We start from the raw sequence: 54,794 nt of genomic DNA, 5'->3' as shown, positions 1-54,794 counted from the left end.
CATCCATGCTGGGCAGGAACCCGACGAAGAAACTGGGGCAATAATGCCCCCAATCTATGCGACATCGACGTACGTTCAGGACGGCCCCGGTGAGGACCGGGGATACGAGTATTCCCGGACCGGGAATCCGACCCGAACGGCACTCGAAGATAATCTTGCAGCCCTCGAAGGCGGTGAGCACGGTCGTGCCTTTGCCAGCGGCATGGCGGCGATAAACACTGTTCTCAACTTGCTCGAATCGGGAGACCATGTTATTGCCGGTGATGACGTATACGGCGGGACACACCGATTGTTCCGGCAGGTGTACGAAGACTACGACCTTTCATTTTCTTTTGTTGACACGACCAACCACGACGCTGTCCAAGAGGCAATCTGTCCGGAGACAGAACTGCTGTGGGTCGAAACGCCGACGAACCCGCTGATGCGAGTCAACGACATAGCGACGCTCTCTGAAATTGCCCACGACCACGACGCACTCTGTGCAGTCGACAACACCTTTGCGACACCATATCTCCAGCGCCCGCTTGAACACGGCGCTGATATCGTTTCCCACTCTCTGACGAAGTACCTCGGCGGACATTCCGATGTTGTCGGCGGAGCCTTGGTTACCGACAATGAGGAGCTAGACGAACAGTTCGGGTTTTACCAGAACAGCGTCGGCGCGACACTGGACCCATTTGCGTGCTTTTTGATCCTTCGTGGAACGAAAACCCTCTCTGTCCGGATGGACCGACACTGTGAGAACGCACAGACACTTGCTAATCGACTGGCAGACCATCCGGATGTAGACACGGTCTACTACCCCGGCCTTGAATCTCACCCCGCGCACGGGCTTGCGACCGAACAGATGGATAAGTTCGGCGGGATGGTTAGCTTTGAACTTGCTGCATCGATCGACGAGACTGCCGACTTTGTCTCCGAAACCGACGTGTTCGCGCTGGCAGAGAGTCTCGGTGGTGTCGAGAGCCTTATCGAACAGCCTGCTACCATGACACACGCATCAATCCCACGTCAAGAACGTCTCGAAGCGGGACTGACTGATGGGCTGGTCAGAATCAGCGTCGGAATTGAACACATCGAAGACCTCTGGGACGATATCGAACAAGCTATCGACGCCGCAGTCGCGTAATTACGACTATTCTCTAGGCGCACAGAGTCTCTGTTCTGACTGCTACCGTGTGTGATACGTATTATCACTTCTGTGAGAAAATAACCAACTTTTATACGTGTTATTCGAGACATATATCTAGACCCGCAACGATCACAGCCGCGTCGAGTGTTCGAATCACCGGGCAGTGAACTGGCTGTACAACAGGGGTATACAACCAATGACAGATACAGACAAAGCCAACGTCCTTGTCGTGGAAGATGAAGAAGACTTGGCCCAGCTCTATACAACGTTTCTAGAAGCAGAGTACGATGTCTCGATGGCGACAGGAGGAGAAGAAGCACTAGAAATTGTTCATGACTCTTTTGATGTCGTCCTCCTTGACCGACAAATGCCGGATCTGTCCGGTGATGAGGTGCTTGCACGACTTTCCGAACACGGAATCGACATCCAGGTCGCCATGCTCACCGCCGTTGAGCCTGCACGAGACATTGTGAACCTGCCCTTCGATGAGTACAAAACAAAGCCGATTACCCGTGACGAACTACTCGCGTTGGTTCAGGTTCTCATCGAACGTGCCACCTACAACAAACACAGTCAAGAGTTTTTCAGTCTGGCTGTTAAGAAGACAACACTCGAAAAAGTGAACGAACACGGCAGCGAAGAGTACGAAGAAATTACCGAACAACTCAACGAACTCAGACAAAGCATCAATGTGACGCTTGAAGATATGAGTGACGAGACCATTCCGCCTGAACTAATCGAAGACTGAGTTGGGACGCTCACATTGTCAGGCAGCAGGACTAGTGGTGCCAGAGCCCCTGGGACACCATGTCGACGGCACGAAACCGGTGAGCGATAGCACAAGAACGGTTACTTTGTGTAAGGGCTGGAAAGACGAAATCACTTTTAGACTGGCTCTGTTCACACGTAGTATGGCGCGTGTCTGTCTTGTCGGTTCGGACGATGTCTCTCTCCAGTACGAACTACTCTCAAGAGAGACATCGAGGAACGCGCTTGCTGCGTACGACCTCGACGAACCGTTCTATAACTCACTGGCCGTTGATACACTCAGTCTTGGTGTGGCGGTCGCGTTGCTCAATGACTTGGACTGGTATCTCGTCAGGTTCGTTGATGTCGCACTGGTTAGAGACCCTTCAGTGAGTGAAACAGAATGGCTCTCCAGGGAACTCGCCACAGCAATCCGTGACGATAAGCTTTCACCTGCTGAGAGTAATCGATTTCTGAAAGTCTATGGGTTGGTCGGACCAGCTGGCATCGACACTGAAGCCGATACTGCTGGAGAAAACGAACCCAACTCTCGCTCGGGGAACTCAGCGCTCCAACTCGTCGAACCGATGCTCGTCACCCGCACGGGAGGAATGATCCCGGAGTACGACCTGAGAGATGTCGAACAGACACTTACGGTTCGTGTAACGGAATCAGAATTTGGGGCTTAGCTTGCGCTTTTGGGTCGCATGTTCCTCACGCGAGCGAATTACATAAGGCTTATTCCCTGCGCTTTTGTTTGCTTCTTGTAATGAGCAACTGGCGTGAGCAGCTTTCCGAGGAGTCGGAATCAAAAGCGCTGGCTGCGTGGTTTACCGAATACTATCACGTACCAGTGCTCGTGCTCCTCGTTGGATTCATTCTGTGGAATCGGTTGCGGAAATACGGTCGATTCATGATCGATGGGTCGGTTTATTACACGGGTAACGACCCGTGGTACCACCTTCGGATGGTCGAATATACGGTCGAAAACTTCCCGTCGACGATGCCGTTCGACCCGTTTACGTACTTCCCATACGGAACGTCGCCCCAACAGTTCGGAACACTGTACGACCAGTTAATCGCATTTGTCGCACTTATCGTCGGGCTTGGCAACCCGAGTGATAGTCTTGTTCGCGAGATATTCTTGATTGCGCCACCGTTCCTTGCACTGGTGGCCACTGTTCCTGCCTATTATATCGGGAAACGTCTCGGTGGCCGGCTTGGTGGGCTTGTCTCTGTCGCAACGATGGCATTCATGCCTGACCGGTATCTTTCGGTGACGATCGCAGGCAGTAGCGATCACCACGCCATCGAGGTTCTGTTCATGATACTCAGTGTCCTCGCGGTGATGGTGGCAATTTCGCGGGCAGAAGACGAAAAACCGGTGTTTGAACTCGTTCGGATGCGCGAATTCGACGCGATGCGGGGAACAATCGGCTACTCGATGTTGGCTGGCCTCGTCATGGCAATGTTCGTCTGGACGTGGCCGCCAGCCATGGTCTTTTTCGCAATCCTTAGCATTTATTTCCTGCTCCAGATGACCGTGGACCACGTTCGGGGGAACAGCCCGGAACACGCCGCGTTCGTCGGCATTATCAGTATGACAACAGCTGCGCTACTGATTCTTAGCACGACCCGGTCACTCGAACTCATGAATGTCACAGGCCGGTCACTGCTTCAGCCAGCGATTGCGATGGCTGGTGTTGCAGGTGTAGCCTTCCTCGCCCTGTTGTCGCGCCAGCTAGATTCACGTGGTTTCCCCCGCTACTATTATCCAGTAGCAGTCGTCGGTACGATGGTTGGTACCGTCGCCGTGATGGCGTTGGTACTCCCGGAAACGCTTGATTTCGCGTTCAGACAAACGAACCGTGTCTTTGGGTTTATAACTCAACCTGCCGGTTCAGGCGGTACAATTGGCGAGGCACAGCCAATGGAGTTCAGTCAGCTCCGCGAGACGTACCACCTTGCGCTGTTTACTGCTGGAGTCGGCGGTGCAATTCTTCTCCTGAAGCAAGTCTTCATGGACAAGCCAAACCGTGAGCAACTGTTTGTTGTCGTCTGGGGTGTGATCATACTTGTGGCTACACTCACCCAACTTCGATTCGCGTACTACATGACCTTCGTCATCGGTGGGCTCAACGCTGCACTCGTCGGGTACATATTCAGTCTCACAGGCGGTTCATCAAAACAGTTCGAATTCGAGACCTATCAGGTACTCACGCTTGTCGCAATCGTGTTCGTAATGTTTGCACCACTGCTTGGACTGCCAGTTATCAGCGCGGAGACGACCGCAACAGAGTATACGTCCCAATCAAGTTATCCGGGCGATATCGTTGCGTGGGACGATGGCCTTCAGTTCATGAATGAGAACACACCGGCACCCGGTCAGTACGGACAGTCTGGTGGCGATGCTATGGACCCATTCGGTTCGTACACGGAAACTGATGACTTCGATTATCCAGACGGTGCCTACGGCGTGTTGTCTTGGTGGGACTACGGACACTGGATAACGCAGCGCGGAGAGCGTATCCCGACTGCAAACCCGTTCCAGGAAGGGACTAATACTGCTGCCCGCTTCCTGCTCGCCCAAGACGAAAGCACAGCACTTGATGTACTCTCTAAGACAGACGAGAATACAAACGCGCAGACGCAGTACGTCATGATTGACTGGCGGATGGTCGAAACAGAGAGCCAACGGCCGATTCGCGGCAAGTTCTTTGCGCCACCCGAGTTCCACCCAGATTATCAACTGCAGGACTTCACGACAACACTTATGAATGTCAACGAGCGGGACAGACTTCAGCGGCTATCTACCATCCGGAAACAGCCCTACTATAATTCGATGGTGTCACGGCTGTATCACTATCATGGGAGCGCGCAGTCACCCCAGCCCGTTGTTGTCGAGTGGACAGGCGAAGAACGCGAATTCCAGGCCGAGGAACTTCAGGGACAATCCTGGATTGAGGCACCGTCTGGCGACGATGGCAGTGTCCGACTGTTCGACAGTATGAGTCAGGCCAGAGAGTTCGTCGAGAACACTCCTTCCGCACAGATTGGTGGCCTCGGTGCGATGCCAAGCGAACGAGTCGAGGGCCTAGAAAACTTCCGTCTGGTCCATATGAGCGAAACATCTGCTATCCCACAAGACCAGCAGGACGTACAGATGAGCAACTACGGCGTCAACCTGGCAAAGCGACTCTCGTTCCGCCAGACTGTCAGAAACACGGGATACAGTCAGGCACTCGTCGATCAGCTAGAACAGTCCAATCCGGAAGCAGGAAGCCAACAGCTGCGCCAGCAGGCTGCGCTTACAGCGTTGAACAACATGTTCCCAACGACGCCAGCGTTCACGAAGACGTTTGAACGTGTCCCCGGTGCTACTATCGAAGGGAGTGGTCCCGCGAACTCCGTTGTGAGCACTCGCGTTCAACTCAACCCCGAAAACGGCAAAGAGTTCACTTACCAGCGCCGTGTTGCAACCGATGACGAAGGGAACTTCGAACTGACTGTGCCGTACGCGACGACTGGATACGACGAGTACGGTCCCGAAGATGGATACACTGACACAGCAGTAAACGCTACGACCTCGTACCAGTTCACCGCCGACACGGAGGCTTCGGAAAATGGGACTCTCCTTGTCTGGCAAGGTAGTACAAACGTCACCGAGGCACAGGTCATCGGTGAAGACCCTGAGCCAGTGACCGTCGAGCTAGAACAAGAAGAAGTCACCGTTGGCGGTGAAGGCGAAGAAAACAGTACCAGCGCAGGTGAAGACGGACAGAGTGATGGTCAGAGCAGTGACAGCGGCGAGGACAGCAGTTCTGGTGACGGAGCTAGTAACGAGACGGGCGCTCTCGTTGCTCCTTCAGAAGTAACTAACCCCACAGTTCGAATCATGGGTTGATAGCTGTGGCATCCACTGACGGCGAGACAGCCGACATCGTCGAGAGCCGTCCGGCATTGGCGAGTCTCGCGATTATCTACTGTAAGGGATTGGCAATGGGGGCAGCGGACGCTGTGCCCGGCGTCTCCGGCGGGACGATTGCCTTGATAACCGGCATTTACGAGCGCCTTATTGGGGCCGTAACCGCTCTGGATCCATTTATTCTGGCCGAAATCCCGACACTCCACCGGACTGAAAATCGTCGCGAGTTCTACAATTCGCTTGTTGGAATGGATATTCCGTTTCTCCTCGCGCTGGGTTCAGGGATGTTAACTGCGGTTATCATTCTCTCTCGATTAGTACAAACGGCACTATCGGCCATTCCGGGGCCAACGTTTGCATTCTTCTTTGGTCTCATCGGCGCATCGGCACTGGTTCTCGCTGAGCGTCGCTGGCTAACCCAGATAGGTCCGATGATTGCGGGAGTCGTCGGGTTTGCTCTTGCGTTCCTCGTCGCCGGCGAGACCGCAACGGAGGCATTCCCGCATACACTCCCGATTATCTTTGGCGCAGGGCTAATTGCGATTTCGGGAATGATTCTGCCCGGCATTTCGGGGTCGTTCATTTTGCTATTGCTCGGACAGTACGACCACATGACCGAGACATTGAACGACTTCATCGACGAAGTCATTGGCATTGTAAGCGGCGGTGTCAGTGATACTCTCATTGACGCAACTGCTGTGGTCGTCGTGTTCATGATTGGTGCATTTCTCGGATTGTTTACAATCGCCTTTATCGTTCGTGCAGCCCTTGCACGGTATCGTATGGCGACCTTTGCGTTCCTAGTCAGTCTAATGCTCGGTGCGCTCCGGTACCCCGCGATTCGTATGCGTGATGCAACGGATGAGTTTACGATGGCTGCTATCGGCAGTCTCGCTGTTGGGCTGGTTGCAGGGACTGGCATCATTCTTCTTCTCGACCGTTATACCGATGACCTCGACTATGACGGGGACGCCGTCAAGTAATCAGTTGGCGTCACTCTTGGCTCGGTCGGAGACACAAACAACTATGACCCAGGTGGACGCACTGATATGTGAGTATGCGATGGCAGCTGACAGGAGTTGACCCTGAATCGAGTGTCGAGTATCTATTGTTGCGGGCTGGAGCCTTCTGGAGGTAACAATGCCATTCTCAGAGCTGACAATCGAAATTCTTCTTGCGGGTCTGGCCGGCGGGATGCTCGGTGCGGCACTCGGAGCGTTACCGTCGTTGAGTTTGGCCGGTGTCATTATCGTCATCGCCGAGATGGCTGGCTTACTTGGCGCACTGGACGCTGATGGGGCGACGTTATCGACGTTCGGTGTCGACCCAGCGACTGTTGACGCGACTGGTCTCGGCGGCGCAATCGGACTCGGGCCGGTACTTGGACCGCATGTCGCTTTCGCCGGCGGCGTCGCTGCTGCCGCGTTTGTTGGCAGAAGCGAGACGTTTGACACCACGTTTCGCTATCATCAGGCCAAGAACATCACGAAGCCGCTTGGCTCTGACCCTGTCACCTTGCTTGTCGGCGGTGTCTTCGGTGTCGTCGGTGTGCTCATTGCAAGAGTCGCGGCCGGTCTAGAGCTACCGGTAGACCCGATTTTTCTTGCAGTCGTGCTTTCAGCACTCATCCACCGGCTCACACTGGGCTATCCCCTAGTCGGCCGCGTCCGTGGTATGAGTCGCTCGGTTCTCGATATGAGCCCGCACGTCCGTGACGACCGCTGGGGAGAGGAATCGTTCGAAACTGAACAAGGGACTGAAGGACGGAAAGTCGTCGAAGTATGGTTGCCTGACCATTACGAATTCGGTAACGTAGTCGTCCTTGGGCTTGGGGTTGGTCTCGCATCGGGGTATATTGCCCTTGTGAGCAACAGCGCGTTCCTCGCTTTCGGTCTCTCACTTGTCAGTCTCGGGTTTCTCTCGCTTGGTCTCTACTCGTTCCCTGTTACCCACCATATGGCGCTTCCGGCAGGTATCGCGGCAATCGCTGTCGCAAGCGAGTTTGAACCAGTCGTTGGGCTCGTCGCTGGTGCTGTGTTCGGTATTCTTGGTGGCGTTCTTGGTGAGGTTGCCCAGCGAGTATTCTACGCACACGGTGACACACACGTCGACCCGCCAGCCGTTGCAATTGTTGTGACGACACTGCTTTTGACGCTGTTGGCAACTGCTGGGGTTGTCGACCCGGCAGCTATTCCCTATCCCGTGCTGTAGATTGGTTGGCTACAGGTCGTTTTCAATTGGATAGTAGTTTCCGGTAATGTTCCACTCGTGGACACAGTGTGGTGTCCCTCGGGGGCTAGTGTGTTCTTGTTCGTCTGTCACCCAGGTCTGTTGTTTGTCGTCCCATACTTCGATACGGTCACAGCGCAGACAGCGGCGCTCTCGGGGTGGGTCTATCGTCGTCATATGGCCATGTTTGGCATCGAGGCTATTGAAAGATACTCACCACGCTGTGTGGTCACTTCTCTTCAGGCGGCTCGAACTCGACAAGTGTGAGGTCGCGATCGAGCATACAGTAGTCGTGTGGAGGGTCGCCGACAACCTCGTCGATACGGTATTGCTCGTCTGTGGAAGCGCCTGCAGGTTCGCAGTATTCGTGACTCGGGCAACTTGTATGTGGACACGGTCCTTCGAGCGAGGCTTTACTCCCAGCATACGCGCTACTCGATGCGACGTTTGCCTGTACTGTCGTCGGCTCAACTTCGACTGCGGTGACGCCTGTATCATGTACTGCACAGTCAAGCGTACTTGCGCCGTTTCTGACCGACTTGACTTGGTACTTGTATCCCTCAGTCAGGTTGAGACACTGATTGCGATACGGACATCCTTCACAAGCGTCGGATTCTCCGTTGTAGACGAACTCGGTTCCCGACTCGGCGAGCCGGGTTCCAATAAGCGTGACGGTGGTCATTATATACTGTTTGAACGCTGTCGGATTAAGTCCCCCGGCTCTCTCGACAGCCCCACAGGGGTCAAAACAGCGCGTTGTCCTCGTCGAGAAGGTGGGCCGGGCCGCCCAGTTCCCACCGACGAGTCTCGACACCGCAGTCGCTGATCGCTTCTTCGACACGGTCGACGTACTCGGCAGTCGTGTTTACATAGACGCTTGCGCCGGTATCGGCTGAGAAGTAGACGGGTATCTCTTCGTCGGTCCGAAGCTCTCTGACTGTGTTGAACACCTTGATTGTCTCGGGCTGCCAGTAGACCCACCCGGATGGGCCAGTCATTGTTGTTGCGGTCAGTGAGAGTGTATCTTGCTCGGCCAACTCGAAAGTGCGATGGAAGTTCCCGTCTTGCAGTGCGTCCCGCATTTTTGCGATTTGACCGTGGACGTGAGCCATTCGGGCATCGAACATATGACTCGCTGCGGCTTCCTCGTGTGCATGTTCTGTCTCCTTGTAGGACGGAACCAGCGCGCCAATAATTCGGAGATCTTCGTCAAACGCGTCTGGGGAGGCGACAACTTCGGAGCGACAGTCGTCGTCGTTGCAGCCTGCTCGGAGATGTGAGAAGCCGCCAGTCACTGCCCGCGCGGCAGAGCACGAGCCACGGCGCGCAATCGTCGAAACTTCGGGCAGCGTCAGGTCCAGCCCTGCAGCTTCCGAGAGGGCCATCCCAGCCGCCGCGAATCCTGAAGCTGACGAGCCAAAACCAACGTTGGTCGGAAACGAGTTTTCTGACCGGAATCGAACCCGGGTGTCAATATCTGCGAGTTCGCGAACGTAGTCGACAACGTGTCTGACACGCTCTGCGGCTCTCCCATCGATTTCCTCACCGTCGATGACGTATCTATCTGCGTCACGTGTGTCATCGAACTCAACGGTTGTTGTCGTGTTACTCGGCGCAGTACAGAGGCTAATCGAATCATGGTACGGAAGCCGAAGCTCTTCATCGCGCATCCCGTGGTATTTGACGAGCCCTTCGATGGGGTGGGCTCTCGCTGTCGCCTTCATACTCTGAGCAATTCGTCGTCGGTACTTGGCAGTTTTGAAGCTAAAGCCGACAGCAGGAAAACAAACTCTGTTCAGGGCGTGACGAGTTCGGCGGCAGTGTTGGCGAACTCGACAACAGCGCCGAATCCGGGCAAAAGGAGGAACGTCATCACTGCAGCCAACGCGAGCGCGGCGTACAGACCCACAGGCTGACTCTCGATTTCGAGGTCTTCGCTCGGTTCTTCAACCCACATGGCCTTGACCACTCGTGTGTAGTAAAACACCGAGACGACACTGTTAACAACGAGTGCAACGCCCAACAGGGCAACATTGGCTCGAACCGACGCCAAGAGCAGGTACAGCTTCGAGAGGAACCCGCCACCGATTGGCAGTCCAGCAAGTGAGAACAGGAACAGTGTCATAGCGCTTGCGGCAAACGGAGCCTGTGTTCCAAGTCCGTTGAAGTCCTCAATGTGGCGACCCACTCCCCAATGTTCAGTCAGCGCGATAAAGAGGAAAGCACCGGTGTTCATGAACGCATAGACCATGAGGTGAGCCATCCCGGAGCCGAGGACGAACGAACCACTAGCGTCCCCAGTGAGGGCGGCCACTGCGATGAGAACGTACCCTGCATGACCAATCGAAGAGTACGCGAGCATGCGTTTGACTTTCTCTTGTCTGAGCGCGGCGAAGTTGGCGATGGTCATTGTCACGATAGCAATCGCCTGGAATGCCATCACCCAGTCAACTGTGTTGCTGACTGCCTCGTACGGGAAGACGTCGATGAACACGCGGAAGATGAGTACGAAGCCGGCAGCTTTCGAGGCAGAACTAAGGAATGCGGAAACTGGCCCCGGTGCGCCCTCGTATGCTTCGGGTGCCCAGAAGTGGAACGGAACAGCGGCAATCTTGAAGCCAAAGCCAGCAAGAATCATGACGATGCCCAGCGCGAAGATGCCGCCGACATCCTCGGAAATCGCTGCCGTGACAGCGTCGAACTGGAGCGACCCGGTCGCAACGTAGACCAGCGAAATGCCGTAAGCGAGAATTGCTGACGACAGTGCACCGATAAGGAAGTACTTCAGTCCGGCTTCGACGCTTCCGCGGTTCCGTTTTAGCGAGGCGACCAGTGCGTAGGAGGGAAGCGATGCCAACTCGAAGGCGATAAACGCGATAACGAAGCTGTTTGCCATCCCAACCATCACCATGCCCGTGGCAGCGAGCAACATCAGCGAGTAGACCTCCGCCTCATGGGTGTGCCCCGAGAAGTAGTCGTAACTCGCCAGCACGACGAGAACGAGGACGCTTGAGACAATCGTCGCGAAGAACAGTGACATCCCGTCGACGATAAGCGTCCCCTCGAACAGTCGGATAGCGCCGCCCCAATCTGCCTGCCCGGTCCCCGCGATGAAATACCAGAGACTGAGACCGAGCGCGGCGAGTGACCCTGTCAGCGAGACACCCGCAAGCAGTTCACTCCATGGCTCGTCCGGTCGAATCATATCGACGATAAACACGGCAAATGCCGTAGAAATCAGCGCAAGTGCTGGCCCAAGTGCGGCCCAGTCGGGCAACGTTCCGAAGTCTGTCATTGGAGCTCACCTCCGGTAAAGAAGTCGACGGCAAGTGTCAGCGGGTCGTTTAGCGGGTTGACAGCGTTCTGAATCGCCTCGTAGATAATGTCGGGTTGTATGCCCAGCACGATAATCAGTCCAAGAAGGACGAACATTGGCGCGATATCGTGTACTGGTGCAGTTCCAACCTCATAGTCGGTTTCGACGGAGAACTCACCGAAGAGAGTCCGTTGCATCGCCCATAGCAGATAGCCCGCAACGATGACGATACCAAACATTGCGCCCGCGGTAAAGAGAGGTGCGTTGCCGATAACAGTGGATTGGAACGAGCCGATGAATATCAGCACTTCAGCAGCGAAGCCACTCATCAGTGGCAGTCCCATATACCCGAACGAACCGGCAACGAAGATACCGACTGTCCATGGCATCCGGTCGGCCAGTCCTGACATGTCGCCAACCATCCGAGTGTGAGTGGCGTTATAAATAACTCCGACAACCATGAACATCAGCCCCGAAATAAGACCGTGGCTGACCATCTGGAACGTCGCACCGCCCATCCCGTGGGGCGTAAACGCCACAAGGCCGAGAATGACGTATCCCATCGACGAGATAGAAGAGTAAGCAACAATACGCTTAAGATCACGCTGTGCAAGGGCAAGCAACGCGCCATAAATAACGCTCAACACACCGATAGCGGCGATAATCTCGGCGTTTTCGCGAGCCACGTCAGGCAACATTGTGAAGTTAAATCGTAGGAGTGCGTAGGTTCCCATTTTCAGGAGAACGCCAGCCAGCATTACCGACACTGGGGTCGGTGCCTGAACGTGAGCATCCGGAAGCCACGTATGAAACGGGACTAGCGGAACCTTCACCGCGAAGCCAACGAACAGCAATACAAACGCGAACAGGCGGAGGGTTTCCGCTTCCATTCCTGCGAAGCTTCCGAGCTCACCTGCTCGAAGTGCCCCTGCTATCTCGGTGAACGAAAGCGTCGAGATGGCGTCGCCGAGCCCGAAGATGAGAGAGAACATCCCGATGAACATAATCAGTGACGCAAGGTTCGTATAGAGGAGGAACTTGATTGCAGCATATTTCCGACGTGGTCCCCCCCAGATGGCAATAAGGAAGTACATCGGAATCAGAACAGCCTCCCAGAAGACGAACCACAGCAGGAAATCGAGCGTTGTGAAGACGCCAATAAGTGCCATTTCCATGAGCAACATCAGTCCGTAGAACTGGGACTGGCGTGCATCGATTGGTGTCCATGATGAGACCAGTGCAAGCGTCGTCAACACTGTTGTCAGCACCAGCAAGGGTAGGCTCACGCCATCAACGCCGACGTTCCACTGAAGCGTTAACTCGAAGCTGTCGAACGTAAACGTAAACCAGTCGACTGTGTTCTGGAATGCAACGTTACCATCTGCAAGTAGCGCGTTCCCGCCACTCGAAAAGTCCAGCCACATCAGCACGCTCCCGACGAGCGGAACAAGACTGAGACCAGTCGCGAGTTTACCAGCGTATCGGTCTGGGCTTCCAAAGACAAGCAGGGCGCTTGCCAGTGTGAACGCGAGTATTCCTTCAATAAACATCTAGAACCACCCCCCCATCAGCGCAAACACCAACAGGAGCAACACCAGCCCCATTGTGAGCAAGGCAGCGTAGTTCGTCACGATCCCTGTCTGAATCTTCCGGAAGCGCTGGCCAGTGAACATGCTCACACTACCGGTGCCGTTGACGACACCGTCGATACCACTCTGGTCAAACTTGTTCGCCGCGCGGGCGAGCGGTGCAGTGAGTCCTGTTGCCAGCCAAACCTGGAACTCGTCGAGATAGTAGTTGTTCATGAGTAGCGTGCGAACGCGACCGAGTTTCGTCATATGTGGAGTCGGCTCCGAACCGCGATAGAGGGCAACAGCGCCACCAAGGCCAATGAGAGCGAGCACAAGTGCAAGTGCCCCAGGACCAAGCGGTGAAATTTCTGTCACCTCGTAGCCGGCGGCGTAATCACTTTCGAGGATATGATGGTACTCTTTTGCTGAAAGTGAGCCGAGTTCGCCATCCAACGTTTTGCCTTCGAGCCACTTCTTTAAGAACAGTGCATCCTCTCCGATGAACTCCTTGATTGCGCCGAGGTTAATCACGCCGGCGACAGCCGAAAGCACACCCAGAACCACAAGCGGGAACTTCATGTTCCAGCCAATCGGCTCGGGGTCTTCGGCGGTCTCTGTCCGGGGATCGCCATGGAAGGTGAGGAACACCATCCGGAACGTGTAAAGCGCCGTCAACACGACTGCAGCGGCACCAAATCCATATCCAACTAACAGGATTGGTTCACCCGAGAGACCGTGCTGAAGCGTCTCCAAAAGCACCTCGTCTTTCGACCAAAAGCCCGCGAACGGGAAGATGCCCGCGAGCGCGAGCGAGCCAAAGAGGAACGTCCAGTAGGTGACCGGCATCCGCGATTTCAGGCCGCCCATATCCCACATGTTCTCGTTGTGGTGCATGGCGATGATGACTGCGCCAGCCCCGAGAAAGAGCAGCGCCTTGAAGATGGCATGGGTGGTGAGATGGAACACTGCGCCGACGTACCCACCGCCACCGAGTGCGAGCATCATATAACCGTACTGTGAGACCGTCGAGTACGCGAGCACCTGCTTGAGCTCTTGTTTAACCAGCGCCATCGTTGCGGCAAAGAACGCGGTAAAGCCTCCGATAAGAGCGATAATGCTGAGTGCAGTCGGTGACAGTGCATAGAAGCCGTACATCCGCATAACGAGATAGACACCTGCAGCGACCATCGTCGCTGCGTGAATAAGTGCCGAGACAGGCGTTGGACCCTCCATCGCGTCGGGCAACCACGTATGTAGTGGGAACTGGGCAGACTTACCTACGACGCCGCCCAAGACTAGCAGGGCGATAACAGTAATCCATGCCTGCTCACCAAGTCCAAAGAACGTGTTCATCTCACCAGAGTGGCTTGGGTCGAGAACGTGGGTTGCTTCGATGATAAAAGAGTGTTCACCGGCGAAGGCAGCAGTTCCGAACGTTCCCAAGACGGCAACGACACCCACGAGGAAGAAGTAGTCTCCAAAGCGGGTAACGAGAAACGCCTTCTTTGCGGCACTTGGCGGGCCGTCGTCGCGGAACCAAAAGCCAATGAGCAGGAACGAACAGAGACCCACTAGCTCGAAGAACATAAACGCCATCAGAAGATTGTTGCTGTAGACAAACGCCAGCATCGAGAACGTAAACAGACTGAGGCTAGCGTAGTACCGGCGGAGGCCAATTTCGCCCTCGTCGTTCATATACCCAAGCGAGAAAAGATGAACGAGAAAAGCGATAAGCGAGACAATAGTCAGCATGAGAGCCGCAAGCGGGTCAATAAGCAACCCGAACATCAACTCGACGCCAACATCGTCACCTGCTACGAAAGTAAATAGTTCCTCATGATAGACTTCACCGCCCATCGCTAGGTCAAGCACAACCCACAGCGAAATCGCCAGTGAGAAGCCGGTTGCGGCGATACCTGAGATAGCGCCTTTCTTGGGCATCCTGTCGCCAAGCAGCAAGACGAGCACAAAGGACGCGAGCGGGACAAGTGCGATTGCCTCGACGAAATTGAAAACATCTACCATCTGTTACCACCTCATCGTGACAGCGTCAGTCACGTCGATATTGTCGAAGTTTCGGTTTAACACGAGGATAATGCCGATACCGATGGCAACCTCGGCCGCAGCCAGTGCGAGGCCAAACAGCGCAAACACCTGCCCGGTCAGATTCCCGTGTTCAAGCGAGAAGGCAACGAGATTGATGTTCGCTGCATTGAGCATCAACTCCACAGCCATCAGGAAATGAAGGGCTGATTGGCGAACGAGAATGCCGAACAGGCCAGCACAGAAAACGCTGGCTGAAAGGACGAGATACAACTCAAGCGGGACCGTCACCGCTCGTCACCTCCATCCCGTTTCGCCAGCATGAGTGCCCCGTCAAGCGCCGCATCAAGCAAGACAGCGATAAGAATGAGAGCGACGATGAAATTCTCTGTCGATTCGATACCGTGTTCTGTTGCCCCGATGAGCGTGTACCCGATTGCAGCGACGATACTTGTGTCCGGGAACGCGTTCGGGTCGGTATAAGCCCATTCGAAAACTGCCGTTCCGTCTGCAGTCAGAAACACGGTAGACATGATTCCAAACAGTACAACTGCAATAAGTCCCGGAACGAGACTGCGATTTATCTCAATGAGCCGTGGCCCCGTCGTCATGGTGTTACCTCCCCAGTCTCGGTTGTGTCGTCTCGGGTCAGCATGACGCCGAACGTGAGCAGGATAAGCACACCACCGATGTAGACCAGAACTTGCATCACAGCGATGAATTCAGCCTGTAACAGGACGTAGTGTATCGCCACGCTCGACAGCGCGACGCCAAGTAACAGCGCCGCGTGCCAGACGTCACGGACCAGAACGACACCCAGGCTGCTGGCAACTGTCACCAGCGCGAAAAGCCCGAATGCTAATTGGTCGAGTACCATTGTTACTTTGTTGGTGTACACGCCCTGCTTTTCAAGATTCCCCTTTTATGCGAATATCTTGTCACTGAGTTGTAACTATTGGTGTAATTCCGACGGTTCTTGGGGTGTTTCTGTCCACTCGGGTCCACTGTTCTCTGCTTTGCCAACCATCTTGCTTAAGAGCCAGGCAGTAAAGAGATACTGTATGTACGATTTCGTTGTCGTGGGCGCTGGGCCCGCCGGGTCCCGGTTCGCACGGGGTGTGGCTGGTGCTGGGTACGATGTGGTCGCTTTCGAGCAGGGGACTGTTGGAGAGCCACTTGCCTGTTCGGGCCACGTCAGCACTGATATCTGGGATTTCGTCCCTGACTCGGCACACGACCGCCTATTCCAGAACGAAATCTACGGCGCACGGTTTCACACTGGAGGCCCTGAAAGCCAACCCCATTGCTTTTTCAAGGATGATGTGGTCTCGAATGTCATCGACAGAGTCGAACTCGACCGGACACTCGCCGACGCTGCACGCGAGGCAGGCGCAACTGTCCGTGAGGGGCACACGGTCGTTGACCTCTCTGAGTACCGCGACCATGTGGAAGTGACTGTCCGTGGCTCGGATGAGACAAAGACAGTTCGTGCGCGGATGGTTGCGGGCTGTGACGGCCCGAAATCCCGTGTCCGTCACGCCGTTGGCTTGCCCGAGCCAGACGAACTGTTACACGGTGTTCTCGGGTTCGACGAGGAGCCGGATGGAGAGGAGTTTGTTGATGTCCATCTCACTGTTCCCCGGTTTTTTGCTTGGCGTATCCCTCGTGGCGAGGCCGGTGTAGAGTACGGTCTTGCGATGCCACCCGGAAACGACGTGAGTGCGCGCTTTGAGCGGTTCACTCAGGAGTATGGTGTCGAAACTGACCGCCGTTGCTCGGGACTCATTCCAATTGGACCACCAGAAAGCGTCACGACCGGCCGCGTTTTTCTCATCGGCGATGCAGCAGGTCACAACAAGCCCTTCACAGGCGGCGGAATTCTCTACGGGATGACGGCAGCTGACTGTGCTGTCTCTCATGTCGACCCGAAGAACCCCGCAACTCTTGGGGAGTACGAGACGGCGTGGCGAGATGAACTGGCGGGCGATATTAGGCTGGGCCACCTCCTCCGTCAGGCGTACTCAGCCCCTGAACGCATTCAGGAGGCAGGGATGGAACTGTTTGAAGGAGAGATTGGTGTCCATATGGACCGCCCGACGACGCTGTTCTCGACGGAACAGCTTCGAACAATGCTTCCTCGCTGACGTGGTCTCTTCGGCGAGTGAATCAGCGCTGTTTTTTAGGCTGCGGGGTCGTACGCGAAGGCATGAACGCTCAGGACTCCGGCTCGGGCTGGTTTGAATCGCTTGACTCCGGAGATGTAGGCGCAGCTGTTGGTGTTATTCGTGACGGGTCTGGCACAGAACCTCGGGAATGGGCACAGGAAGCAATCGATAACGGTGCTGTCCCGGACGAATCAACGTACTACAACTGGCTGCATGAGGCGACGCTCGCAGCCGCGCGCGAGGAAACCACGGAACGTGAACTAGCCGACGACCAACAACTCATCCACGCAATCCGGTCGCTTGACGATTGCGAACGCGTAACGAATGAGCTCACTGAGCGACTGGCCGAGTGGGCCGGAACACACGACGCTGACGCGACCGTCGACACCGACTTCATCAGGGAGCTCGCGGCAATGGAGACAGATAATGCGGTCAAAGAACAGATGTCACGATTTGCTTCTCGTGTTGTTGCACTCGATGAGGAGACACAGGAACTCCGTGAGTTCGTTGAACGTCGAACCCCAGATGTAGCCCCAAACCTCGCTACGCTAGCGGGACCAGAGCTTGCAGCACGACTTATCTCACTGGCAGGCGGTATCGAAGACTTGGCGAAAAAACCAAGCGGGACCGTACAGGTACTTGGGGCCGAGGAATCACTGTTCGCACATCTTGGAGGGTCTGCTCCGTCGCCGAAACACGGTGTCATCTATCTTCATGAAGCAGTCCGGGATACGCCCCCGGCAAACCGCGGTTCGGCTGCCCGCGCACTCGCCGGCAAGCTCTCGATTGCGGCCCGTATTGACCACTATTCTGGGGAGTATCGACCATCGCTTGAAGCAGAGCTAGACGACCGAATCGAGCGCATTCGCGCTCGTGATGCTGAATGACTCTGCCCGAGGGTGTCGAACGTCAGGAGTTTGACGGTGATACTGGACTTGCTACCCGCGGCGAACCGGTCTACGGCGAACCGGTAAGAGATGGATGGCGACGCTGGGACCCCTCCCGGTCGAAGCTCGGTTCGATGCTTGATTTGGGGATGGATACAGGGCTGTCTGGCGGCGAGACAGTGCTGTATCTCGGCGCAGCCGCTGGGACGACAGTGAGTCATGTTGCCGACTTTGCGGGACCAACGTACGCCGTCGAGTTTGCGCCCCGACCGATGCGCGACCTTGTTTTGGCTGCTGAGGACCGCGAAAATCTCTTTCCGCTTCTCAAAGACGCACGGGACCCTGACTCGTACTCCCACATCGTCGAACCGGTTGATATCCTGCTTCAAGACGTTGCGACCCGCGGGCAAGCCGCTGTCGCTGTCGCAAATCGTCGGTTCCTTGCAGACGACGGGCTCTTACTGATGGCTATCAAAGCCCGGAGCGAAGACGTAACTGGAGACCCAGAGGCCGTTTTCGAGAATGTACTCGACGAGCTCCGGGAGAGCTACGAAATCTTGGAGACAACCCGGCTCGAACCGTATCACGACGACCACCTCGGCGTCATCGCTCGCCCTGCCTAACAGATATCTTCAAGACGCTCGGGTGTTGACAGAGAGTATGGACGAGACAGCGGGTATCTATGCTCTACAGTCGTCGTTCCTCGACCGGTTCGTTCAGGTTGGGATGGCACAGGGGCGTGTCATCTCAGTTGATTTTCCGTCGACACCGCCTGATGAGACAAACCAGAACCATGAACTACTGGACCGCATCGAGGAGTACCTTCAGGGTGAGACCGACGACTTCGACGACGTGGAGGTAGCGATGACGATGCCGACAGACCACCGCAAAGTGTTGGACGCAGTCACCAAAATTCCGTACGGTGAAAACGCTACGGTCAAGCAAGTTAGACATATGGCTGTGGGACTTGAGGGCGACGATGAGGAGCAAACCCGGACCATTCGTGAGGGTCTCGCAGCAAACCAAGTCCCTATTTTCATTCCGACCCACCGTGTCAGAGACGGTCCTGGCGGTATGCCGCCGGATATCGAGAGCAAGCTTCGAGCAGTCGAAGGATTGTAACTGTTCGAGTAGTGCTAAAACAGGTCTCTTCTTTTGACAACGCTAGTCAGCAGCTTCGCCTCGACGAGTCGGGACGCGGCTGCCAATTTGAGTGTATAGCCAGCAGAGACTGAGGCCAAGACCGTACGCTATTGACGCCGGGATAGCGACGATAAACATAGTCCAGAGGCCGTTTGGTGAGAGGAACCCGGCCGCGGCAAACATGGCGATTACTGCGACCCGCCAGTTTCCACGCATCTTGCTGTACGGAACAATATCTCCGTAGTTGAACAACACCATCGTTACCGGAATCATCGCTAGACCCCCGACCCCGACAGTCAAGTAGATAACGAGCCAGCCAAAGGAGCTGATACGGTATGCGATAATCATGCTATTATTGACAACATCTGTTGCCAGCAATGAGAGGGTTGTCGGCGCGATATAGAAGAATCCGACTGCTGTTCCAGCAGCTAGTCCAACAAACAGTGAGACTCCCCAAACAAGGATGACATTCCGGTCGCCCGTTGTAACGCCTCGCTTTTCGATGGCTGGCCACGCGAAATACAGGAGTATCGGCACGATAGACACGCCTGCGAGCAACGTCGAGAACTTAATCATGAAGATAAGCGCCTCGACGGGATGCAACACGACAATCTGTGGGTCCTGTACGAGCTGTTCAGGCATATTCCGGAAGAACGTCTCCCGAACCTGACCGATGCCACCGAGATACAGCCACATGAACGACCCTGCGAGCACGGTCATGAATGTCGCTACAATCCAGATTGCTTTCGAGGTCAACGAATCGAGGATGAATCGGATATCGTAATAGTAGCCACCGATATCGTCCTCGTCGGTCTCGTCGTCGGTGAACGGGTCGACCATGCCCGCCGCAGTTGAGGTCAAGATATTGTCGTCCTCGTCTTCGCTTTCCTCGTCGTCGGCTTGCTCTTCTTTTTTGGCTTGCTCTTCAAGAACATCGTTTGCGTCGTCGACTCTGTCCAGAATGGCGCGTGCCTTTTTCGGATTATCGTTCTCGACAGCCGCTTCAGCGTACTCGATTGCGGTCTCTTCGCCAAGCTCGACAAACGCTTCAACCGAAGCTGCACGGATTGCTGGTTCGCTCATTGCGCCGAGATCAATCTCTGCTGCCTCACCTGCTTGTGTCTCTGTGGCTCCCTCGGCAGTCGGGCTCGCTGTCTGTCCTTGTGTTGTTGTCTTTACCTGCTGTTCGAGTGCCTGTACCCTAGAATAAAAGAGCACAATCCCAGTAATTGGTACTGCTGTGAGCACGCCAAGGCCAACAGCAGTAATCACAGGCTCGAGTCCAAACACCGCGAGATCGTCCGGAAAGAGGGCAACACGATACTGAGACCCAACTGCATCGAGCAGGTCATTTGTCGATTCCACGCCGCCTTCTAGGAGGTAGGCGTAGACGCTGGCCACACTCAAGAACCCAGCTCCGACCAGCACGTTCCAGCGAGATTTAGCTACACTGACTGTCGATACCTGTTCGCCCGCACGTTTCGAGAGAACAGCGAGCTTGGCAATCCCGAGGCTAAAGAAATACAAAAAGACCAGTGGAACGCCCCACATAACCTGTGTGAACGGGTCTGGCGGAGAGAACATCGCACCGAAAATAAAAATGCCAACCACGGCATAGCGCCACTTCTCACGGTACGTTTCGTAGGGAACGATGCCTGCCCGAGCGGTTGCACTCATAAACAGTGGTAGTTGGGCAGCGAGGCCAAAGGAGAATGCGAGGAAAAAGATAAACTCGGTCCATAAGACGATAGACCAGGTCGGCTTGAACCCTGCCTGAATTGCGTTCTCAGCGAGGAAATCGAACATAATGGGGAAAAACAGGAAATACGCATAGCTGACTCCGACAAGCGTCAGGAAAACAATTGCAACACCGAACGCAACCAGCTTCCAGCGTGGAATCTTCGAGGCTGGCCAGTAGCCACGTCGGCGCAGGGAGTCGCGGCTGTAGTAGACCAGCGCGGGAATCGACAAAACAATGCCAGTAATAACGCCGATTTTGACCTGTAACAGGATAACGTCGAACGGCGTTGTGACGATGATTTCGGTTGCCGCCTCGGTTCCAACATCCATCCGGTCGTAGACGAGGTCCTGTTTGAGCCTATCCCAGATAAACGCGCGAAGTCCCCAGAGCGTTAGCATCATCACCGTGACAAAAATCAGGAATACTTTCTTGAGGTGAGTCTGCGCGGTCGAAAGCATTGAGCCGACAGCTGCCCGGCCGTTAGCAAGCGACCTCGCTGTATCTTCATCTATCGCTCCGGACATCTATTCCGGTTTTACCCGTTGTGGGTTATCAATCTATTCATACCGAAACCACTGGGGGAGTTCTTCCGAGAGAGAAGGCTTACAAGAGCCGACAAAGTACCCACGTAGCGATGGCTGAAGGTGACGGTTCTGGTGCCGAGCACGCTGATAGCTCTGCCGACGTCACTGAGTCCGGAATCAGTTCCAACGGTAGTAATACACCAGCGGCCGCTGCAGCGGCAACTGCAGTTAATGACCCAGAAGGGGCAACCCCGGCCCAAAACGGCGGGTACGAGGGTGCACCCGACGACGAAGAAATGCCGCTCACGGTACACATCGAGGAGATGATAAAACGCCTCGCCGCTGTTATTGTCATCATGGCGGGTGTGAGTATCCTCGTCTTCCCTGTCGCCCCTAGCCTTATTAACTGGCTCTGGTATTCGTATTTACCGGGAAGCCCAGAAGCCTGCGCGAAGGGGGCTGCTGAAGCAGCTGCCTGTCCACGGGTGTATCACCCCCTTGGCCTACTCTTTGCACGTATCAAAGTCGCATCGCTAGTCGGGTTCGTTGTTGCACTTCCAGTGTTTGTCTACCAGACATACCTATTCATGCGGCCGGGACTGTACCCCAACGAGCGTCGATACTACCTTGCGGCAGTGCCGACAAGTTTGTTGCTTGCCTTTGTTGGCCTCGCGTTCTCGTACTTCCTCGTGTTACCGGTTATATTCACGTATTTCCTCTTTTATTCGGAAGATGTTGCCTCGATTGCGTTCGGTCTTACTGAGACGTTTGACCTGATACTGCTGATGATGGGGATGTTTGCCGCAATCTTCCAGATTCCGCTGTTCATGATGCTGGCAATCATGATGGGTGTGACGACACGGCGATGGCTCGAAGAAAAGCGGCTGTACTTCTGGCTTGCGTTCGCCGGGTTTGCGTTCTTTTTCAGCCCAGACCCAACAGGGATGGCCCCATTTATCGTCGGTCTCACGATGGTCGCACTCTATGAGTTGACGCTGCTATTGCTCCGTTGGACCGGGCGATAGCGAGTTATTGGGATTCTTCTGTGGATAGCGAATAGATATTATATATATCAAACTGTGCACCTCCAGCCCAACTCTCGGTTACATCCACGTTCCAGCCGTGACCCTCAACAATATCAGTAACAATTGCGAGGCCGTATCCTGTCCCGCCGTCAGCATGTGTTACTCCTTGCTTGAAGATTTCGTCCCGGCGTTCTTCTGGGATACCAGGCCCATCATCGGCAATATAAAAGCCGTTTTCCAGTAACCCAATACGGACTGTCACGCCTTGCTCGCTGTGCTCGATAGCATTGCGAAACAGGTTCTCGAACAGTTGCTGTATACGTTCACTGTCTGCCGAAAACTGTGCATCTTCGTCGATTTTGAGCGTCGCTGCTGTCGTGTCGACGGTACCCCATGCATTGTGCCCGATGTCAGCGAGCGAAATCTGCTTTCTATCAAGTTCAGTTTTGCCTCGTGCCCGCGAGAGAATGTTTTCAATGAGGTCTTCCATCCGGAACAGCGAGTCCTCAATTTTGTCCAGATGGTCTCCTGTCTCACCGGTCATCCGGGCAAGTTCGACGTGTGAGGAAGCCACGTTGAGTGGATTACGGAGGTCATGGGAGACGATACTTGCAAAATCATTGAGTCGCTCGTTCCGTCTGGCCAGTTGGCGTTCCCGCTTTGCCCGGCCTAGTGCCGACTCGACAGTGCTGGCAAGTATCTTGAATAATCTGATATCGGTTTCGTCGAATGCATCACGCTCATCTGCGTACGCGCCAAGCACACCGTACTCACCGATTCGTACGAGCAGTTCTGAACTCATCTTTCCCGGCGGATGTGCGGTCGTTGCCGTCGATGGAACAAAACCCATGTTACGTGGCTCGCCGGTGTCGTACACTTCCCAGATGAACTTATTGTTCCGGTTTAGAGGCTCTATGTTGTCGACACGGTCGTCCATTTCGTCTGACCACGATAGAGGGTCGAGTGTCTCTGTCGATTCATCATACTGCCAGACAGTGACCAGCGTGAAATTGAGGATGTCTTCGGTGGCTTCGACCGTTTTGACGGCAATCTCTCGGTCCGACTCCGTCACAACGAGTTCTCGTGTCACGCTGTGTAACTGTTCGAGTTTCTCTTGAAGCTCGACTTGGTCGGTGATTTCCCGGAGGAAGACGGATAGCCCCTCGCTTGAAGGATACGCATTCACCTCGAACCACCGATCAAGTGGCCGATAGTACTCCTCGAAACTGGTCGGCTCCTGAGCCTCTATGGCCATATTAAACTCTTCATAAAATGTTGTGCTGACCGCGGCCGGGAACGCATCCCAGAACCGGACGCCGGTCACGTCTTTTGCGTTTACATCAAGCAAGAATTCAGCTTGGCTGTTGAGAAAGACGAATCGCTCTTGAGTATCAAGTGCAAAAAATGCGTCCGTAATCCGGTCTAGTGTCTCTTCGAACCGCGCGCCGGTGCCCTCGATTTTCCCGCCAGCATTTTGAAACTCTGTCACGTCTTGTAGATACAGTTCGAGGCCGCCTCGCTTGTGGCCGATAATATGGATTGCGAACCATTTCCGTGACTCCTCGTGAAACACCTGCTTTCTGCGGTCGTCTGACTCGCCCATAACCGCTCGGCATGCCTCCTCAAACTCGGTGTCGTGCCATTCAGACAGAGCTGTCCAAAGCGACATGCCGAGTGCATCGGCGGTGTCAACGCCAGTCCAGTCTGATAGCTGTGGGTCCCAGTCGATAACTTTCCACGCCGAGTCAACTGCGAGATACAAAAACGGACCCGGAGAAGACATGTGTTCGTCAGTACTGGCAGAAAGTTCAGTGAGGAGAGCATTTGCCTGCGCTGCTGGCCCGGCCTCCGGGTCAAGATGATGTATCTCGACTTTCGACGGCACGGCAGCCACGTCGCCCCCTGTTTCGAAAACGGGCAGCTCTTCGTTTGTATCCATTACTTCGAACACTACTCGTTGGAAGTCACCCCCCGATAGTGAACGCCCCGCAACGACACAGTCGATTCGGTTGTCCTCTAAGACTGTAGCAACTCTGTCGACCTGTGTCGACACTACTCTCACAGGCCTCTCAAGACGTTTGTCGAGCCCTGAAACTAGGTCTAACCCGTTTAATTCAGCACCGACGTACGCGATAACCAGCGCCGTCGACATATCAGGCTCATGTCGGTACTCCCGCGTAATAATTCTATTGTTGACACACTTTTAGAATTCTTTGAAAACTCTGTGCGTGCAAAGAACAGGCTCATCGATGCCAAGACAATGTCATTGCACCACCACTTCTATCAACAACTAGACTGGGGCAAAGAACTGCAAAGGAGATTAGCTACCCCAGAAGTTATCACGACTGCCCAGCCGTGGATCGTCTTCCTGACGCGTTTCATTTTCCGTATCTTCTTTCTCCTCTGTCGAGGTATCCGCTTGCTCAGTCGGTTCGGGTTCTTCTTCTTCCTCCAGCGGGAGTTGTTTAATCTCTTCAGCACGTGCGTGGTTCGACCGAACCTGTGTCACCTTGACCTGCGCACGGGCCGGCGGAAGAACCCCGTCGACCATGATGATGAATCCGTCGTCAGTCCGTCCGACACCGGCACCACTCTCGTGGATATCTTCGACCGTAATGACGACTTCCTGCCCGGGCTGGACGGGTTGTGATTTGAGGTCATCGATTGGCTGGTTGTAGTGGTTGCACCACTCCGCCCCGCCACGGTCACCATAATGTTGACAGCCCATCCCTTCAATTCGTTCGTTAAAACTGGGACAGTCGTCAGCAATTGGGCAGTCTGCCATAGGAACCAATACTTTGGGGGCGGATTAAACGCTTACGCACCTAGATAACTGTCACGTCTGTGTCTTTGGATGAAATGTCTCGCTGACACTGGTTACAAGCAACTGTCAACGTTGCATAATTTTAATAGAAGGTAGGTTGATATAATAATATGGTCTCCTCTCGTCGTTCAGTCCTCCAAGCGACTCTCGTCGGAAGCGTAGGTTTGGCTGGTTGTCTCCAATATATCCCATGCCTTGATGATGTTGCCTGTTTCAATTTCAGACACCACGCAGCCGACGACGTGCCAGACCAGTTAGAGATCACACACCGGTGGTGATAATCTCCCTGCCGACGAGGTGTTTATTTCAAACGTCGCTCTTGATTACGAAGCAGGCGAAACGGGGACGGTCTTGTGGAGTGAGCAAAATGATGAATCCGACCCAACAGCTGGGATCAGTGGGGAAACAATACAAGTGGACATCGCATTTCCTGATGTCGTCGAAGTGTGGTGGCGACGGGAAGACCAGGTAACTGTTATCGGTAAAACAACACGGTTCCGCTGAGAATCACTTCTTAAAGATGAAGCTATGGAGTAAAAACACGAAGTCGCTCCGATATTGATTCTGTGACTCTGGTATCAAAGACTAGCGGTAGTTAGCTGTTCTATATTGAATCAAAACTGAGAGACGCTAGCCGAACGTCTTGGACTGTTAGCCTGAGCTTACTCAGATATCAACGAGGCTGACCCCCACCAACAGAATTAAGTAAGAATGTAAAGTAGACTTTACTGTAAACAGAGCTTTACACATGAGCGAAGCAAAGACGTCAGAGACAGACTTATCAGAAGCACGGACGCAGCTACAGCGACGCAAACGATACAAGCGACTGTTCTACGGCATTCTCACCGTAGGAATTGTCGGCTACTTAGCGCTAGTGACAGTCTGGAACCGCGTGGGTGGTGATGCGATTGCAATCAGTGCAGTCGGCGTCTACTGGGGAGCAATCGTGCTCGCGCTTGGCCTCTTGCAGCTTGGTCCAGACGAAATCGAAGACGAACGCGCAGAAGAAATCAATGCAAAAGCGTCTGGACGGACTCTCGGTGTTGCCGGGTTTCTCCTGATACTGGGTGGGCCGGGGCTGGCTACGCTCGGACAGACTGGTGTGTATACGCCACCGGCTTGGCTCACTGGCATGCTGTGGGGGTACGCGTCGCTTTTTGCTATCTTTGCCGTCGCCCACTGGTATACAAAGCGACAGTACTGACCATGCAAAACAGCTTACCGGACCTCCGGGGCCGGCACGCCCTCTCACAGGGGGACCTCGCGGCGGCAGTCGGGGTTTCTCGACAGACGATAAACGCCATCGAGCGCGAACGCTATGACCCCTCGCTCGAACTGGCGTTCAAGCTTGCACAGTTTTTCGACTGCGCTATCGAAGATATCTTCGACCCTAGCCTCACAGACACATGACCGACAAACCACAGACCCAGACCCGTATCGACCGACGGACACTCCTTCGCACGGGCACGGCTACCGGCGTATTGGCCCTTGGGGGCTGTCTTGGCGGCGACGACGGAGAGTCGCCGACTGCCACCGCGACGCCGACCGAGACGGCAACGAAAGCGAAAACCGAGACCTCGACGGATACACCAACTGAGACACCGACAGAGGTAACCGACAAAATTCCGCTGTCTGGCGAATCAGTTCCCGAGTTACGACCGCTCGACAAAGCGACCGTCGAGTACATGACAGACCGTGACTACGGTGCGGGTTCGCTTGCACTCTATCGCGATGAAGCGATGGAACTGGTGCGGGGCTATGGCTGGGGCGACCGCGAGCGAACCGAGCCGGTTGACCCCAGAGCGATGTTCCGCATCGGGAGTCTCTCTAAGCTGTTTACTGCCGACGCTGTCCTTCGACTCGTGGAGTCTGGCGATCTCGCACTTGATGACGAATTTTACCCGCTGTTGTCTGTCGACCCGCCGGAGGGTGAGCCAGCAGACGAGCGCATCCGCCAGATCACTATCGAGCAGCTCCTGAATCATGCTGGCGGCTGGAACCGGTTCGAAAACGCGAATCCACTGTTCAATCCGTTGGTTGTCGTAGAAGCGCTTGGCCTTGACGACGTACCCGAGCGCGACGACTTTGTCCGGTATGTCCTCGACCAGCCGCTGCAGTTCGACCCCGGCACCGACAACGTCTACTCGAACATCGGGTACGTCATGCTGTCGCTGGTCATTGAGGGCATTACGGGCGATACCTTCGCGTCGGTGGTCTCGGAGAATCTTTTTGAGCCCGCGAACGCGACAGATATCCATCTCGGTGAGACCCGGCCGGAAGACCGACGACCAGATGAGATCTGGTACGACGACTCAGAGCAGTGTGAGGACATCTATACCCAGAACGGAACGGCTGCATGTGCCGACTACGGGATGGTCCTCAGCGCGTTCAGCGGTGCCGGCGGCTTCGTCGCGCGCGCGCCCGACCTCGCCCGCGCACTGGATGAACTCCAGTGGATCTGGGTTAACGGCCAGCGCTACGACTCTTTTGAATCGGTGTTCGAACAGACTGACCAGTCGACGCTTGCGTGGTTCGGCTCGGTCTATGACTCCTTTGGTTACGCCGGTCGTCGCCCCGAGGGATGGGTCGTTACGCTGTTCAACGACCGTCGCTTGCGCGGAAATTCTCAGCAGATATACACACAACTCGACGAGGCATTCAGCAGCATCGAGAACTGAACGCTATTGCCCCGATGAATGACACGTACCGGTGGTTATTCTCGCTTGCTGGTGTTGCCACGAAACTGAGACAATATTATCCTAAAGTACTGACTCCGAGTCAGACTCAATGCCGAGATAGAACTTGGAGTCAACTGATAGGCCGTGCTGAGTAACGATAACAGTGAGTCTGCTCTTAAATCTCAGCACGTCGACAGCAACTCAAGTTGCGGAATTGGAAAAAACGTTCGAGCGTCTATGAGTGAACGTTGAGTAACACTAGCCGAACATCTTTCGCATCATCGGGTGCATCTCCATCAGTTGCTCTTCGGCCATCTGCTCGTAGAGCTTGTACGTGATAGAGACTGTCAGCAGTAGGCCAGTTCCGGAGACTCCACCGATTGTCCCCAGCATATTCGCGCCCACTGCAAGCACACCGACGAGTGCACCACCAATGACGGTCACTTGTGGGATATACTGTCCAAGCACACGCTCGATGCTCTTGACGTTCTGCCTGAAGCCAGGAATCTGCATGCCCGAGTTGTGAATCTGTTGGGCAGTCGCCTCCGGCCCCATGTCAGTGGTCTTCACCCAGAAGATGGCGAAGACTGCGCCACCGACAACCATGACGGTCAGGTCAACGCCGACCCGAATCATGATGTCGATAGCCGACTGGCCGCGACCGGCTCCGATGAACCACATCCAGTCATCTGGTGACTGGACTGGTGCAACGTAGTAGAAGAACCCGCTTATCGGGTTCCCTTCAGCGCTGTAGTTGCCAAGTAAACCGGGCATCCCAGCCCACTGGCTGTGCAGGATACGGCCGACGAACTGGAGATTCATCTGCAGTGCGCGAACCAGAATCATCGGCAAAACGCTCGCGTAGATAAGCTTCACCGGGAATCGTCCGCGCGCACCCTTGACACGGGCGTTCGAGAGTGGAATCTCGACACGGACGCTCTCGGCGTAGACGACGATGACGAAAATCGACACCGTCGTGAAGATGGCGAGCAACTCACCCTGTCCAAATATCAGGTCTCGTATTCCTTGCGTGGTCAACAGGCCGCCTGACAGCTCTTGCTGTCCGGTGGCAAGCCGAATCCATTTTGGAATAACTCCGTAGGAGTCGACGTTTGCTGGCGTGATAAATGGGAACTCAAGGAGGCCGCCAATCAGTCGCTGGCTCACACCGGCGATAATGAACAGGCCAACACCGCTCCCGATTCCCCATTTGCTCACGACCTCGTCCATATAAAGGATGAGGACGCCACCGATGAACACCTGTGCGAAGATAATCCACTGCAATCCAGCGTCAGAGAGTCCAAGACTGGTCGCAAGACCCGAGTCGACAGGGAGGAAGCCACCAGAGAACACCATCGGCATGCCGGTCAATGCGATCATCACCAACACGAGGAACTTCTGGAGCCCCTGATACAGCACCTGGTCACGCGGGTTGTTCTGCGTATCGAGACCGAGCAGGTCGGCACCGCCGAGCAACTGGAGCACGATGCTCGCAGTGACAATTGGGCCAATTCCAACTTGCAGGAGCGAGCCTGACGACCCTGCAAGAATCGAGCGGAACTGCCCGAAGATGTCCGTTCCTTCTCCCTGCGCGACGCCAAAGAGCATCACGTTCGTCAGGAAGAAGTACAGTACTAGAATACCCGCTGTCCAGCCAAGCTTTCGCTTGAACGGAATGTGCCCTTCGGGCCGTCGTACCGAGGGCATGCGGGTGAGTACGGGTTCGGCGGTGTCCTTCCAGCTCATACTAATTCTCTGTCTCGTTTGCTTCGTTTTCGGAAGCCCTCTCCGTCAGTTTTACGAATCCATCTGCTCCGTTGATTTTTTCGCGTGCACCCTCGGAGAAGGCGTCAGCGGTAATCTCAAGTTGGTTGCGTACCTGTCCGTTTCCAAGCACTTTCACGACATCAGCGTCGTGACCGTCATCAACCACGTCGCGCGCGTCAAGGATGTAGCGATTGTTCGCTTCCTCGGCGTTATCGTCGGCAACGTGCAGGAGGATATCTTCGTCGAGCGTTTGTACGTCGACGGTGATAACCTCGTCTTGCACTTTCTCTGGTCGGCTAAAGCCGGACTTGCCAAGCGGCTCGTGGTTGTGCATCTCGTGTTTGTCACGGCCGGCGTCACCGCGACCGCCGCGATGACCGGCACCACGGCGGTTCTTGTGTGAACCGCCGCCGTGGGTCCGTGACCCGCGCTGTCGTTTCTTTTTGTTCGACATTATCGCATCGCCTCCAGTAGTGAATCGAGGTCGTCTGTTTCGTGGACACCAAGTTGACCACCGGTAGAAACCGGCTGCTTGATACCATCATGGCCACTCCGGGGCGGGTGCAGGCGGAGGGTCGGTGACAGACCAGAATCCTGTAGCGTCGTCTCCTCGTCCACCAGCGCGCCAGCGATATCGTCTACAGAGCTGTAGGCTGTGTTCTCGCTGACCCATTCATCATCGATGTCTGCGTCACCCTCTGCGGGCTCAGCTCGCTCCTCAAGCAGGAGTGCGACGATTTCTTCACTCGGTTGTCCGTGTGCAACGTAGTCGTTTACCTTCGTGATCATCCCTTCATAGGTCGGCTCCTCGGGAACGAAGGTTGCGTGATTGACACGGCCGATGTTGAGCATCTCCATCGTGTCAACGATGTCCTGATTGATATTTACTTCGCCACGAAGCTGAACAATTGCTTTCATTCGACTACCTCCTGTTGTTCCATGGCGTGCTCGGGAACCCGTGTTTCGGCGGTCTTTCGCAGGGCATTGAACGTCGCCTTAGCGAAGTTGACCGTCGTTCGGGTGTTACCGTCACTCCGGGTCCAAGCATCCTGAACGCCGGCGAGTTCGAGCACATGTCGGGGTGTTTCTGCGGCTGCGAGTCCGAGGCCACGCGGCGCGGGACGGAGTTCGACCGTCACGCTTCCCGCTTTACCCTCAGTGTTCCGAACCAGCGAGTTTGTCCCGCCGGGTCGGTCCTCCCAGGAGCCACTGCCAAGCGGAATCTTTACCAGATTCAGCTTGCCGATGTTGATGGCTTTCTGGATTGCGCCGCCGACTTGGTCATCACGACCCTCGGCGTAGCCGATGAGGCCGTTGCGGTTGCCGACAACGACGACACAGCGGAACTTCACGCGTCGTCCGGAGTCGGTCATTCGCTGGACCATGTTGATGTCGAGAACCTCGTCTTCAAGGTCCGGTACCAACTGGTCGACAAGCTCCGGTTCTTTCAATGGGAGTCCCGAGTTCAGGGCCTCCTCCATCGAGTCTATCTCGCCGTCTGCGACTTTCCGTCCGAGTCGCGTCTGTGGTTCCCATCCGTCTTCGGCACTCATAGTTCAACCTCTCCTTCCAGCAACGTCTCGCGCATCTCGTCGAAATGCGCTGGCAGGTCTGTTGCGTCGAACTCCCCGCTGTAGAGGCCGTCCTGCTGGTCGGCATAGTCGGCGATATGCTCGCCACGCGTGCGTGACCAGTCGGCCAGCACGTCGTCGCTGTGGGGGATTTCGAGTCCGGCGTCAAGTGCGCCTTCCTGTACTGCAAAGATCTTGCTCCCCGGTGTCGGGGAGTTCAGTCCGATGTCGAGTACGGCCTCGTCGAGCCCTGCTTCATGCGCACGCAGGCCTGCGAGAAGTCCGGTCAGGTATGCCGCCGGTATGTTGCCGGTCGGGGCTTCCCAGCCGTACTCCTCGAGGTCTCCCGAGTGTGCACTTGCAATTGTCTCGTCGCCCTGTGGGCCGGTAACGACCAGCTGCGCCCTGACGTGGCTGTTGCTCTTGCGAGCAACGAGACGAGGTTTGCCTGATTTCAGCAGGCGCAACCGCTGATGGTAATCGGTTCGGGCCTCGCGGCGACGCCGCATCGGCACCGTGTAGCGTGGTCCTGTTGCCATTATGCTTCACCGTAAGTTTCGTCGATGTATCGTTCGAGGTCTGCGACACTGTCGAACTCGCCACCGCCGGCCTTGTCGTACAAGTCGCGGTACTGCGTTCGGTCGAGTTCGCCGTCGTCGCGTAGGTCGCGCAGATGTGTTCGGAGCGCGCGAATGCTTGACTGCCACTCTTCTTTCGGGTCTTGCCGACCACCGGCCTTCCCTTTCCGGGAGCCGGGGCCTTTCTGGTGGCCGTAAGACTGCTTTTTCTGTCGTTCGCGTGCACGGCCGCGGGAGTTCCCCTGTGGGGGGTCCGCTCTGATAACGCCTTCGTCGACCAGTTCGCGGATGTCTTCACGGGTAATCGCCTCCGCGATATCACCCTGTCGGTCAGGGTCAAACCAGAGCTTGTTCTTGCCCACGTCGAGCACGTCCGATGCGAGCCGTTTCTGTGCTTTCAGGTCCGTCATTCTACTTCAACCTCTTCGTAGGTGGGATTGAGAACGCGAATCTCGCGGTCTTCGGCGACTTCCTCAATCTGCTCGCGCTTGCGACCGCCAACTTTAGAGGCAATGCGGACTGCCTGCGTGTCAGGGTTGACACCTTCGAGATCGTCGGTGTTGTGAACCCGAACTTCTTCAAAGCCAGAGGGGTGCAGGCCACGAACTGCGGTCGGCGAGCGAAAGCCCGCCTGTACAGTGTCGCCTTTCCCCTTGATACCCTTCCGCTGTCGGGAGAGCTGGCCGCGTGGGCGTCGCCACGAAGTGGGGACGCGCTTTTTCTTGTGGTAATCCTGCCGATTGAACTGCGGTTTGCTGATTCGGGAGCGCTCGGTGAGCAGTCGTTCGGTCTCGTCATCGAGCGTCGGTGTCTTGTCGGCGAGGCCGCGAGGACGGAGCTCCGTTTCGACGTCCTCTGCTTCCTCGGTTTCCTCGTCAGCTTCAATATCAGCCTCGACGTCCTCACTTACTTCGAGGTCGCCGATATCGGCCTTGACACGGGCAGCCAGTGCCATGCCGATACCGTCGACATTAGCGAGTTCGTCCTGACTTGCACCTTTGACCTTGGCAACCGAATCGTAGCCAGCGTCTTGAAGCGAGTCTGCCTTGGCATCACCGACGCCGCTGATGTCGGTAAGTTCCTGAATTTCTGGCTCCTCGTCTTCATCATCGCTGTCGTCGGTTTCTGCCGTGTCGCTCTCGTCACTGCTGAGTTCGTCGACATCGGCTTCGACGTTGTCACTGACTTCGACCTCGTCGGTCTCAGCCTTGATGCGGGCGGCCAGCGCGGTGCTGACTCCCTCAACGTCCTGAATCTGGTCTTGCGTCGCGGCGCTGACGTGTTCGACGGTTTCGAAGCCGGCATCGCGAATCGTTGATGCCGTCTCCTCGTCGACACCGCCAAGTCCGGTCAGTTCCGTCGCGACGGCTTCAGTTTCGTCTGCCGCTTCGTCTTCGATTTCTTCGGCGTCTTCCGGTTGGTCACTCATTATGCGTCACCTCGGCTCGGTTTCGCGGTGATGTAGACGCCGTCTTGGAAGACGCGAACGTCTTTGTCTGTCACACGCGTGAGCTGTTCAATATCGGCAGCTGTCTGGCCGACCGATTCAATGTCGGGACCGCTGAGCGTAATCTCTTCGCCGTCAACCTCAACGTCGGTATTCCCGTGGATTGGGGCCCGACGCGGGGCTCGTTCACCGAGGAAATTCTCGATGACAACGGCTCCGTCCTCGACGTTCACCTGCATTGGGAAGTGAGAGTAGAAGACTTCCATCTCGTACTCCCATCCCTCAGTGACGCCGTAGAACATGTTCTCGATGTGGCTCTGGAAGGTCCCCACTGTGGACATTGTCTGTGCGTCGTCGTTTTCGGTCGCGATGACAACCTCGTCACCATCGACCGAAACAGACACATCTGGATACCACAGTCGGCGCGTTACGCTGCCGTTCTGTCCTTCGACGGTGAGCTCAAGATGGTCCATCTCAGCGCTCACCTCCTCTGGTATGTCGAGTCGTTCTTCTGGCATTGTTAGTAGACGTAAGCGATGACCTGTCCGCCAATCCCGGCCTCACGTGCCTCGTAGTGGCTCATGATGCCATGCGAGGTGGTGACGATGAGCGTCCCGTAGTCACGGGCTGGGAGAAATCGTTTCTCCCATTTTTCGTACTCTTCGGCACCGACAGAGTATCGGGGTTTGACGGGGCCACACTCGTTGATGGCTCCTTTTAGTTCGACCTCAAACGTTCCAGCCTTACCGTCGTCGATATGCTGGAAACCGTCGATGTATCCGCGGTCATAGAAGACCTCGAGTACACTACCAATCTCGTTCGAGGCGGGTTGTACCTCCTGTTTCAGATGCCCGACGCCCTCTCCGTTATCGATAGCCGAAAGCGCGTTGGCGAGTGGATCGTTTCCTGTCATGAGTATTTCTTAAAGCCCATGCTTCGGGATACCTCACGGAAGCACTGGCGACAAAGGTAGATGTCGTACTTGCTAACCAGGCCCTGTTTGCGGCCACAGCGCTGGCACTCCCGTAGCTGGTCCGTCCGCTTTGCGGCTTGCTCGCCTGTGGTGGGCTCTTCTCCTTCACTTTCGCTCATGCTGTCACCTCCACGTCGAACGTGGATTCGATGTACGCAACTGCATCGTCGATTGTGAGTCGGTGGTCCGAGGGAATCGAACGAGACGCCTTGTCTCGCTTTGCGACGCGGTAGCCCGGACGAACCAGGTTCACTGTCACGTCGAGCCCGTAGATACCGATAGTCGGGTCATATTCCTGGCTTGGGAAGTCCGTATGGTCCTCGATACCGAAGCTGAAGTTGCCGGTGTCGTCGAACTGGTTACGTTCGAGGTCGACAAGCGTCAGTCCAGTTGCAAGGAACGACTTTGCTTCCTCGTCGCGCAGCGTTACTTTTGTCCCGATTGGCTCTCCCTCACGGATGCCAAACTCTGGCTCGGTCTCCTTGGCGGTCGTTCTGACAGGCTGTTGTTCGGCCAGCTCGCCAATGATATCTTCCGCTTCACCGAGTTCGCGGCCACCTTGACCGACGCCCATGTGGACGACGACCTTCTCGATACGTGGCTCGCGCATCTCGTGGAACTCCGTCGTGCTCATTCATCTCCCTCCGTTGAATCGCCGCCGATGAAGTTCTCGTCGATGGTGACGATGTACTCTTCGACGGTTTCGAACGTTCCGTCTTCGTCATAGGCCGACAGAACAACGTCGTTCGAGGAACTACTCTTTGAGACGCGAATCTCTTCGATTGTTCCGATCTGGCCGGCGTGTTTGCCGGCGACAGCCGTCGCGAGTGCACCTTCTTCGTACTCAAAGTGCGCAACGATTTCGTCATCCTCGTTGTCGACAACGAGCGAGTCATCGACGCTGTAGCCGCTCCCGTCTTCGACAAGGAGCGTATGGCCGTCGTGCAGGGTTAGCTGGAGGTCTCCGCCGGGAACGTGCTGTTTCCCGTCGATTTTTCCGAGCTTGCTGCCGGCTGCGTCCTCGTCGATAGGTGTCAGCGTAAGCCGACCACCCTCATCGGGGAACACCCGGTAGTACTCCTCGCGTTCGGTGAACGCAAGGATATCGAACATGCCGACGGGGCGTTCCTCGTCGCTGATAGGCGTTCCGTTGATGTGGACACTGTCCTGGTTCAACGCGTAGCGGGCTTCCTTCCGGTTGTCGACGTAGCCGAGCACGTCCCGCAGGAGAATCAGGAGCGGCACTCCCGACTCGCCGTGTGGGCCGGCACCCGCCTTGACGGTGAACATCTCCTCTTTCCGTTCGACTGGCCAGCTCTTGGGAACTGACAGTCGTTTCTGATGGTGCGTCATTCGTTATCTTCCTCCAGACGCTCGATGCGTACTGAGTCCGAGCGGTCAAGGCTTGTCACGCGAAGGTTGCTGGCGTCGAGTGGCTTGGGGACCTCTTCCCCGTCGACCGTCTCGACGGTCACATCTTCAACGTGAACGGATGCCTCTCTGAGGTCAACATTGACGACTTCGCCTTCTTCATCGGCAAAGTCGCCACGCATAATCTCGACCGTATCGCCCGTGTTAACGCGGATCGAACGCTGACCGAACTCGTCGCGCAGGTCCTGTGACAGCGTTGCCTTGACCTGCTCGTGTCGCTCGTGCAGCGGAGCGTCTCGTTCGCGTTTTCGCTGTTTGTGTGGTTGGCGAGTCATACTATCATCGTAGCTGTTGAGGCAATTGCTCCGAACCGCTCTGCGACCTCACGCGCAATCGGACCCTTCAGCTCGGTGCCACGTGGGTCCTCGTTCTCGTCGACGATGACGGCTGCGTTGTCCTCGAAGGACAGACGTGTGCCGTCGGGGCGTCGAATCGGCTTGCGCTGGCGGACAATAACGGCTTCGAGGACCTGACGCCGCATTTCGGGCGTCCCTTTGGTCACCGACACCGTTATTTTGTCGCCAAGACCAGCTTTCGGCTGGCGGTTCAGGCGACCAGAGTAGTTGTGCACGCTGATGACTTTCAGCTCACGGGCTCCCGTGTTGTCGGCACACGTGATGAGAGAGCCTTTCTTGAGGCCCTGTGTCACGTCAGCTTTCATTGCTTCCATCAGGCGTCACCTCCGTCTTCCTGTACCACTTCGACGACGACATGTGATTTCGTCTTCGAGAGCGGTCGTGTCTCCGCAATTTTGACGCTGTCGCCTTCTGACAGCGGTTCGAGCACCTCTGGCACGTGGGCCGGGATGCGCGAACGTCGTTTCATTTTTCGGTCGTATTTTGGTACGTTTACGTCGTACTCTCGCTGAACGACGACCGTCCTGTCCATCTCCGTCGAGACGACATTGCCTTCGAGAATCTGTCCGCGAACCGATAGCTCGCCGTGGAACGGACAGGTCTCATAGTCGTACTCGTCGGGGTTCTCGGGTTCTGGTGGCTGCGTTACGTCTAATCCTATTCCCATTTCGAATCACCCTTCTGTTCTGTGCGCCGGGCTGGTCGAGCGATGAGTGTCTCGCCCGCAGTCTCGACTGCTTCCCCGGAGGGAAGCGTCCATTCGAAGGTGGCGCAATCCTTCGGCACGTGTGACACCCGGTCGTCGTGTTCGATACTGAGCGTTCGCGTCGTTTCGGAAACGACGGTCCCTTCTGCCCCGATAATATCGGGGTTGGAGGCAGCAACGACTCGGACATCGAGACCGACGAGTTCGTGTCGCGTCAGATTCTCAGGTGTCACTGGCATGTGTTATTCGTCTCCGTTCGAGTCGCCTTCTTCGTGCTGAATTGTCTTGATTCGGGCGATAGTTCGCCGTAGTTCCTTGATGCGGGAGGGGTCCTCCGGCATCCCGCCTGTGGCCTTGATGGCCTCAGCGTTCAGCAGTTCCGTTTCCAGCTCTTCGAGCTCTGCCTCCCGCTCTGCGGGGGTCATATCTCGAATTTCGACTGGGTGGAGTACCGTCATTAGTCTTCACCGTCGGTTTCTTCGTCGGTCTCCATCTCGTCCATCAACTCATCGGCTTCGGACTCGGTCTCCTCGTCGAGTTCCTCCTCGACATCGGCGTCAAGCTCGTCGAGTTCTTCTTCGACAGCTGCCTCGTCCGGAACATCTGGGTCTTCGTAATCGACATCTTCTTCGACGACTTCTTCTTCGACTTCTTCGGCGTCTGTGCCGGCGTCGCCCGGCTCATCATCCGACGGTGGTGCGCCCGTTTCGGGCTCGTCACCGGCAGATGTCTCTTCGGGTTCGCCAGCGAGGAGGTCGTCGACGTTGTCGCCCTCTGCGACGTAGTCCTCGATTTCGACATCCTCGTAAATCTCGAAGTCGTCGGGAAGTTCGGCGTCCGGCGGGATGATTTTAACCTGCACACCGATGGTGCCCAGTTTCATCACTGCCTTGCCAACACCGTGGTCGACAATCTCCTCTGCGGGTTCGCCGTTGTGTTTGATGTAGCCACGGTTGAACTTCTCAACGCGTGAGCGTGCGCCCGTGACCTTTCCGGAGAGGACGATTTCAGCACCGAGTGCGCCCGACTCCATGATGCGGTCGATTGTCGTGTGACCGGCTTTCCGGAAGTACCAGCCACGTTCGAGTGCGTTGCCCAACTTGTCAGCGACAATCCGGGCGTTGAGATCTGGCTCGTCGACCTCCTGTACATCGACTTGGGGGTCTTCGAGACCGAACTCGTTTTCGAGCGTGGTCGTGATTTTCCGAATGTTCTTTCCGCCTTTTCCGATGACCATCCCCGGCTTTTCTGCTTTGAGGACAATCTGAGTTCCCATCGGCGTTTTGGCGATATCCATACCACCGTAGCCTGCGCGGCCGAGTTCATCCTGGAAGAACTCGTCAATCTGGGTGCGCTGAAGGCCGTTTTCGATGAATTGGAGTTCGTCAGCCATTATTCGTCACCTCCCTCTTTCAGGATAAGTTCAACATCACATTCCGGCGTGTTCCAAGGTGAGGCCCGCCCCATCGCGCGGGGCTGTCGGCCCGAGCTTTCGCCGACCTTGTGTGCCGCAACGTGCTTAATGGCCATCGATTCGCCGTCGAAACCCTGGTGGTCGGCGTTGCCGATGGCATTCTGAAGTAGATCGAGAAAGGCGTTTGCTGCCTTCTCGGGGAATCGACCGGCGTCCCAGCCTTCGATTCCCTTTCGGTGACCGACGCCCGTGTTGTGTTCACGGAAGGGTACGACCTCGTCGCCTTCAACGACGCCGTCGAGGTATTCGACAGCCTCGTCGGCAGTCATACCCTTGATTTCACGGGCGATGGCTTTGCTGTGCTTGATACTGATGGGCCGCTCTCGGAGCATGGCTTTCGCCGTCGTATCCGAGTCGACCTCGACTGAGTAGCTGATTCCCATGGTTTATTTCAAGGGTACGAACTTCGAGGAGCGTGTCGCTCCGATGCCGGCCTGTCCGTGCTCGACGCTCGTCCGCGTCAGCTGGAATTCGCCCAGGTAGTGGCCGAGCATCTCCGGCTCGACTTTGACGCGCTCGAAGCTCTGCCCGTTGTGGACCGCAAAGGTCACGTTGACCATCACCGGGAGAATTGGCATATCCCGGAGGTGGGTCCGAATCGGGTTGTTTGCGGTTTCTTCTTCACCAGCCTCGCGTGCCTCCTCGAGTAACTGCTGGTGTTCATAAGACAGGCCGCGTTTGATACTTCGCCGCTGTCGTGCGGGCAGCAGTTCCACAACTTCGTCGCGGTCCATCTCCTGCAACTCCTCAAGCGTGTGGCCACGGTAGGTAAACTCGCCTTCATGGCCAATCTGGTAATCGTCCGTACTCATGTGTCACCACCTCGGCCGGTCCGCTTCGAGGAGATGTCCCCGACTTTGCGTCCCGGCGGTGCGTCCCGGGAGACGCTCTTTGGTTTGCCCGGATGCTGACGGCCACCGCCACCGAATGGGTGGTCGACAGCGTTCATCGCAACACCACGAACGCGTGGCCAGACCATACCGCGTGCCTTGGCCTTGTGGTGTTTGTTCCCGGCTTTGACCATCGGTTTCTCGGTCCGTCCACCACCGGCAACGACCCCGATGGTCGCTCGGCAGTCCGGATCGAGTCGTTTCATCTCACCACTCGGTAGCTCGACGACTGCGACGTTGCGGTCGTGAGTCAACAGTGTGGCGTAGACACCCGAGGCACGGCCGAATTTCCCACCGTCACCTGGGTTTGCTTCGACGTTGCACACCGGAACTCCTTCGGGAATCTCCGCGAGCGGGAGCGTGTTGCCCGGCTCGACTTCTGCGGAGACACCAACCTGGATTTCGTCGCCGACGGTAACTCCTTCAGGAGCAAGCACGAGACGCTGGTCACCATCGTCAAACTCGACGGCGGCGACTGGTGCGCTCCGTGCTGGGTCGTGTTCAATATCCACGACTGCTCCGGAAATGAGGTCGTCGTCTTCGACAGTCCGGTGGGAAAGCTCTGCTTTGTATCGGTGTGACGGGGCACGGAACGTCGGTGCACCGCGTCCGCGTCGTTGTCCACGGATTCGTCGTCCCATGTTCAGAACACCCCGATACGTGACGCAATCTCCTGTGCGTCGTGGTCGTCTGTCAGCTGAATTTCAGCCTTTTTCTCGCCCTGTGCTGTAATCATCGTGTTGATACCGTCCGTATCGACATCGAACTGCTCTTCGACTTCCGAGATGATTTCGTCTTTCTCGGCGTCGGAGTAACAGATGAACACCATCTTGTTCTGGAAATCCATCTTGTCGACGGACTTCTCCGTGACGTGTGGGTGGCGGATGGCACTTGTCATCGGTCGGCCACCTCCGCAACTGCGCTTTCGGTCCAGACCGTGAGTCGTCCCGGGTCCGTCCCGGGCGCGAGGTCTTCGGCGTTCAGTTCTGAGGCTGTCGTCACGTCAGCTCCCGGAAGGTTCCGGGCGGCGCGTGACTCATCGTCGCTCGTCACGAATAGAATCGACTTGGCTCGCGTGTACTTCCGGCCACGGGTCGTTCCCTGTCCGGCGCGAATCTTTGTCTCGTCAGCGCGCTCGATATCAGCGTGGATACCGAGTGTTTCGAGCGTCTCAACTGCCTCTTTGGTCTTGTTCAGGTCTTCAAACTCGTCGCTGACAACGAGCGGAAGGTCGAGGTCGTCCTCGAACTCGTGGCCGCGCTCGCGCACGACGTCAGCATCCGTTGTGGCCGCGATGGCCGAACGGGTTGCTTTCTTGCGCTCTTTGTCGTTGATGTCGTAGGACCGATCTTTCTCGGACTTTGGTGGGTGAGCCGGGCGACCCCCAACCGTCTGGGGAACGCGTCGGCCTTTGCCACCTTCACGGGGGACGTGTGCCTGACCCCGGCCGCTGCCGAACGATTCGGCAGGTGTCCGAAGCCCAGCGTATTCGTCCGCGCCGTAGTCCTGTTTACGGTTCGCCTGTGCAGCAAGCACCGCACGCCGGATGAGGTCCGGTCGGAACTCGCTGTCGAAGACGGTGGGAAGGTCAACCTCCCCGTCCGTGTCACCGTCTAGTGTGTGTACTGGTACTTGCATGGGTTATCCCTGATTCGAGGCTGTCGAAACGTACCGCACCTCGGGGTCGAGGCGCGGCTGGTCGTTCGGACGCACCGCAGGTCGGAGGCGTACGACACGCTGTTCCGGTCCTGGGACCGACCCTTTGACAAGCGTGTATGAACCATCGACTTCGCCGTAGTTGATGAACCCGCCGTCAGCCGTCGGGCCATCGCTGTCGCCAAAGTCAATGAGGCGCTTGTTGAGTTCGGTCCGCTGGTGGTAGCCGGTCTGTCCCAGCTGAGGGACAGTCGACCGGACACGCGAAGGGTTCCATGGGCCAAGGTTGCCGATACGGCGTCGCCATCCCTGCCGTTTGTGTTTACCCTTACGCTTCTGGACACCCCATCGCTTGACGGGGCCTTGTGTCCCTTTTCCTTTTGTGACAGCCGCAACGTCGGCATACTCACCAGCGCGGAATACGTCGTTAACGGAGTACTCGCCCTCCTCAAGGAGGTCGAGACCGAATTCGACGCGGTCGGCAAGCGAGCCGCCGCCGATGCGGTTTTCCATCACGTCAGGTCGTTTCTTGGGGACACCATCGAGGACCGCCGGCGTCGTGTGCGTAATTGCACGAACATCGCCGAGCGTTCCCGAATTGAGTGCGTCCTGAATCTGTTCCTCTGCAGCGACCGCATCGTGTTCATTGGGAAGGTCGAGCGCACGTTCGAGTTCAGGATCGAACTCGTCGGCCCATACCTCCGTCAGTGGTCGCTGTCCGTACGGCGTCTCTTCGTAGGCTCGCAGCGCGACGACCTGCATCGGGGGAGTCTCGACGACGGTCACTGGGACCGTCTCTTCCATTCCCTCCCGTGCAGAATCGGGCTGGTCGTTAATCATGACGACGTGGCTCATTCCGGCCTTGTAGCCGGCAATACCCTGTAGTCCGGGTTGGCCGTCGTCATCCGGCCAGCTGTTAAACCGTGGCGTCTCGCTGGCGGCACGCCCGCGCGGGCCGAAGCCCAACGAGCCTTTGCGTGGTCGTTCTGGTTGTGGCATGTGTTCACTCCATGAGGTTCAGGCAGGCGAGCGTTGCAAACAGTGCTTCTTCCGTTCGCACCACTCCACTACCCTGGTTCGGAACCGTATTCAGCCAAAGGTCGAACCGTCCAGTCTCGTCGTGGTCGTCTTCGCTTACCGCCCCGGGTGGAATTCCCAGGATGTCTGGTAGGCCACGTTCGGGTGCGCCGAACGCAACCGTATACGACCGTGTGACGCCGTTACTGGTGTCGGCTGCCAACTCGTCGAGTCGGCTCGGCCGCAGGCGTTCACCGTGCCTCGATGAGGCGATAGTGACGCCCGCTTCGGTACGGGTAACTGCGGTATCCAGGTCCGTGGTGTCGACGACGTAGCCAGAGTGTGGCTCGTCGACGAGTTTTGCTCGGACCGGCTCTCGCGAAGAGACCCTGACGGAGACGCGTTCCCCCTCGCCCAGTTCCATATCGTCTGGTACGGGCAGGGAGACCGGGTGTTGCATTCCGCAATTGACCCGAACGCGCCCATCAGTTCCGACCTTGGTCACGATTCCCTGTCTTAACGACCCCGAACCCTCGGATCCGGAGCCGGTCTGTGTCGCCACGCGGAGCGGCGGCATAACGCCCGCGTACTCTAATTCGTCCCGCGTCCCCCAGACCTCTTTTCGGAGGTGCGGGGGCGTCGCGGCGTACCGAAGCACGGTTTCGACGAATCCGCCGCCATATTTATTCTCGCCTTCTGGGTCCGGATAGACCGTAAGACGGTCGGCCCGGAATACAGTGGCCCCACGGGCCACGTATCCAAGCTTGCGAGTTGCCTCGCGTTTATCGGTAGCTTCCCTGACGAGCGACGACGGCACGAGCACGCTGACAGTCATGTCGTAACGCTTCCACGTCGCGCCACTAGACTGTAGCGATTATCTCTTGCACATACTTAAAAAGAGTCCGCTTTTGCTCCGCGCTGGGACGCGTTCACATGCCGTATGACTGTGTTATCGTCTGAACTACAGTCTATGCATAAACTAATCTTTGGTCTGTCGATGGAGTTTTCCTTCCCATTGCGAAACTGGCAGATTTGCCAGAAAATAGTTATTTGTATAGAGACAGTTTCAGTTATGAACCGGTGCGAAGTCCTCGGGGTTTCTAGTACGGCTGCTTTCATTGGATTGGCAGGCTGTCTCGGCAGTCTTGGGGAAACAGACAAACGTATCCATGGGATCGTTCGCCCAGATAATAATCCCAGAACAGTTCCGAGTTCGTTTCAGTGTACCGACGACGAGTTCGAGCGCTACTGGGTGAACCGCCTCGGGGTCAAGCCCCGAGGCACTCGCCTTGTTTATATGTAGAAACTGATGAGGAAAACCTTGCCTGGGGTAATACGGACTTGTTCTCGCTACGTATTGACGCCCCCTCATTCGAGTACAGCGATACGGCCGAGCTCACACTGAAAAACACCGCCTCAACGATGATTCGGAGCGGAAACAAACACAAGTACAATCTGGAGATTCTCACGGAGAGCGACTGGACAGAGGTTCGTGGCTGGAAGAACGGGATGGCTCTTCCTTACACTGACGATGCCGTCGAAAACGACCCTGGGGAGGGTTCGAGTGGACCATCACACTGACTGAAGATGGTGTTCCTGAGGCGTCCGTCCACGAAACTGCCCTATAGGTGTGTCCAGAACTCAAATCTGGGCGATACAGGCTCACGTACTGGGGTTTGTCTGGTGGTGAAGGGGTCGCCGTCGCGTTCGATTTAACACAGTAAATGGCCGTCATCTCCTGCCGAGTGGTCTGTGGCGAACTGACTGCTGTGGAAGCAGTTCACCTGTCTGTCTTCGCATAAGCGGACCCGCCGGATTTTCAGTCAGTCTCAAACCCCTGCTGGGCGACTCGCTTGCTCGCCTGTTCGACGAAATCTTCAGGGAGGTCCCCAATTTCGCCGGCCTGGACCCGCCAGAGGTTCGCGTACAGTCCGTTCTCGGCCAGCAACTCGTCGTGTGTGCCACGCTCGACAATCTGTCCGTTCTCTATGACCATGATAACATCTGCGTCCCTGACCGTTGAGAGGCGGTGGGCGATAATGAACGCGGTCCGGTCGGCTGCGAGTTCGTCGATAGAGCGCTGGATGAGCATCTCAGTCTCGGTATCGACTGCAGAGGTCGCTTCATCGAAAATGAGTATCTCGGGATGCTGAAGAATAGTGCGTGCAATCGCCACGCGTTGGCGCTGGCCGCCTGAGAGCTTCACGCCTCTCTCGCCGACTGCCGTATCGTATCCCTCTGGCATATTTGTGATGAAGTCGTGTGCCTGAGCGTCTTTCGCGGCTTGGACGACCTCTTTGCGATTGGCGTCGAAGGCTCCGTATTTGATGTTTTCGGCAACGCTTCCATCGAACAGGAAATTCTTTTGACCGACGTATCCCATCGACCCCCGAAGACTCTCAAGAGTGACCCCGCGCGCGTCGTGCCCGTCAATCTTGACTGCACCCTGATCAACATCGTACAGCCGAAGCAGAAGCTTGACGATAGTTGTCTTGCCTGCACCGGTCGGTCCAACTAGCCCGATTGTTTGTCCCGGCTCGACCGCCAGGTCAACGTCTTTGAGAACCGGTTTCTCATCGTAGCCGAAGGTTACCTCGTCAAATTCGACGCGTCCATCGACGTGTTCGATATCGTACGCGTCTTCGTTGTCGCTAATGTTGACCGGTAAGTTCATGACACCTAGAATGCGCTTGAGCGAGGCGTTGGCGTCTTCGTAGCGGTCAATGATATTACTCATCTGTGCCAGCGGGTCGACAAGACGCTGTGTGAGCAACAGAAAAATCACGAGCGTCCCTTCGGTTAGTTCGCCTGACATCGGACCTGGTGGTCCTTCAAGAATCCAGACACCGCCAACGATGAACGTTGCAATGAACGCAAGGGACGTAAGCGCCTGCAGCCCAGGTCGGTAAATAAAATTCAGCCGCAAAGCAAGCCAGTCTAGCCGGAAATACGTATAGGAGTGGTCCTCGACGCGGTCGTCCTCGTAGTCTTCGGTGTTCGAGGCTTTGATGACCTGGATGCCGTTGATGTTGTTCTCCAGACGGCTATTGAGGTCGCCGACCGATTCGCGCACATCTGTGTATCGCTCTTCAGCGAAGCGCATGAACCAGTAGGTGAACGCGGCGGCTATCGGGACGACGACGAGCGTGACGAGGGCCAGTTGCCAATTAAACCAGAACAGCACAACGGTGATGCCGACGATGAGCACCGACAGCTGGATAGCCTGTCCGAACATATCGTCGAGGAACTGCTCTAAGCGGTTGGTGTCGTTTGAAAGAATAGACATCAACTCGCCGGTTTGGACCTCGTTGAAAAACTCCATATCGAGACGTTGCATCTGCTGATAGGTTGCTGTCCTCACTTCGTGTTTCACGCGATGAGAGAAGAGATTGAGTGATGACATCCGGACAAAATTCAGGAAAGCACGCCCCATCATGGCGACAGCCATCAGTCCGATAATAAACCAGAACTGGTCGATTGTCGCGCTGGGCAGCCACTCTTGGGGAATTAACGGCAGGTCGAAGGCCTGTTCGTCTCGGAAGATGGCGTCGATAGCGACACCAAGCAGGACTGGCGGGACGAGCGATGCGAACCGAGCACCGATTGATGCGATAATTCCGAGTAAGAACCAGCGGCGGCTCCCGTCCCCATACCGCTGAAATAGTGTCCAGAGAGGGTTTGTTACCGTATCACGGTGCTCGCGGAGATACTCAATGTCTGTCTGTTCTGAACTCATTTGGAGGGGTGTGCTATGTTGACGGATTCACCACTGTTAACAGTCATGATATGTGCTGTTTTCTCACAATATGTCGTCGCGTCTGGGTATTCACACTGTGACCGATACGCACACATCATTCGGAACGCTTTTATTACTCATCCCAGTACATGAAGGTACGAAGCGCCGTGACGTCAGGCAGACACAGTCTGCTTGTGATGACCGGTGTGGTGTATGTGAGCGCTGGTGGTGTAGTGGTATCACAGGACCCTGCCACGGTCCTAACCCGAGTTCAAATCTCGGCCAGCGCACTACCGCCGTAGAAGTCTTTTACACTCAATTTTCGTCCTAAATAACGGTGAGAGAAAATGAGCCCATCATTCAGAATTCGTTAGATGGTTTCACCATCATCTCAGATGAAAAAAGACAGTGAGGCGTCAACGATTCACTTCGATACGGAACCCGACGATATCAAGTTCGACTGCCTCATCATTCCACAAAATACCCATTCCGAGGGCGAAACCCTCACGGACTGCTCATCCGATACTGTCCATTGTGAAGTCGGGGCTTTCCTCCCCGCGACTCTCAAAGTTTATGTGAGTCGGGACTGTACGGTTAGGTCCGAGGGTTTATCTCGGAAGGTTGTATCCCGCCGCTTCGTAACAGGTTGGGATTCTACAGTGGGGGTGGTTCCCTGCTTTCGCGCTGGGATAGCTCAACGGAAGAGCGCAGTCCCTATGTTTGACTGAAGTTGATGGTTCGAATCCATCTTCCAGCTTTGTCGGGTAGTCGCTTCGGTATGTAGAGTTTGTGACTATGTCACTGAAATGCGCGATTACCCTGCGTAAGCAGGTCGTGCGTGTCCTATGGCGTGGAGCGACCAACCCGTAACTTAGCCAAAATATTACTTCCGTTATAGAAGCTCACCGATTAAATTAGCCGGATTGGTCAGCCCGGCCTGTGGTTATCCTTCCAGTGGTAGGCTCCCTAATAGGACAACCACGCGTAAATTCTGTGAGACTATTCTGATGTGTTCGGTCAACAATATCACACGAGTCGTAACCCATCGAAGTAACTCACGTACGGCGATTCATCAAAGCCGTTGAGTCAACATCTGTAGAGTAGAGATAGTCGCAGGGTCTTTATTACCGTCTCTCAAAAGAGGGGTATGGAACCTGAAACAACCACGGTCAGTATCGAAGTAGACGGGGAAAGCGACGAATTCGAAATTCCGCTTACACTGACAAACGCTCTAAGCGAGGGCGAAGAGTCGTCGGCAGACGTTGTCGGAAACCTTGCACTGCTTGGCCTCGCACAGCAGGCACATGGCATTGTCCACCACGGCCACGGCGACGTCGGAGACGAACTTGAAGCTGCCGAGGAAGCAACACTGGACGAATTCGAAGAGCGCTTCGGCCAGAGCTTCCAGGAAATGACCGGTCACAGCCACTGAATAGCGAGCCTTTTTGGGTCAGTTTAACACGTCGTATTCGAGGACAACCCCATCATCAACTTGCGTAACTGTGTCGAGTTCAAGTTGCGGGAAATCTTCAATGAACCCGTCGCCGTCGGCCAATGTCGGTGCGTCCCTGCCGCCGATAACGAGCGACCCGACAAATACCGAGAGTCTGTCGACGAGTTCGTCCTCAAACAGGGAGTAAATAACCTCACCACCACCTTCGACAAAGAGTTGCTCGACGCCGTGTGAGTCCAGCTCCTGGAACGCACTGGCCAGATCAGCGCGGTTTTCACCGGTCGCAATAACCGTCGCACCCTGTTCTTCCATTTGAGCGACGAAGTCTGACGGGGCGGCATCACTGACAAGGAGATACGTCTCGGCGCTGTCGTCAAGTACTGCAGCATCAGGCGGGGTACGGACATGCGAGTCGGCCACAACGCGCGCCGGATTTTCAGGCTGCCCATTCTGACGGCGCTGTTCTTGACGTTCCGACTCGTCTATGGTCAACGATGGGTTATCTGCGAGGATTGTGCCAACACCGACCATGACGGCATCACTTTCAGCTCTGAGCCCGTCAACCCGGTCAAAGTCCCGCTCACCACTGATTGCAATCTGCTCGCGCCGCCGCGAAGAGAGCTTTCCGTCAGCGCTAATCGCGGCGTTCACTCGGACGTCCATACCACGAATCCTCCCGCTGGGTACAAAAAGCGCACGTCATTTCTCCGAGAATGCATGCGACTCTCAAACAAGTGGTTATTGTCTTGACCAGTTCTGCTGATAGATAGTTCCTTTAGCCAACAACGGTACAGCCAGACCCACCGTTGGGACAGTTCACAGGAAACGGAACGTTTCGAGGTTCTTTGGAGCAAACGTCCGCATATTGAAGTCGTGGTATAGTGCCGATGACAGGTCCTGTGTCGAGCGCTCGTCGCCGTGGACACAGAGGACTTTCTCCGGACGAGGGTTCATTGTCTGGACGAAGTTTTCGAGCCCCTGTCTGTCGGCGTGCCCGGAGAAACCATCGACCGTTTTGACATCCATATTTAGCGTTAGAGAGCTTCCTCGTCCGTTCCGTCCGCCAATTGGGATCTCTCGTCGCCCGTTTTGGATGCGGCTACCGAGAGTCCCCTCTGCCTGATAGCCAACGAACATTAGTGTGGAATCTTCTTCGGAACCAACGTGTTCAAGCCAAGACATAATTGGGCCGCCTTCCATCATTCCCGAGGTCGATAGAATAATACAGGGACCGCTGTCGGCGACCTCTTGGCGTTCCTCCTCACCGCCGTCGATGTGGTTGAACTGGTCAGCAAGGAACGGATTCGAGTCGTCGTGGAAAATCCGCTCTCGGAGGTCGTCGCGCAGATACTCGGGGTAGGTCGTATGAATTGCAGTCGCCTCCCAGATCATCCCGTCAAGATGGACCGGCACTTCGGGCAACTCTCCTTTCCGCATAGCCTCTTCGAGAACCAGCATGATCTCTTGGGAGCGCCCGACGGCGAATGCCGGAATAACGACTTTTCCGTCACGTTCTAGCGTGTTCTTGAGGACGTGTTTCAGCTTCCGCTCTGAGTCTTTCTGGTCGGTCTGGTAATCATCACGGCCACCATAGGTCGATTCGAGTACAAGCGTCTCTACCCGTGGGAAGTCGTTGACTGCACCGTTGAATAGACGAGTATCGTCATAATGAATATCGCCGGAGAAAGCCACGTTGTAGAGGCCATCGCCGATGTGGAAGTGTGCAACCGCCGAGCCAAGAATATGCCCTGCGTTGTGCAAGGTGAGTTTGATATCGGGTGCGATATCAGTTACGTCACCGTACTCGAGCGGAATCGTGTGTTTGATCGCTTCGCGAACCATCTCGGACTCATACGGCGGTGCTCGCCCTTCTTTTGCGGCAACGTCGAGGTAGTCGAGCGTGAGTAGACCCATCAGGTCTCGCGACGGTTCGGTCGTGTAAATCGGGCCATCGTATCCGTATTTGAACAGCAGCGGAACGAGTGCTGAGTGGTCGAGGTGGGCGTGAGTGAGAATAACGGCATCAAGCGAACTCGGGCCTGAACCGAGGGCTTCGGGCACTTGTAGATACGGAACCTCATCTTCGGAGCCGGGCTTGTCACCACAGTCGATGAGCACACGCGTTTCAGGTGTCGAAAGAATGAATGCGGCCCGGCCAACCTCTCGACAGCAGCCCAGCGTCGTAATCCGGACCCACTGGTCATCTGACATCTCCTCGCGATGAATCTGTCGACCGATCCGTTCGAGGATGTCGCGACGCTCGTTGCGTTCCTGTTTGAGGAAGTTACGGACGTTCTTGACAGTCGACGACTCTATTGGGGGTGTCCGGACGACTTCAGGAGTCCAACCGGTTTCTTGTGTAATCTCACGGAGTGTCGTTCCGTGACGACCGATTACCATGCCGGGTTTTTGTGCTTCGATAACGACTTCGCCGGTATCGATATGGAAGTCAAGGTCAGTAACGCCCGCCTCGTCCGGGATCACTTCTGTAACTTCGGCCTCTGCATCGTCAGGTGACGAGAGTGCGGTCGGGTCAGGCCGAACGGTAATGCGCTTTCGCAACTGTGAGGCAAGCTGACGAACAAGGTCGCCGTCACTGGCGAATCGCTTTGGGTCCCTCGTGTAGATAACTAGCTCTGGTCCCTCGTATCGGACCTCAGTAATTGTGATATCATTCGGTACTTCGCTCTCTATCGTCGACTGTAATTCTTCAAGTTGGTTTTCTACCGTGCTCATAGCTCAAATATGCCCACTAACTTGCGTAGTTGGTCAGGGTGGTTTGGTTCAGTATGTGAACGAATCATCGTGTACTGTCGCTTCACTACGTAACAGTTGTATCCGGGCGAACTGCCCGGAAAACCACTCTTAATTCCGGGTTATCACTCGAAGCTTTAAAACCTTCGCAAGTCTGTTGTCAGTCGTTACTGGTTGTGCCGGTCGCTTAGAGCCGGTGTTCTTCTGTTTTTGACTGTAGCAGTTGGAGGAATGCTTCGTAATCTGTTCCCCCGGTTCCGGTCGTGTCTCCGGTCATCCGGCGGATGTACTCAATTGTCTGCCCGAAATGGACTGTTCTGAACGACGAGATGGCATCGATACAATCGTTGTACGATTCCCGCATCGTTTGACTGTCACGTTCAGCAACGTACGAGCGAACGTCGGGGCCACGCTCGAATGCCTGAGCAACTGCAAGGTGAGAGTCTGGCAAGTACGAGCGGAGTGAGTCGAGATGTGCGGTCAGTCCTGTTCCACTGTGGTCGATACCGAGGGCAGCGTCGAACGACGGAAGTGCAAGACTCTGTGCCCCTGACCCGCCACGGAACGACTGTGGCTCTTCGTCGAAAGCGTCGACTCCTTCATAGACAACGCCATCGAATCCATCGTAGTACGGACGGTACTGTTGTGCGAATGTTTCGGGATCATTGCGCTCGCGCATTCGTTGCATATGGCTGGTCTGGCGCTGTAGCGACTCATGTATTGTATCGAGCGCAGCCTCAACTGCTCTCGGGGTATCGGTGCGTACAGACTCGTGAAGCCGCCTGGCAGCTACGAGTCCAGACCCAGCAGCAGCCTCTATCGCGATATGAATCTTGACGAACCAGCGTTCGTCCTCGTGCGTGGTGAAATCGACGAGCGTGTCGATGTTATCTAGCCCGAACCCAGACTCACTCTCATGGCGACAGAAGTTGTGCAGACAGAGCACGTCATAGGCAAGCATCGGCTTTCGACCGAGTCGTTGGGATGTCTCATAGAGCGGAACGGCGATACTTGCTGGAATGCTGTCTGCTGACTCTTTTCCGAGATGGTGGACGTACGCACTCCCAAGAAATCCACTCAGCAGACAGAGCCGCCAGCAACCACGTGTGTTCAGCTCCGCCACGAGGCCCTCAGGCATCGCAGGAAGTGCTTCGACTGCTGGCCGAAGCTGATTACGTTCGAGCTGGTCGGGCAACGCTGCTGTCAGCGCGTCAAGCTCTCGTAGAAACTCGTTGCTTGACTGGAAGTCGGGTTCTTCATTGAATGACTCCATGGGGTCACTGTCCGGGAGAAATCCGCGGTCCGCGGATATCACTGCTTGGTCTGGCTCCTGATTTGGGGTACTCATTAGAATACCATTTGTCTCCGTGATTATCAAATTAGTCATTTTTCTTATATATTCTGTACATAGATGTCCAAAGGTGTTGTCTAGCACAGAACAGTGTCTGCTTTGTAGCGACTATCATCACCAGCGTAACCGGTACTTTCGTATACTCCCTCGATAAATGGTGCCTCCATGGAAGACGACAACTCTCCACAGACACAATCTGTGGACAGCAACAGCTCTGCAGTCAACGCATCCGGGGTTGAAGAAGCTCGTAAGCGCGACGAGGGGGACCCACTTAGTGGGTTTAGCACACACTTTAGCCTCCCTGATGAACTGTATCTGGAAGGTAACTCGCTGGGGCCACTTTCCGATGCTGCCGAGGCGCGGCTTGAGGAAGCAATCGAGCAGTGGCGGACACTAGGAATCGAAGGCTGGAGCGAAGCCGACCCATCTTGGTTCTGGTACGGCGAGCGACTCGGCGAGAAGCTTGCGCCACTACTTGGAGCCAGTCCCGAAGAATGCGTTGCCACTGGCACCACGACGACTAATATCCATGCAACAATATCGACATTTCTTGACAAGTGTGATGACGACAAAGGAATCTTAGTCAACGACCTTGACTTTCCGTCGGACCACTACGCTATTCGAGGCCAGCTCCGTCAGCGGGGACTTGACCCCGAAGACCACCTGCACATCGTCGAGAGTCGTGATGGCCGAACCATCGAGACAGACGACATCATTGCCGCGATGGATGAGAATGATATCGGTATTGTGTTCATGCCCGGCGTTCTCTATCGAAGCGGCCAACTGTTCGACATCGAGACGATAACTCGTGAGGCACATGAGCGTGACATCTATGCAGGGTTCGACTTGGCTCACTCTGTCGGCGCTGTCCCCCACGACCTCTCGGCTCACGGTGTTGACTTTGCTGTCTGGTGTAGCTACAAGTACCTCAACGGCGGTCCAGGTGCTGTTGGTGGGCTCTACATCAATGAACGCCACTTCGGAACAATGCCGTCACTTGCGGGCTGGTGGGGCCATGAAAAAGAGACCCAGTTCGATATGGAGTTGGAGTTTACACCCGCTCAGTCAGCCGGTGGCTGGCAGATTACTGCCGTCCCACTGTTTAGCTCTGCCCCGCTTCTTGGCTCGCTCGAACTGGTTCACGAGGCGGGTATCGAGCCGATTCGTGAGAAATCAATCGAACTTACCGACTACCTCATTGCTCTTGTCGATGAACAACTTGAGGACTGTACTGTCGGAACACCGCGGGACTCTGCGCGCCGTGGTGGGCATGTCGCTATCGAACACCCTGATGCCTACCAGGTGAGTCAGGCACTCCGTGACAGCGGTGCAATTGTCGACTACCGTGAGCCAAACGTTATTCGTGCCTGTCCTGCACCACTGTATGTCAGCTTTGAAGAAACGTACGAGTTTGTTCAGTTGCTCGACGAGATTCTGGAAAGCGAGAGCTACAAATCCTACGAGAGCGACGCTTCTGGCGTGACGTAACCCAGCACAAGACTCTCCTTTCCCGCGATTGTGATAGTGGTATGCGACTGACTCCGGAAACCGTCGCCAGTGAATACAAATGGGTCGATGAGCGAGCTGAGCGTGTGGTCCCACTTATCAACGAGGTGCGGACCGACCTCGGTGAACTGTTTGACACTGAGGTTGGGTCTGTAACGACCTCCCAGTACCATGATGAAGTCGAGGCCGTGTTTGCCGACGGTGACCTCGCAGTAAATATTGCTGCACTCACCGGACTACTCCGTGAGATAGATGTCGAAGGTGACTATCCAGGATTCATTGTGGACGAACTGCTGGGTCGCGAACTTGCTGGTATGATTGCAGGCAACCAGCCATTTCGACTGCTTGGCGAGGCAACCTTTCATTACGCCGATGTTCATATCCACAACGGCGAGCGTGCAGGTGTGGATGACCTCGATGCAGCACTCGCTGCTGGGTTCCAAACACGGCTCCCGGGCTGGAAGTGGACAACTCAGCCCACAGCATTCAGTGTCCGATAGATTCCAATAAAACGGCAGTAGATGCCCCACGTGGCGTGATATTCAATTACCTTAATGAATATAAATTCTATCTACCTGTATCTAGATAAACTTAATATACGGCTGCAATCTACAAGGCGCAAACATGACACACAATGGCATGTCCTCGGGCGAGGACAGCCTGGTTGATGCAACCAGGTCACGCTCGAACTGTGGCGTGGGCGTGGTAATGGATTTAGATGGGGATGGTGGGTCGCGTATCGTCGATGAGTCCTTGCAAGTACTAGAGAACATGGAACACCGGGGAACAACCGGGGCCGAAGAGGCAACCGGTGACGGTGCTGGAATTATGTTACGTATCCCCCACGAGTTCTTTTCGGCTGTGGTTGATGCCGACTTGCCATCAACGGGAAACTACGCTGTTGGAACACTGTTTTTCCCTTGCGATGACGAGGCTCGACACAGGCTTAAACTGCTCGTTGAAGATGCACTGGTTGAGGAAGGATTGGAGGTCCGTACTTGGCGTAGTGTCCCGACGGACAACAGTCGTCTTGGCGACACAGCAATTGAGTCAGAACCCCACGTCGAACAGGTGTTCATCGTTCCACGGGATGAGTCTACCGACACCGGACTGACAGCCGATGAATTCGATAGACGACTGTATGTTGCACGGCGTGTCGTCGAAAACAGAGTCGATACCAAACAACCGCCGGGATACGAACAGTGCTATATTGTTTCACTTGACAGAAAAACAGTCATCTACAAAGGGTTGCTGAAGGCAAGCCAGCTTGCCACATACTACCCAGATTTGACTGACGAGCGGATGCGGTCGGTCTTCGCGATGGTACACGCACGGTTTTCGACGAACACGTTGGGAGCATGGCATCTGGCACATCCCTTCCGAACGATGGTCCACAATGGCGAGTTTAATACGATTCGAGGGAACATCAACTGGATGCGCAGCCGCGAGACGGACCTCGCCCACGATGCGTTTGGCGACGATATCGAGAAAATCAAACCGATTATTGACGACCCTGACCAATCCGATACGGCGAGTCTCGATAACGTGCTTGAACTCCTTCTCGAAGGTGGGCGTTCACTTCCACACGCACTCAGGATGTTGATTCCCGAGGCGTGGAGGGGAGATGAGACAGCAATCGACGAGAAGCGCCAAGAGTTCTATGAGTATCACGCATCACTTATCGAACCATGGGATGGGCCTGCCCTCGTTGTGGGAACAGACGGAGAACGCGTTGGAGCCGTGCTTGACCGCAACGGACTCCGCCCCTGCCGGTACGATCTCCTCTCAGATGACACGCTCGTCATGGCCTCGGAGGTGGGTGTGCTTCCCTACGATGAGAGCGAGATTGTCGAGCGGGGTCGGCTACAGCCCGGACAATGTTTTGTGGCGGACCCAACAGAGGGACGTATCGTTCCTGATGCTGACGTGTTTGACGAGATTACTGACGAACAGTATGGGACATGGGTGGCTGACGAGCAGGTACAACTCGATGACCAAACCCAGGCTGACACCGAGCCACAGGCATCTAACACGATTCGTGCCAAGCAGGCAATGTTTGGATATACGTACGACGTACGTGTTTACCCCCAATCGATTTCGATAGTCTCTCGTAGGAGCCGCGAAATTGGTTGCGTAGATCGATGCAACAGGCGGACAAACGTATCTCGGAGGGATGGT

60 protein-coding genes, 1 tRNA gene and 3 pseudogenes (1 of these 64 running past the window's edge) are annotated in these 54,794 nt (G+C 55.7%); 22 read left to right on the top strand and 42 right to left on the bottom strand.

The window, feature by feature from the left end; all coding sequences use genetic code 11:
- The 6 genes from N5098_RS12600 to N5098_RS12575 all read left to right on the top strand — a co-directional run.
- A protein-coding gene (locus tag N5098_RS12600) for a cystathionine gamma-synthase (protein ID WP_267638232.1) crosses the window boundary here: on the top strand, positions 1–1,129 show its 3' portion. Its footprint begins 71 nt before the window's first position; 1,129 of the gene's 1,200 nt are visible here — the last part of the coding sequence; the start codon falls outside the window, past its left edge; its stop codon occupies positions 1,127–1,129.
- A gap of 199 nt (positions 1,130–1,328) precedes the next feature.
- Complete coding sequence (locus N5098_RS12595) at positions 1,329–1,880, top strand: response regulator transcription factor (protein ID WP_267638231.1); 552 nt, start codon at positions 1,329–1,331, stop codon at positions 1,878–1,880.
- A gap of 163 nt (positions 1,881–2,043) precedes the next feature.
- The gene (locus N5098_RS12590) at positions 2,044–2,568 is read left to right on the top strand and encodes a DUF5804 family protein (RefSeq protein WP_267638230.1); all 525 of its coding nucleotides are present in this window, start codon (positions 2,044–2,046) and stop codon (positions 2,566–2,568) included.
- Positions 2,569–2,648: 80 nt separating this feature from the next.
- A complete protein-coding gene (locus N5098_RS12585; protein WP_267638229.1) occupies positions 2,649–5,783 on the top strand; it encodes an oligosaccharyl transferase, archaeosortase A system-associated in 3,135 nt (1,044 codons plus the stop codon).
- Between the two features lie 5 nt (positions 5,784–5,788).
- The gene (locus tag N5098_RS12580; RefSeq protein WP_267638228.1) at positions 5,789–6,787 is read left to right on the top strand and encodes a DUF368 domain-containing protein; all 999 of its coding nucleotides are present in this window, start codon (positions 5,789–5,791) and stop codon (positions 6,785–6,787) included.
- A gap of 157 nt (positions 6,788–6,944) precedes the next feature.
- Positions 6,945–8,015, top strand: a complete 1,071-nt coding sequence (locus N5098_RS12575) for a DUF7973 family transport facilitator (protein ID WP_267638227.1) — start codon at positions 6,945–6,947, stop codon at positions 8,013–8,015.
- Positions 8,016–8,024: 9 nt separating this feature from the next.
- On the opposite strand, the gene N5098_RS12570 is transcribed toward N5098_RS12575, so the two are convergent.
- The 9 genes from N5098_RS12570 to N5098_RS12530 form a co-directional block, all read right to left on the bottom strand.
- Entirely contained in the window at positions 8,025–8,210 is a 186-nt protein-coding gene (locus N5098_RS12570; protein ID WP_267638226.1) for an HEWD family protein, read from the bottom strand.
- 52 nt (positions 8,211–8,262) lie between these two features.
- Positions 8,263–8,715, bottom strand: a complete 453-nt coding sequence (locus tag N5098_RS12565) for a UPF0179 family protein (RefSeq protein WP_267638225.1) — start codon at positions 8,713–8,715, stop codon at positions 8,263–8,265.
- A 61-nt stretch (positions 8,716–8,776) separates the two neighbouring features.
- Positions 8,777–9,757: a phosphomevalonate decarboxylase MvaD gene (gene mvaD, locus N5098_RS12560; protein WP_267638224.1), complete on the bottom strand. Its 981-nt coding sequence runs from the start codon at positions 9,755–9,757 to the stop codon at positions 8,777–8,779.
- A gap of 71 nt (positions 9,758–9,828) precedes the next feature.
- Positions 9,829–11,328: an NADH-quinone oxidoreductase subunit N gene (locus N5098_RS12555; RefSeq protein WP_267638223.1), complete on the bottom strand. Its 1,500-nt coding sequence runs from the start codon at positions 11,326–11,328 to the stop codon at positions 9,829–9,831.
- Positions 11,325–12,899, bottom strand: coding sequence for a complex I subunit 4 family protein (locus N5098_RS12550; RefSeq protein WP_267638222.1), 1,575 nt, complete (start codon positions 12,897–12,899; stop codon positions 11,325–11,327). The genes N5098_RS12555 and N5098_RS12550 overlap by 4 nt, the downstream gene beginning before the upstream one ends.
- The gene (gene nuoL / locus N5098_RS12545) at positions 12,900–14,945 is read right to left on the bottom strand and encodes an NADH-quinone oxidoreductase subunit L (RefSeq protein ID WP_267638221.1); all 2,046 of its coding nucleotides are present in this window, start codon (positions 14,943–14,945) and stop codon (positions 12,900–12,902) included.
- A gap of 3 nt (positions 14,946–14,948) precedes the next feature.
- Positions 14,949–15,254: an NADH-quinone oxidoreductase subunit NuoK gene (nuoK, locus tag N5098_RS12540; protein ID WP_267638220.1), complete on the bottom strand. Its 306-nt coding sequence runs from the start codon at positions 15,252–15,254 to the stop codon at positions 14,949–14,951.
- Positions 15,251–15,574, bottom strand: coding sequence for a hypothetical protein (locus N5098_RS12535; protein ID WP_267638219.1), 324 nt, complete (start codon positions 15,572–15,574; stop codon positions 15,251–15,253). The genes nuoK and N5098_RS12535 overlap by 4 nt, the downstream gene beginning before the upstream one ends.
- Positions 15,571–15,840, bottom strand: coding sequence for an NADH-quinone oxidoreductase subunit J (locus N5098_RS12530; RefSeq protein ID WP_267638218.1), 270 nt, complete (start codon positions 15,838–15,840; stop codon positions 15,571–15,573). The genes N5098_RS12535 and N5098_RS12530 overlap by 4 nt, the downstream gene beginning before the upstream one ends.
- Before the next feature lie 184 nt (positions 15,841–16,024).
- Between N5098_RS12530 and N5098_RS12525 the strand changes: the two genes are divergently transcribed.
- From N5098_RS12525 to N5098_RS12510, 4 genes are all read left to right on the top strand, one after another.
- On the top strand, positions 16,025–17,107 hold the full coding sequence (locus N5098_RS12525; RefSeq protein WP_267638217.1) for a geranylgeranyl reductase family protein: 1,083 nt from the start codon (positions 16,025–16,027) through the stop codon (positions 17,105–17,107).
- A gap of 62 nt (positions 17,108–17,169) precedes the next feature.
- Positions 17,170–18,015 carry an NOP5/NOP56 family protein gene (locus tag N5098_RS12520; RefSeq protein ID WP_267638216.1) on the top strand — a complete coding sequence of 282 codons (846 nt, stop codon included), beginning with the start codon at positions 17,170–17,172 and terminating at the stop codon, positions 18,013–18,015.
- Positions 18,012–18,638 (top strand): fibrillarin-like rRNA/tRNA 2'-O-methyltransferase, encoded by a 627-nt coding sequence (locus N5098_RS12515; protein ID WP_267638215.1) that lies wholly within the window; start codon positions 18,012–18,014, stop codon positions 18,636–18,638. Before N5098_RS12520 ends, N5098_RS12515 begins: the two co-directional genes overlap by 4 nt.
- Before the next feature lie 37 nt (positions 18,639–18,675).
- On the top strand, positions 18,676–19,137 hold the full coding sequence (locus N5098_RS12510; protein ID WP_267638214.1) for an MGMT family protein: 462 nt from the start codon (positions 18,676–18,678) through the stop codon (positions 19,135–19,137).
- Positions 19,138–19,179: 42 nt separating this feature from the next.
- On the opposite strand, the gene N5098_RS12505 is transcribed toward N5098_RS12510, so the two are convergent.
- Positions 19,180–21,423 carry a twin-arginine translocase subunit TatC gene (locus tag N5098_RS12505; protein ID WP_267638213.1) on the bottom strand — a complete coding sequence of 748 codons (2,244 nt, stop codon included), beginning with the start codon at positions 21,421–21,423 and terminating at the stop codon, positions 19,180–19,182.
- 110 nt (positions 21,424–21,533) lie between these two features.
- Here N5098_RS12505 and tatC point away from each other — a divergent pair, with 110 nt between their 5' ends.
- On the top strand, positions 21,534–22,448 hold the full coding sequence (gene tatC, locus N5098_RS12500; protein WP_382231051.1) for a twin-arginine translocase subunit TatC: 915 nt from the start codon (positions 21,534–21,536) through the stop codon (positions 22,446–22,448).
- Positions 22,449–22,452: 4 nt separating this feature from the next.
- Here tatC and N5098_RS12495 read toward each other — a convergent pair whose 3' ends face one another.
- Both N5098_RS12495 and N5098_RS12490 read right to left on the bottom strand, forming a co-directional pair.
- Positions 22,453–24,600: an ATP-binding protein gene (locus N5098_RS12495; RefSeq protein WP_267638212.1), complete on the bottom strand. Its 2,148-nt coding sequence runs from the start codon at positions 24,598–24,600 to the stop codon at positions 22,453–22,455.
- Between the two features lie 168 nt (positions 24,601–24,768).
- A complete protein-coding gene (locus N5098_RS12490; RefSeq protein WP_267638211.1) occupies positions 24,769–25,233 on the bottom strand; it encodes a TRAM domain-containing protein in 465 nt (154 codons plus the stop codon).
- Positions 25,234–25,569: 336 nt separating this feature from the next.
- Between N5098_RS12490 and N5098_RS12485 the strand changes: the two genes are divergently transcribed.
- From N5098_RS12485 to N5098_RS12470, 4 genes are all read left to right on the top strand, one after another.
- Positions 25,570–25,776: a hypothetical protein gene (locus N5098_RS12485; protein WP_267638210.1), complete on the top strand. Its 207-nt coding sequence runs from the start codon at positions 25,570–25,572 to the stop codon at positions 25,774–25,776.
- 244 nt (positions 25,777–26,020) lie between these two features.
- On the top strand, positions 26,021–26,476 hold the full coding sequence (locus tag N5098_RS12480; protein WP_267638209.1) for a DUF2178 domain-containing protein: 456 nt from the start codon (positions 26,021–26,023) through the stop codon (positions 26,474–26,476).
- 2 nt (positions 26,477–26,478) lie between these two features.
- Positions 26,479–26,682 (top strand): helix-turn-helix transcriptional regulator, encoded by a 204-nt coding sequence (locus N5098_RS12475; protein ID WP_267638208.1) that lies wholly within the window; start codon positions 26,479–26,481, stop codon positions 26,680–26,682.
- A complete protein-coding gene (locus N5098_RS12470) occupies positions 26,679–27,950 on the top strand; it encodes a serine hydrolase domain-containing protein (protein WP_267638207.1) in 1,272 nt (423 codons plus the stop codon). Before N5098_RS12475 ends, N5098_RS12470 begins: the two co-directional genes overlap by 4 nt.
- Before the next feature lie 258 nt (positions 27,951–28,208).
- On the opposite strand, the gene secY is transcribed toward N5098_RS12470, so the two are convergent.
- The 26 genes and pseudogenes from secY to N5098_RS12345 all read right to left on the bottom strand — a co-directional run bounded on the left by secY (position 28,209) and on the right by N5098_RS12345 (position 42,651).
- Positions 28,209–29,696, bottom strand: coding sequence for a preprotein translocase subunit SecY (gene secY, locus N5098_RS12465; RefSeq protein WP_267638206.1), 1,488 nt, complete (start codon positions 29,694–29,696; stop codon positions 28,209–28,211).
- Between the two features lies 1 nt (position 29,697).
- Positions 29,698–30,171, bottom strand: a complete 474-nt coding sequence (locus N5098_RS12460; RefSeq protein ID WP_267638205.1) for an uL15m family ribosomal protein — start codon at positions 30,169–30,171, stop codon at positions 29,698–29,700.
- A complete protein-coding gene (rpmD, locus tag N5098_RS12455) occupies positions 30,171–30,635 on the bottom strand; it encodes a 50S ribosomal protein L30 (protein WP_267638204.1) in 465 nt (154 codons plus the stop codon). The genes N5098_RS12460 and rpmD overlap by 1 nt, the downstream gene beginning before the upstream one ends.
- Positions 30,632–31,270 carry a 30S ribosomal protein S5 gene (locus N5098_RS12450; RefSeq protein ID WP_267638203.1) on the bottom strand — a complete coding sequence of 213 codons (639 nt, stop codon included), beginning with the start codon at positions 31,268–31,270 and terminating at the stop codon, positions 30,632–30,634. Before N5098_RS12450 ends, rpmD begins: the two co-directional genes overlap by 4 nt.
- Complete coding sequence (locus N5098_RS12445; RefSeq protein ID WP_267638202.1) at positions 31,267–31,827, bottom strand: 50S ribosomal protein L18; 561 nt, start codon at positions 31,825–31,827, stop codon at positions 31,267–31,269. Before N5098_RS12445 ends, N5098_RS12450 begins: the two co-directional genes overlap by 4 nt.
- Positions 31,827–32,276 carry a 50S ribosomal protein L19e gene (locus N5098_RS12440; protein ID WP_267638201.1) on the bottom strand — a complete coding sequence of 150 codons (450 nt, stop codon included), beginning with the start codon at positions 32,274–32,276 and terminating at the stop codon, positions 31,827–31,829. The genes N5098_RS12445 and N5098_RS12440 overlap by 1 nt, the downstream gene beginning before the upstream one ends.
- A complete protein-coding gene (locus N5098_RS12435; RefSeq protein ID WP_368408020.1) occupies positions 32,273–32,953 on the bottom strand; it encodes a 50S ribosomal protein L32e in 681 nt (226 codons plus the stop codon). The genes N5098_RS12440 and N5098_RS12435 overlap by 4 nt, the downstream gene beginning before the upstream one ends.
- Positions 32,954–33,079: 126 nt before the next feature.
- A pseudogene (locus N5098_RS17625) lies at positions 33,080–33,295 on the bottom strand (helix-hairpin-helix domain-containing protein); the annotation flags it as partial.
- Entirely contained in the window at positions 33,295–33,831 is a 537-nt protein-coding gene (locus N5098_RS12430; RefSeq protein ID WP_267638199.1) for a 50S ribosomal protein L6, read from the bottom strand. The pseudogene N5098_RS17625 and the gene N5098_RS12430, both read right to left, overlap by 1 nt.
- Before the next feature lie 2 nt (positions 33,832–33,833).
- The gene (locus N5098_RS12425; protein ID WP_267638198.1) at positions 33,834–34,226 is read right to left on the bottom strand and encodes a 30S ribosomal protein S8; all 393 of its coding nucleotides are present in this window, start codon (positions 34,224–34,226) and stop codon (positions 33,834–33,836) included.
- Positions 34,223–34,405, bottom strand: coding sequence for a 30S ribosomal protein S14 (locus N5098_RS12420; RefSeq protein WP_267638197.1), 183 nt, complete (start codon positions 34,403–34,405; stop codon positions 34,223–34,225). The genes N5098_RS12425 and N5098_RS12420 overlap by 4 nt, the downstream gene beginning before the upstream one ends.
- Positions 34,402–34,920: a 50S ribosomal protein L5 gene (locus N5098_RS12415; protein WP_267638196.1), complete on the bottom strand. Its 519-nt coding sequence runs from the start codon at positions 34,918–34,920 to the stop codon at positions 34,402–34,404. The genes N5098_RS12420 and N5098_RS12415 overlap by 4 nt, the downstream gene beginning before the upstream one ends.
- On the bottom strand, positions 34,917–35,639 hold the full coding sequence (locus N5098_RS12410) for a 30S ribosomal protein S4e (protein WP_267638195.1): 723 nt from the start codon (positions 35,637–35,639) through the stop codon (positions 34,917–34,919). The genes N5098_RS12415 and N5098_RS12410 overlap by 4 nt, the downstream gene beginning before the upstream one ends.
- Positions 35,636–35,992, bottom strand: coding sequence for a 50S ribosomal protein L24 (gene rplX / locus N5098_RS12405; RefSeq protein WP_267638194.1), 357 nt, complete (start codon positions 35,990–35,992; stop codon positions 35,636–35,638). Before rplX ends, N5098_RS12410 begins: the two co-directional genes overlap by 4 nt.
- The gene (locus N5098_RS12400; protein ID WP_267638193.1) at positions 35,989–36,387 is read right to left on the bottom strand and encodes a 50S ribosomal protein L14; all 399 of its coding nucleotides are present in this window, start codon (positions 36,385–36,387) and stop codon (positions 35,989–35,991) included. The genes rplX and N5098_RS12400 overlap by 4 nt, the downstream gene beginning before the upstream one ends.
- A 17-nt stretch (positions 36,388–36,404) precedes the next feature.
- Positions 36,405–36,740: pseudogene (locus N5098_RS12395) on the bottom strand (30S ribosomal protein S17); the annotation flags it as partial.
- Positions 36,731–37,018, bottom strand: coding sequence for a ribonuclease P protein component 1 (locus N5098_RS12390; RefSeq protein WP_267638191.1), 288 nt, complete (start codon positions 37,016–37,018; stop codon positions 36,731–36,733). The pseudogene N5098_RS12395 and the gene N5098_RS12390, both read right to left, overlap by 10 nt.
- A gap of 3 nt (positions 37,019–37,021) precedes the next feature.
- On the bottom strand, positions 37,022–37,237 hold the full coding sequence (gene rpmC, locus N5098_RS12385) for a 50S ribosomal protein L29 (protein ID WP_267638190.1): 216 nt from the start codon (positions 37,235–37,237) through the stop codon (positions 37,022–37,024).
- Positions 37,237–38,172 carry a 30S ribosomal protein S3 gene (locus N5098_RS12380; RefSeq protein WP_267638189.1) on the bottom strand — a complete coding sequence of 312 codons (936 nt, stop codon included), beginning with the start codon at positions 38,170–38,172 and terminating at the stop codon, positions 37,237–37,239. The genes rpmC and N5098_RS12380 overlap by 1 nt, the downstream gene beginning before the upstream one ends.
- Entirely contained in the window at positions 38,172–38,636 is a 465-nt protein-coding gene (locus tag N5098_RS12375) for a 50S ribosomal protein L22 (RefSeq protein ID WP_267638188.1), read from the bottom strand. The genes N5098_RS12380 and N5098_RS12375 overlap by 1 nt, the downstream gene beginning before the upstream one ends.
- Before the next feature lie 3 nt (positions 38,637–38,639).
- The gene (locus N5098_RS12370) at positions 38,640–39,065 is read right to left on the bottom strand and encodes a 30S ribosomal protein S19 (protein WP_267638187.1); all 426 of its coding nucleotides are present in this window, start codon (positions 39,063–39,065) and stop codon (positions 38,640–38,642) included.
- Complete coding sequence (locus N5098_RS12365) at positions 39,062–39,784, bottom strand: 50S ribosomal protein L2 (protein ID WP_267638186.1); 723 nt, start codon at positions 39,782–39,784, stop codon at positions 39,062–39,064. Before N5098_RS12365 ends, N5098_RS12370 begins: the two co-directional genes overlap by 4 nt.
- A gap of 2 nt (positions 39,785–39,786) precedes the next feature.
- On the bottom strand, positions 39,787–40,041 hold the full coding sequence (locus N5098_RS12360) for a 50S ribosomal protein L23 (RefSeq protein WP_267638185.1): 255 nt from the start codon (positions 40,039–40,041) through the stop codon (positions 39,787–39,789).
- The gene (rpl4p, locus tag N5098_RS12355; RefSeq protein ID WP_267638184.1) at positions 40,038–40,781 is read right to left on the bottom strand and encodes a 50S ribosomal protein L4; all 744 of its coding nucleotides are present in this window, start codon (positions 40,779–40,781) and stop codon (positions 40,038–40,040) included. The genes N5098_RS12360 and rpl4p overlap by 4 nt, the downstream gene beginning before the upstream one ends.
- A gap of 3 nt (positions 40,782–40,784) precedes the next feature.
- Complete coding sequence (locus N5098_RS12350; protein WP_267638183.1) at positions 40,785–41,798, bottom strand: 50S ribosomal protein L3; 1,014 nt, start codon at positions 41,796–41,798, stop codon at positions 40,785–40,787.
- Between the two features lie 4 nt (positions 41,799–41,802).
- Positions 41,803–42,651: a putative RNA uridine N3 methyltransferase gene (locus N5098_RS12345; RefSeq protein WP_267638182.1), complete on the bottom strand. Its 849-nt coding sequence runs from the start codon at positions 42,649–42,651 to the stop codon at positions 41,803–41,805.
- A gap of 237 nt (positions 42,652–42,888) precedes the next feature.
- Between N5098_RS12345 and N5098_RS12340 the strand changes: the two genes are divergently transcribed.
- Together N5098_RS12340 and N5098_RS12335 are read left to right on the top strand one after the other, a co-directional pair.
- Complete coding sequence (locus N5098_RS12340; protein ID WP_267638181.1) at positions 42,889–43,119, top strand: hypothetical protein; 231 nt, start codon at positions 42,889–42,891, stop codon at positions 43,117–43,119.
- Between the two features lie 38 nt (positions 43,120–43,157).
- Positions 43,158–43,397, top strand: a complete 240-nt coding sequence (locus N5098_RS12335) for a hypothetical protein (RefSeq protein ID WP_267638180.1) — start codon at positions 43,158–43,160, stop codon at positions 43,395–43,397.
- A gap of 238 nt (positions 43,398–43,635) precedes the next feature.
- Here N5098_RS12335 and N5098_RS12330 read toward each other — a convergent pair whose 3' ends face one another.
- Positions 43,636–45,552 carry an ABC transporter ATP-binding protein gene (locus N5098_RS12330; protein WP_267638179.1) on the bottom strand — a complete coding sequence of 639 codons (1,917 nt, stop codon included), beginning with the start codon at positions 45,550–45,552 and terminating at the stop codon, positions 43,636–43,638.
- Between the two features lie 219 nt (positions 45,553–45,771).
- Here N5098_RS12330 and N5098_RS12325 point away from each other — a divergent pair.
- Both N5098_RS12325 and N5098_RS12320 read left to right on the top strand, forming a co-directional pair.
- Positions 45,772–45,842, top strand: a tRNA-Gly gene (locus N5098_RS12325).
- Positions 45,843–46,699: 857 nt separating this feature from the next.
- Positions 46,700–46,984 (top strand): DUF7545 family protein, encoded by a 285-nt coding sequence (locus tag N5098_RS12320; protein WP_267638178.1) that lies wholly within the window; start codon positions 46,700–46,702, stop codon positions 46,982–46,984.
- 18 nt (positions 46,985–47,002) lie between these two features.
- Here N5098_RS12320 and N5098_RS12315 read toward each other — a convergent pair whose 3' ends face one another.
- From N5098_RS12315 to N5098_RS12305, 3 genes are all read right to left on the bottom strand, one after another.
- Entirely contained in the window at positions 47,003–47,668 is a 666-nt protein-coding gene (locus N5098_RS12315; protein WP_267638177.1) for a 2,5-diamino-6-(ribosylamino)-4(3H)-pyrimidinone 5'-phosphate reductase, read from the bottom strand.
- A 153-nt stretch (positions 47,669–47,821) separates the two neighbouring features.
- Positions 47,822–49,741, bottom strand: coding sequence for a beta-CASP ribonuclease aCPSF1 (locus N5098_RS12310; RefSeq protein WP_267638176.1), 1,920 nt, complete (start codon positions 49,739–49,741; stop codon positions 47,822–47,824).
- A 205-nt stretch (positions 49,742–49,946) separates the two neighbouring features.
- Positions 49,947–51,107, bottom strand: a complete 1,161-nt coding sequence (locus tag N5098_RS12305; protein WP_267638175.1) for a PrnB family protein — start codon at positions 51,105–51,107, stop codon at positions 49,947–49,949.
- A 168-nt stretch (positions 51,108–51,275) separates the two neighbouring features.
- On the opposite strand from N5098_RS12305, the gene kynU reads away from it, so the two are divergent.
- The 3 genes and pseudogenes from kynU to N5098_RS12290 all read left to right on the top strand — a co-directional run.
- Positions 51,276–52,598 (top strand): kynureninase, encoded by a 1,323-nt coding sequence (gene kynU / locus N5098_RS12300; protein ID WP_267638174.1) that lies wholly within the window; start codon positions 51,276–51,278, stop codon positions 52,596–52,598.
- Positions 52,599–52,639: 41 nt separating this feature from the next.
- A complete protein-coding gene (locus N5098_RS12295; protein ID WP_267638173.1) occupies positions 52,640–53,116 on the top strand; it encodes a DUF7984 family protein in 477 nt (158 codons plus the stop codon).
- 124 nt (positions 53,117–53,240) lie between these two features.
- A pseudogene (locus N5098_RS12290) lies at positions 53,241–54,794 on the top strand (glutamate synthase subunit alpha); the annotation flags it as partial.

The sequence above is a fragment of the Halovenus rubra genome, from assembly GCF_026586665.1.
In the GTDB taxonomy this organism is placed as follows: domain Archaea; phylum Halobacteriota; class Halobacteria; order Halobacteriales; family Haloarculaceae; genus Halovenus; species Halovenus rubra.
The sequence above is the reverse complement of the archived record's forward strand: the minus strand, read 5'-3'. Positions and strand labels throughout refer to the sequence as shown.

What these genes read in the sequence shown, in the direction of transcription:
- N5098_RS12595 (WP_267638231.1), top strand. Translation starts at nt 1,329, where the DNA reads ATGACAGATACAGACAAAGCCAACGTCCTTGTCGTGGAAGATGAAGAA.
- N5098_RS12590 (WP_267638230.1), top strand. Translation starts at nt 2,044, where the DNA reads ATGGCGCGTGTCTGTCTTGTCGGTTCGGACGATGTCTCTCTCCAGTAC.
- N5098_RS12585 (WP_267638229.1), top strand. Translation starts at nt 2,649, where the DNA reads ATGAGCAACTGGCGTGAGCAGCTTTCCGAGGAGTCGGAATCAAAAGCG.
- N5098_RS12575 (WP_267638227.1), top strand. Translation starts at nt 6,945, where the DNA reads ATGCCATTCTCAGAGCTGACAATCGAAATTCTTCTTGCGGGTCTGGCC.
- N5098_RS12570 (WP_267638226.1), bottom strand. Translation starts at nt 8,210, where the DNA reads ATGACGACGATAGACCCACCCCGAGAGCGCCGCTGTCTGCGCTGTGAC.
- N5098_RS12565 (WP_267638225.1), bottom strand. Translation starts at nt 8,715, where the DNA reads ATGACCACCGTCACGCTTATTGGAACCCGGCTCGCCGAGTCGGGAACC.
- mvaD (WP_267638224.1), bottom strand. Translation starts at nt 9,757, where the DNA reads ATGAAGGCGACAGCGAGAGCCCACCCCATCGAAGGGCTCGTCAAATAC.
- N5098_RS12555 (WP_267638223.1), bottom strand. Translation starts at nt 11,328, where the DNA reads ATGACAGACTTCGGAACGTTGCCCGACTGGGCCGCACTTGGGCCAGCA.
- N5098_RS12550 (WP_267638222.1), bottom strand. Translation starts at nt 12,899, where the DNA reads ATGTTTATTGAAGGAATACTCGCGTTCACACTGGCAAGCGCCCTGCTT.
- nuoL (WP_267638221.1), bottom strand. Translation starts at nt 14,945, where the DNA reads ATGGTAGATGTTTTCAATTTCGTCGAGGCAATCGCACTTGTCCCGCTC.
- N5098_RS12535 (WP_267638219.1), bottom strand. Translation starts at nt 15,574, where the DNA reads ATGACGACGGGGCCACGGCTCATTGAGATAAATCGCAGTCTCGTTCCG.
- N5098_RS12530 (WP_267638218.1), bottom strand. Translation starts at nt 15,840, where the DNA reads ATGGTACTCGACCAATTAGCATTCGGGCTTTTCGCGCTGGTGACAGTT.
- N5098_RS12525 (WP_267638217.1), top strand. Translation starts at nt 16,025, where the DNA reads ATGTACGATTTCGTTGTCGTGGGCGCTGGGCCCGCCGGGTCCCGGTTC.
- N5098_RS12520 (WP_267638216.1), top strand. Translation starts at nt 17,170, where the DNA reads ATGAACGCTCAGGACTCCGGCTCGGGCTGGTTTGAATCGCTTGACTCC.
- N5098_RS12515 (WP_267638215.1), top strand. Translation starts at nt 18,012, where the DNA reads ATGACTCTGCCCGAGGGTGTCGAACGTCAGGAGTTTGACGGTGATACT.
- N5098_RS12510 (WP_267638214.1), top strand. Translation starts at nt 18,676, where the DNA reads ATGGACGAGACAGCGGGTATCTATGCTCTACAGTCGTCGTTCCTCGAC.
- N5098_RS12505 (WP_267638213.1), bottom strand. Translation starts at nt 21,423, where the DNA reads ATGTCCGGAGCGATAGATGAAGATACAGCGAGGTCGCTTGCTAACGGC.
- tatC (WP_382231051.1), top strand. Translation starts at nt 21,534, where the DNA reads ATGGCTGAAGGTGACGGTTCTGGTGCCGAGCACGCTGATAGCTCTGCC.
- N5098_RS12495 (WP_267638212.1), bottom strand. Translation starts at nt 24,600, where the DNA reads ATGTCGACGGCGCTGGTTATCGCGTACGTCGGTGCTGAATTAAACGGG.
- N5098_RS12490 (WP_267638211.1), bottom strand. Translation starts at nt 25,233, where the DNA reads ATGGCAGACTGCCCAATTGCTGACGACTGTCCCAGTTTTAACGAACGA.
- N5098_RS12480 (WP_267638209.1), top strand. Translation starts at nt 26,021, where the DNA reads ATGAGCGAAGCAAAGACGTCAGAGACAGACTTATCAGAAGCACGGACG.
- N5098_RS12475 (WP_267638208.1), top strand. Translation starts at nt 26,479, where the DNA reads ATGCAAAACAGCTTACCGGACCTCCGGGGCCGGCACGCCCTCTCACAG.
- N5098_RS12470 (WP_267638207.1), top strand. Translation starts at nt 26,679, where the DNA reads ATGACCGACAAACCACAGACCCAGACCCGTATCGACCGACGGACACTC.
- secY (WP_267638206.1), bottom strand. Translation starts at nt 29,696, where the DNA reads ATGAGCTGGAAGGACACCGCCGAACCCGTACTCACCCGCATGCCCTCG.
- N5098_RS12460 (WP_267638205.1), bottom strand. Translation starts at nt 30,171, where the DNA reads ATGTCGAACAAAAAGAAACGACAGCGCGGGTCACGGACCCACGGCGGC.
- rpmD (WP_267638204.1), bottom strand. Translation starts at nt 30,635, where the DNA reads ATGAAAGCAATTGTTCAGCTTCGTGGCGAAGTAAATATCAATCAGGAC.
- N5098_RS12450 (WP_267638203.1), bottom strand. Translation starts at nt 31,270, where the DNA reads ATGAGTGCCGAAGACGGATGGGAACCACAGACGCGACTCGGACGGAAA.
- N5098_RS12445 (WP_267638202.1), bottom strand. Translation starts at nt 31,827, where the DNA reads ATGGCAACAGGACCACGCTACACGGTGCCGATGCGGCGTCGCCGCGAG.
- N5098_RS12440 (WP_267638201.1), bottom strand. Translation starts at nt 32,276, where the DNA reads ATGACGGACCTGAAAGCACAGAAACGGCTCGCATCGGACGTGCTCGAC.
- N5098_RS12430 (WP_267638199.1), bottom strand. Translation starts at nt 33,831, where the DNA reads ATGCCAGAAGAACGACTCGACATACCAGAGGAGGTGAGCGCTGAGATG.
- N5098_RS12425 (WP_267638198.1), bottom strand. Translation starts at nt 34,226, where the DNA reads ATGACAGGAAACGATCCACTCGCCAACGCGCTTTCGGCTATCGATAAC.
- N5098_RS12420 (WP_267638197.1), bottom strand. Translation starts at nt 34,405, where the DNA reads ATGAGCGAAAGTGAAGGAGAAGAGCCCACCACAGGCGAGCAAGCCGCA.
- N5098_RS12415 (WP_267638196.1), bottom strand. Translation starts at nt 34,920, where the DNA reads ATGAGCACGACGGAGTTCCACGAGATGCGCGAGCCACGTATCGAGAAG.
- N5098_RS12410 (WP_267638195.1), bottom strand. Translation starts at nt 35,639, where the DNA reads ATGACGCACCATCAGAAACGACTGTCAGTTCCCAAGAGCTGGCCAGTC.
- rplX (WP_267638194.1), bottom strand. Translation starts at nt 35,992, where the DNA reads ATGACTCGCCAACCACACAAACAGCGAAAACGCGAACGAGACGCTCCG.
- N5098_RS12400 (WP_267638193.1), bottom strand. Translation starts at nt 36,387, where the DNA reads ATGGAAGCAATGAAAGCTGACGTGACACAGGGCCTCAAGAAAGGCTCT.
- N5098_RS12390 (WP_267638191.1), bottom strand. Translation starts at nt 37,018, where the DNA reads ATGCCAGTGACACCTGAGAATCTGACGCGACACGAACTCGTCGGTCTC.
- rpmC (WP_267638190.1), bottom strand. Translation starts at nt 37,237, where the DNA reads ATGACGGTACTCCACCCAGTCGAAATTCGAGATATGACCCCCGCAGAG.
- N5098_RS12380 (WP_267638189.1), bottom strand. Translation starts at nt 38,172, where the DNA reads ATGGCTGACGAACTCCAATTCATCGAAAACGGCCTTCAGCGCACCCAG.
- N5098_RS12375 (WP_267638188.1), bottom strand. Translation starts at nt 38,636, where the DNA reads ATGGGAATCAGCTACTCAGTCGAGGTCGACTCGGATACGACGGCGAAA.
- N5098_RS12370 (WP_267638187.1), bottom strand. Translation starts at nt 39,065, where the DNA reads ATGAGTACGGACGATTACCAGATTGGCCATGAAGGCGAGTTTACCTAC.
- N5098_RS12365 (WP_267638186.1), bottom strand. Translation starts at nt 39,784, where the DNA reads ATGGGACGACGAATCCGTGGACAACGACGCGGACGCGGTGCACCGACG.
- N5098_RS12360 (WP_267638185.1), bottom strand. Translation starts at nt 40,041, where the DNA reads ATGACAAGTGCCATCCGCCACCCACACGTCACGGAGAAGTCCGTCGAC.
- rpl4p (WP_267638184.1), bottom strand. Translation starts at nt 40,781, where the DNA reads ATGCAAGTACCAGTACACACACTAGACGGTGACACGGACGGGGAGGTT.
- N5098_RS12350 (WP_267638183.1), bottom strand. Translation starts at nt 41,798, where the DNA reads ATGCCACAACCAGAACGACCACGCAAAGGCTCGTTGGGCTTCGGCCCG.
- N5098_RS12345 (WP_267638182.1), bottom strand. Translation starts at nt 42,651, where the DNA reads ATGACTGTCAGCGTGCTCGTGCCGTCGTCGCTCGTCAGGGAAGCTACC.
- N5098_RS12340 (WP_267638181.1), top strand. Translation starts at nt 42,889, where the DNA reads ATGAACCGGTGCGAAGTCCTCGGGGTTTCTAGTACGGCTGCTTTCATT.
- N5098_RS12330 (WP_267638179.1), bottom strand. Translation starts at nt 45,552, where the DNA reads ATGAGTTCAGAACAGACAGACATTGAGTATCTCCGCGAGCACCGTGAT.
- N5098_RS12320 (WP_267638178.1), top strand. Translation starts at nt 46,700, where the DNA reads ATGGAACCTGAAACAACCACGGTCAGTATCGAAGTAGACGGGGAAAGC.
- N5098_RS12315 (WP_267638177.1), bottom strand. Translation starts at nt 47,668, where the DNA reads ATGGACGTCCGAGTGAACGCCGCGATTAGCGCTGACGGAAAGCTCTCT.
- N5098_RS12310 (WP_267638176.1), bottom strand. Translation starts at nt 49,741, where the DNA reads ATGAGCACGGTAGAAAACCAACTTGAAGAATTACAGTCGACGATAGAG.
- N5098_RS12305 (WP_267638175.1), bottom strand. Translation starts at nt 51,107, where the DNA reads ATGAGTACCCCAAATCAGGAGCCAGACCAAGCAGTGATATCCGCGGAC.
- kynU (WP_267638174.1), top strand. Translation starts at nt 51,276, where the DNA reads ATGGAAGACGACAACTCTCCACAGACACAATCTGTGGACAGCAACAGC.
- N5098_RS12295 (WP_267638173.1), top strand. Translation starts at nt 52,640, where the DNA reads ATGCGACTGACTCCGGAAACCGTCGCCAGTGAATACAAATGGGTCGAT.